This window comes from Streptomyces sp. NPDC031379 (genome assembly GCF_055569615.1).
Genome location: NZ_JBVIIT010000010.1, coordinates 1 through 56,156, shown reverse-complemented (window position 1 = coordinate 56,156; position 56,156 = coordinate 1). Strand labels below are relative to the sequence as shown.

50 protein-coding genes (1 of these 50 running past the window's edge) are annotated in these 56,156 nt (G+C 72.8%); 18 read left to right on the top strand and 32 right to left on the bottom strand.

The features are described from left to right. Both ACZ5CW_RS16395 and ACZ5CW_RS16390 read right to left on the bottom strand, forming a co-directional pair. Nucleotides 1-1,182, bottom strand: the 5' portion of a protein-coding gene (locus ACZ5CW_RS16395; RefSeq protein ID WP_468601702.1) for a hypothetical protein. The gene continues 531 nt to the left of window position 1, outside the view; only the first 1,182 of its 1,713 coding nucleotides appear in the window; its start codon is at nt 1,180-1,182; its stop codon lies off the left edge, out of view. A 150-nt stretch (nt 1,183-1,332) separates the two neighbouring features. Further along, nucleotides 1,333-1,584 carry a helix-turn-helix domain-containing protein gene (locus ACZ5CW_RS16390; RefSeq protein ID WP_468601700.1) on the bottom strand — a complete coding sequence of 84 codons (252 nt, stop codon included), beginning with the start codon at nt 1,582-1,584 and terminating at the stop codon, nt 1,333-1,335. A gap of 64 nt (nt 1,585-1,648) precedes the next feature. Here ACZ5CW_RS16390 and map point away from each other — a divergent pair, with 64 nt between their 5' ends. Together map and ACZ5CW_RS16380 are read left to right on the top strand one after the other, a co-directional pair. Further along, nucleotides 1,649-2,425: a type I methionyl aminopeptidase gene (gene map, locus ACZ5CW_RS16385; RefSeq protein ID WP_468601698.1), complete on the top strand. Its 777-nt coding sequence runs from the start codon at nt 1,649-1,651 to the stop codon at nt 2,423-2,425. Between the two features lie 177 nt (nt 2,426-2,602). Then, nucleotides 2,603-5,143: an ATP-dependent Clp protease ATP-binding subunit gene (locus ACZ5CW_RS16380; RefSeq protein WP_468601696.1), complete on the top strand. Its 2,541-nt coding sequence runs from the start codon at nt 2,603-2,605 to the stop codon at nt 5,141-5,143. An 81-nt stretch (nt 5,144-5,224) separates the two neighbouring features. On the opposite strand, the gene ggt is transcribed toward ACZ5CW_RS16380, so the two are convergent. Beyond that, complete coding sequence (ggt, locus tag ACZ5CW_RS16375; RefSeq protein ID WP_468601694.1) at nt 5,225-7,027, bottom strand: gamma-glutamyltransferase; 1,803 nt, start codon at nt 7,025-7,027, stop codon at nt 5,225-5,227. A 143-nt stretch (nt 7,028-7,170) separates the two neighbouring features. Here ggt and ACZ5CW_RS16370 point away from each other — a divergent pair, with 143 nt between their 5' ends. Together ACZ5CW_RS16370 and ACZ5CW_RS16365 are read left to right on the top strand one after the other, a co-directional pair. Further along, nucleotides 7,171-7,917 carry a hypothetical protein gene (locus tag ACZ5CW_RS16370; protein WP_468601692.1) on the top strand — a complete coding sequence of 249 codons (747 nt, stop codon included), beginning with the start codon at nt 7,171-7,173 and terminating at the stop codon, nt 7,915-7,917. A gap of 123 nt (nt 7,918-8,040) precedes the next feature. Next, entirely contained in the window at nt 8,041-9,606 is a 1,566-nt protein-coding gene (locus ACZ5CW_RS16365; RefSeq protein WP_468601690.1) for a CocE/NonD family hydrolase, read from the top strand. Nucleotides 9,607-9,654: 48 nt separating this feature from the next. Here the strand turns inward: ACZ5CW_RS16365 and ACZ5CW_RS16360 are convergent, their stop codons facing one another. From ACZ5CW_RS16360 to ACZ5CW_RS16280, 17 genes are all read right to left on the bottom strand, one after another. Then, nucleotides 9,655-10,533 (bottom strand): amino acid ABC transporter permease, encoded by an 879-nt coding sequence (locus ACZ5CW_RS16360; RefSeq protein ID WP_468601688.1) that lies wholly within the window; start codon nt 10,531-10,533, stop codon nt 9,655-9,657. Further along, nucleotides 10,530-11,174 carry an amino acid ABC transporter permease gene (locus tag ACZ5CW_RS16355; protein WP_468601686.1) on the bottom strand — a complete coding sequence of 215 codons (645 nt, stop codon included), beginning with the start codon at nt 11,172-11,174 and terminating at the stop codon, nt 10,530-10,532. The genes ACZ5CW_RS16360 and ACZ5CW_RS16355 overlap by 4 nt, the downstream gene beginning before the upstream one ends. 11 nt (nt 11,175-11,185) lie before the next feature. Then, nucleotides 11,186-12,109, bottom strand: a complete 924-nt coding sequence (locus ACZ5CW_RS16350; RefSeq protein WP_468601684.1) for a glutamate ABC transporter substrate-binding protein — start codon at nt 12,107-12,109, stop codon at nt 11,186-11,188. Between the two features lie 17 nt (nt 12,110-12,126). Continuing rightward, a complete protein-coding gene (locus ACZ5CW_RS16345; RefSeq protein WP_468601682.1) occupies nt 12,127-12,870 on the bottom strand; it encodes an amino acid ABC transporter ATP-binding protein in 744 nt (247 codons plus the stop codon). Nucleotides 12,871-13,018: 148 nt separating this feature from the next. Next, nucleotides 13,019-13,438 carry a DUF6278 family protein gene (locus ACZ5CW_RS16340; protein ID WP_468601680.1) on the bottom strand — a complete coding sequence of 140 codons (420 nt, stop codon included), beginning with the start codon at nt 13,436-13,438 and terminating at the stop codon, nt 13,019-13,021. A 15-nt stretch (nt 13,439-13,453) separates the two neighbouring features. Beyond that, complete coding sequence (locus ACZ5CW_RS16335) at nt 13,454-14,233, bottom strand: exodeoxyribonuclease III (RefSeq protein ID WP_468601678.1); 780 nt, start codon at nt 14,231-14,233, stop codon at nt 13,454-13,456. Between the two features lie 43 nt (nt 14,234-14,276). Then, nucleotides 14,277-14,912, bottom strand: a complete 636-nt coding sequence (locus ACZ5CW_RS16330; RefSeq protein ID WP_468601676.1) for an MBL fold metallo-hydrolase — start codon at nt 14,910-14,912, stop codon at nt 14,277-14,279. 36 nt (nt 14,913-14,948) lie between these two features. Then, nucleotides 14,949-16,265 (bottom strand): bifunctional 3-oxoadipate enol-lactonase/4-carboxymuconolactone decarboxylase PcaDC, encoded by a 1,317-nt coding sequence (gene pcaDC, locus ACZ5CW_RS16325; RefSeq protein ID WP_468601674.1) that lies wholly within the window; start codon nt 16,263-16,265, stop codon nt 14,949-14,951. An 86-nt stretch (nt 16,266-16,351) separates the two neighbouring features. After that, the gene (locus ACZ5CW_RS16320; protein WP_468601672.1) at nt 16,352-17,602 is read right to left on the bottom strand and encodes a sulfite oxidase; all 1,251 of its coding nucleotides are present in this window, start codon (nt 17,600-17,602) and stop codon (nt 16,352-16,354) included. Nucleotides 17,603-17,887: 285 nt separating this feature from the next. Beyond that, on the bottom strand, nt 17,888-19,693 hold the full coding sequence (locus ACZ5CW_RS16315; RefSeq protein WP_468602064.1) for an SWIM zinc finger family protein: 1,806 nt from the start codon (nt 19,691-19,693) through the stop codon (nt 17,888-17,890). Between the two features lie 1,088 nt (nt 19,694-20,781). Then, entirely contained in the window at nt 20,782-23,640 is a 2,859-nt protein-coding gene (locus tag ACZ5CW_RS16310) for a DEAD/DEAH box helicase (RefSeq protein ID WP_468601670.1), read from the bottom strand. 109 nt (nt 23,641-23,749) lie between these two features. Next, nucleotides 23,750-24,331: a sugar kinase gene (locus tag ACZ5CW_RS16305; protein WP_468601668.1), complete on the bottom strand. Its 582-nt coding sequence runs from the start codon at nt 24,329-24,331 to the stop codon at nt 23,750-23,752. Then, a complete protein-coding gene (locus ACZ5CW_RS16300) occupies nt 24,328-25,473 on the bottom strand; it encodes an ROK family glucokinase (protein ID WP_468601666.1) in 1,146 nt (381 codons plus the stop codon). Before ACZ5CW_RS16300 ends, ACZ5CW_RS16305 begins: the two co-directional genes overlap by 4 nt. A gap of 117 nt (nt 25,474-25,590) precedes the next feature. After that, a complete protein-coding gene (locus tag ACZ5CW_RS16295) occupies nt 25,591-26,382 on the bottom strand; it encodes an ATP-binding cassette domain-containing protein (protein WP_468601664.1) in 792 nt (263 codons plus the stop codon). Next, nucleotides 26,379-27,479, bottom strand: a complete 1,101-nt coding sequence (locus ACZ5CW_RS16290; RefSeq protein ID WP_468601663.1) for an ABC transporter permease — start codon at nt 27,477-27,479, stop codon at nt 26,379-26,381. The genes ACZ5CW_RS16295 and ACZ5CW_RS16290 overlap by 4 nt, the downstream gene beginning before the upstream one ends. Next, entirely contained in the window at nt 27,476-28,480 is a 1,005-nt protein-coding gene (locus tag ACZ5CW_RS16285; RefSeq protein WP_468601661.1) for a sugar ABC transporter substrate-binding protein, read from the bottom strand. The genes ACZ5CW_RS16290 and ACZ5CW_RS16285 overlap by 4 nt, the downstream gene beginning before the upstream one ends. Nucleotides 28,481-28,678: 198 nt before the next feature. Next, entirely contained in the window at nt 28,679-29,416 is a 738-nt protein-coding gene (locus tag ACZ5CW_RS16280) for a GntR family transcriptional regulator (protein ID WP_468602062.1), read from the bottom strand. A 130-nt stretch (nt 29,417-29,546) separates the two neighbouring features. Between ACZ5CW_RS16280 and ACZ5CW_RS16275 the strand changes: the two genes are divergently transcribed. Further along, a complete protein-coding gene (locus ACZ5CW_RS16275) occupies nt 29,547-30,569 on the top strand; it encodes a Gfo/Idh/MocA family protein (protein WP_468601659.1) in 1,023 nt (340 codons plus the stop codon). 13 nt (nt 30,570-30,582) lie between these two features. On the opposite strand, the gene ACZ5CW_RS16270 is transcribed toward ACZ5CW_RS16275, so the two are convergent. From ACZ5CW_RS16270 to ACZ5CW_RS16260, 3 genes are all read right to left on the bottom strand, one after another. Next, nucleotides 30,583-31,773 (bottom strand): cytochrome P450 family protein, encoded by a 1,191-nt coding sequence (locus ACZ5CW_RS16270; protein ID WP_468601657.1) that lies wholly within the window; start codon nt 31,771-31,773, stop codon nt 30,583-30,585. Nucleotides 31,774-31,844: 71 nt separating this feature from the next. Beyond that, on the bottom strand, nt 31,845-32,531 hold the full coding sequence (locus ACZ5CW_RS16265) for a response regulator transcription factor (protein WP_468601655.1): 687 nt from the start codon (nt 32,529-32,531) through the stop codon (nt 31,845-31,847). A gap of 736 nt (nt 32,532-33,267) precedes the next feature. Next, complete coding sequence (locus ACZ5CW_RS16260; protein WP_468601653.1) at nt 33,268-34,542, bottom strand: sensor histidine kinase; 1,275 nt, start codon at nt 34,540-34,542, stop codon at nt 33,268-33,270. Between the two features lie 170 nt (nt 34,543-34,712). Between ACZ5CW_RS16260 and ACZ5CW_RS16255 the strand changes: the two genes are divergently transcribed. Together ACZ5CW_RS16255 and ACZ5CW_RS16250 are read left to right on the top strand one after the other, a co-directional pair. Beyond that, nucleotides 34,713-34,913, top strand: a complete 201-nt coding sequence (locus tag ACZ5CW_RS16255) for a hypothetical protein (protein ID WP_468601651.1) — start codon at nt 34,713-34,715, stop codon at nt 34,911-34,913. A gap of 170 nt (nt 34,914-35,083) precedes the next feature. After that, nucleotides 35,084-35,470 (top strand): guanyl-specific ribonuclease, encoded by a 387-nt coding sequence (locus ACZ5CW_RS16250; RefSeq protein WP_468601649.1) that lies wholly within the window; start codon nt 35,084-35,086, stop codon nt 35,468-35,470. A 118-nt stretch (nt 35,471-35,588) separates the two neighbouring features. Here ACZ5CW_RS16250 and ACZ5CW_RS16245 read toward each other — a convergent pair whose 3' ends face one another. The 4 genes from ACZ5CW_RS16245 to allB form a co-directional block, all read right to left on the bottom strand. Beyond that, a complete protein-coding gene (locus tag ACZ5CW_RS16245; protein WP_468601647.1) occupies nt 35,589-36,215 on the bottom strand; it encodes a dihydrofolate reductase family protein in 627 nt (208 codons plus the stop codon). A gap of 74 nt (nt 36,216-36,289) precedes the next feature. Continuing rightward, nucleotides 36,290-37,111, bottom strand: a complete 822-nt coding sequence (locus ACZ5CW_RS16240; RefSeq protein WP_468601645.1) for an AIM24 family protein — start codon at nt 37,109-37,111, stop codon at nt 36,290-36,292. A 124-nt stretch (nt 37,112-37,235) separates the two neighbouring features. Next, entirely contained in the window at nt 37,236-38,366 is a 1,131-nt protein-coding gene (gene alc / locus ACZ5CW_RS16235) for an allantoicase (protein ID WP_468601643.1), read from the bottom strand. Nucleotides 38,367-38,420: 54 nt separating this feature from the next. Further along, nucleotides 38,421-39,758, bottom strand: a complete 1,338-nt coding sequence (gene allB / locus ACZ5CW_RS16230; protein WP_468601641.1) for an allantoinase AllB — start codon at nt 39,756-39,758, stop codon at nt 38,421-38,423. A 272-nt stretch (nt 39,759-40,030) separates the two neighbouring features. Here allB and ACZ5CW_RS16225 point away from each other — a divergent pair, with 272 nt between their 5' ends. Next, a complete protein-coding gene (locus ACZ5CW_RS16225; RefSeq protein ID WP_468601639.1) occupies nt 40,031-40,825 on the top strand; it encodes an IclR family transcriptional regulator in 795 nt (264 codons plus the stop codon). Between the two features lie 166 nt (nt 40,826-40,991). On the opposite strand, the gene ACZ5CW_RS16220 is transcribed toward ACZ5CW_RS16225, so the two are convergent. Further along, nucleotides 40,992-41,306 (bottom strand): DUF5955 family protein, encoded by a 315-nt coding sequence (locus tag ACZ5CW_RS16220; RefSeq protein ID WP_468601637.1) that lies wholly within the window; start codon nt 41,304-41,306, stop codon nt 40,992-40,994. 143 nt (nt 41,307-41,449) lie between these two features. On the opposite strand from ACZ5CW_RS16220, the gene ACZ5CW_RS16215 reads away from it, so the two are divergent. Together ACZ5CW_RS16215 and aceB are read left to right on the top strand one after the other, a co-directional pair. Further along, on the top strand, nt 41,450-42,058 hold the full coding sequence (locus ACZ5CW_RS16215; protein WP_468601635.1) for a nucleotidyltransferase family protein: 609 nt from the start codon (nt 41,450-41,452) through the stop codon (nt 42,056-42,058). A gap of 184 nt (nt 42,059-42,242) precedes the next feature. Continuing rightward, entirely contained in the window at nt 42,243-43,868 is a 1,626-nt protein-coding gene (gene aceB, locus ACZ5CW_RS16210) for a malate synthase A (RefSeq protein WP_468601633.1), read from the top strand. 3 nt (nt 43,869-43,871) lie between these two features. Here the strand turns inward: aceB and ACZ5CW_RS16205 are convergent, their stop codons facing one another. The 3 genes from ACZ5CW_RS16205 to ACZ5CW_RS16195 are packed head-to-tail and all read right to left on the bottom strand — an operon-like array spanning nt 43,872 to nt 46,591. After that, nucleotides 43,872-44,153, bottom strand: a complete 282-nt coding sequence (locus ACZ5CW_RS16205) for an Rdx family protein (protein ID WP_468601631.1) — start codon at nt 44,151-44,153, stop codon at nt 43,872-43,874. Continuing rightward, nucleotides 44,150-45,064 (bottom strand): HipA family kinase, encoded by a 915-nt coding sequence (locus ACZ5CW_RS16200; protein WP_468601629.1) that lies wholly within the window; start codon nt 45,062-45,064, stop codon nt 44,150-44,152. Before ACZ5CW_RS16200 ends, ACZ5CW_RS16205 begins: the two co-directional genes overlap by 4 nt. A 21-nt stretch (nt 45,065-45,085) precedes the next feature. Next, nucleotides 45,086-46,591 carry an IucA/IucC family protein gene (locus ACZ5CW_RS16195; RefSeq protein WP_468601627.1) on the bottom strand — a complete coding sequence of 502 codons (1,506 nt, stop codon included), beginning with the start codon at nt 46,589-46,591 and terminating at the stop codon, nt 45,086-45,088. A gap of 108 nt (nt 46,592-46,699) precedes the next feature. Between ACZ5CW_RS16195 and ACZ5CW_RS16190 the strand changes: the two genes are divergently transcribed. From ACZ5CW_RS16190 to ACZ5CW_RS16180, 3 genes are all read left to right on the top strand, one after another. Next, entirely contained in the window at nt 46,700-48,238 is a 1,539-nt protein-coding gene (locus ACZ5CW_RS16190; RefSeq protein ID WP_468601625.1) for an IucA/IucC family protein, read from the top strand. Between the two features lie 70 nt (nt 48,239-48,308). Next, nucleotides 48,309-49,571 (top strand): VWA domain-containing protein, encoded by a 1,263-nt coding sequence (locus ACZ5CW_RS16185; protein ID WP_468601623.1) that lies wholly within the window; start codon nt 48,309-48,311, stop codon nt 49,569-49,571. Beyond that, nucleotides 49,571-50,371: a hypothetical protein gene (locus tag ACZ5CW_RS16180; protein WP_468601621.1), complete on the top strand. Its 801-nt coding sequence runs from the start codon at nt 49,571-49,573 to the stop codon at nt 50,369-50,371. Before ACZ5CW_RS16185 ends, ACZ5CW_RS16180 begins: the two co-directional genes overlap by 1 nt. Nucleotides 50,372-50,437: 66 nt before the next feature. Here the strand turns inward: ACZ5CW_RS16180 and ACZ5CW_RS16175 are convergent, their stop codons facing one another. Further along, the gene (locus ACZ5CW_RS16175) at nt 50,438-51,064 is read right to left on the bottom strand and encodes a winged helix-turn-helix transcriptional regulator (protein WP_468601619.1); all 627 of its coding nucleotides are present in this window, start codon (nt 51,062-51,064) and stop codon (nt 50,438-50,440) included. 87 nt (nt 51,065-51,151) lie between these two features. Here ACZ5CW_RS16175 and ACZ5CW_RS16170 point away from each other — a divergent pair, with 87 nt between their 5' ends. From ACZ5CW_RS16170 to ACZ5CW_RS16150, 5 genes are all read left to right on the top strand, one after another. Continuing rightward, nucleotides 51,152-52,360 (top strand): pyridoxal phosphate-dependent aminotransferase, encoded by a 1,209-nt coding sequence (locus ACZ5CW_RS16170; protein WP_468601617.1) that lies wholly within the window; start codon nt 51,152-51,154, stop codon nt 52,358-52,360. 155 nt (nt 52,361-52,515) lie between these two features. After that, nucleotides 52,516-54,384, top strand: coding sequence for a trypsin-like serine peptidase (locus ACZ5CW_RS16165; RefSeq protein WP_468601615.1), 1,869 nt, complete (start codon nt 52,516-52,518; stop codon nt 54,382-54,384). 27 nt (nt 54,385-54,411) lie between these two features. Then, nucleotides 54,412-54,951: a DUF4232 domain-containing protein gene (locus ACZ5CW_RS16160; protein WP_468601613.1), complete on the top strand. Its 540-nt coding sequence runs from the start codon at nt 54,412-54,414 to the stop codon at nt 54,949-54,951. Nucleotides 54,952-55,060: 109 nt separating this feature from the next. After that, nucleotides 55,061-55,279 (top strand): hypothetical protein, encoded by a 219-nt coding sequence (locus ACZ5CW_RS16155; protein ID WP_468601611.1) that lies wholly within the window; start codon nt 55,061-55,063, stop codon nt 55,277-55,279. Continuing rightward, nucleotides 55,177-56,055 (top strand): serine hydrolase, encoded by an 879-nt coding sequence (locus ACZ5CW_RS16150; protein ID WP_468601609.1) that lies wholly within the window; start codon nt 55,177-55,179, stop codon nt 56,053-56,055. The genes ACZ5CW_RS16155 and ACZ5CW_RS16150 overlap by 103 nt, the downstream gene beginning before the upstream one ends. Nucleotides 56,056-56,156: the final 101 nt, after the last annotated feature.

The following is a 56,156-nucleotide window of genomic DNA, read 5'->3' as shown; positions in this document are numbered from 1 at the left end:
GTCCACCGCCTCGGCGGGGGCCGGCACCGGCTCGCCCGACGACGCGCCCCCGGCGAACCGGGCCCCACGCGGCGTACGGCGCCCATCGGCAGCCTCCGGCGGCACCACGGGCACCGGCACCTGCGGTACCGCCACGGAAGCGGCCTCATCCTCGACCATCCCGGCGAACCGGGCACTCCCACGCCGGCGCTTGCGCGGTTTGGCGGAGGCGGCAGGCGCCGTCTCGGCGAGGGAGGCGGCGGCGGGCGGCGGGACGGCCTCCCCGGCGGGGCCGGTGCCCGGCGGCACCCCGTAGGACACCGGGGCCTCCTGGACGGGCTGAACGGCTTGCCGGGCTTGTACGACTGGAACCTGCGCAGCCGGGAAGGCGTGCGCGGCTCGGGCAGACTGCGCGGCTGCGGCGGGGCGTGCGGCTTGGGAGTCATGCCCAGCCTGGTCGGACTGCGCCGCTTGACTCAGCCGCGCGGCACCGGCGGCACGCTCGGGTCGCGAAGCGTACGCGGCTCCGGCGGCGGCATGCGCGGACTGGGCGGCGTGCCCATCCTGCCCCTCACGCCCACGCTCCAGCCCTCCTCGGCCCCCCTCGCCCCTACGCTCCAGCCGTTGTCGGCCCCCCTCGCCCCCACGCTCCAGTCCTTGTCGGTACCCCTCGCCCTCGGGGCGGTCGTACTCCGCGGGGTGGGGCAACCGGGTCAGTCGGGAGCGGAGTTCGGCGCAGCGGGCGGTGGCGCGTTCGTGGTCGTCGCGGGCCCAGGCGAGGTCGAGGCGGAGGGACTCGGCCTCTTCGCGGGTGGCCGGTGCCGACAGCAGGCGGCTCAGTTCGGCCTGGCGCTCGGCGGCGTACCGCTGCTCGCGGAGCATGACGTCGAGGCGGTCGCCCAGGGCGTCCCGGGCACCGGGCCGGGCGTCGTACGCCGCGAGCGCGGCGGCGTGCAGCGCACCGGCCCGCGGCCGCTCGGCCGCCGCGGCGGCGGGGCCGTACGCCGCGCCGACGTCCTCCAGCAGCGCCTCCACGACGTCCCACGGCGGCACCTCGCGCCCGTCCAGGCAGGCCCGCATGCCCTCCGGGTCGCGTTGCCAGAAGACCCCGCACCAGCCACCGCCCTGGTCGAGGCGCGCCATGAGGCCGTCCAGGTAGCCCGCGAACTCCCGTACCCGACCTGGAAGTCGATCCACAGCCATCGCCCAGCTCCCGCCCGACCGCCAGCACTCCGGTCGGTAGGCAACACCAGTCGTGTTACGGCCCTGCTACGCAGAGTTTTCCGGCAGCGTGCGGAGACCTCATGGCGGCATGTCGACCGTTGCGCGCACCGCGGCGCCCGTACCGGCGTCTCAGGCGGCCAGCAGCGCGCACCGCGTGACGAGTTCGTCCATCGACAGGCCGAGCACCCCGGCCAGGGCGGCCACCGTGAAGAACGCCGGAGTCGGCGCCCGCCCCGTCTCGATCTTGCGCAGCGTCTCCGCCGACACGCCGGCCTCGGCGGCGACCTCGGTCATGCTCCGGGCTCCGCGCGCCTCGCGCAGCAGGCGTCCGAGCCGTTCGCCGCGTTCACGCTCTTCGGGGGTGAGAGGGGTGCGCACCATGCGGCCCATTCTAATACCGGCCCCCACCATCTCTCCCTATTCAAATACCGGTATAGTAATTGGCATGGTGGAACTGAAGACGGACACATCGATCGACGCGATGCACGCGGCGGGCCAGGTCGTCGGACGGGCCCTGACGGCCGTACGGGAGACCGCGCGCGTCGGCGTCTCCCTGCTGGAGCTGGACGAGGTCGCCCGGGAGGTGCTGCGTGCGGCCGGGGCTTCCTCGCCGTTCCTCGGCTACCGCCCCTCCTTCGCCCCGACCCCCTTCCCTGCGGTGATCTGCGCTTCGGTGAACGACGCGATCGTGCACGGCATCCCCACCCGGTACCGGCTCCGCGACGGCGACCTCGTCTCCGTCGACTGCGGCGCGGAACTGGACGGCTGGGTCGGCGACTCGGCGCTCAGCTTCGTGGTCGGCCGCCCGCGCCCGGCGGACCTCCGGCTGATCGACACCGCCGAGCGCGCGCTGGCGGCGGGCATCGAGGCCGCCGTGCCCGGTCACCGCATGGGCGACATCGCGCACGCCGTCGGCCGCGTGTGCCGTACGGCCGGCTACGGCATCCCGGACGGCTTCGGCGGCCATGGCATCGGCCGCCGTATGCACGAGGAACCCGAGGTGCCGAACGAGGGCCGCCCGGGCCGCGGCCTCCCGCTCCGCCCCGGCATGGTCCTCGCCATCGAGCCCATGCTGATCGCGAGCGGCAAGGACGCCTACTACGAGGCCGGCGACGGCTGGACCCTGCGGACGGCGGACGGCTCCCGGGCGGCCCACGTCGAGCACACGGTGGCGATCACGGAGGACGGCCCCCGGATTCTGACCGCGAGGGAGGCCGCCTGAGAGGACGGGGAGCCGGGCGAGCACCACGGCGTACCCGCGCCCCGCCGACGGACGGGCACCCCTCACCCCGGTGGGCGGACATGCCCACCCCCTCGGATCGTGTCATCGTGGGCATGAGCGACCCGCCCCCTGGTTACCCGACCGCTCCGCACGTCGTCCGCGAAGGAACGGAACGCCATGACCAACGGCTACCCTCCTGACCCCTTCGGTGAGTTCCTCGCCCGCTTCTTCAGCGGGGCCGTCGGCGGAGCCAACCGCCCTCGCCACATCGACATCGGCCGCCTGCTCAGCCAGCCGGCCCGGGAGCTGGTCAGAGGGGCCGCTCAGTACGCCGCCGAGCACGGCAGCCGGGATCTGGACACCCAGCACCTGCTGCGCGCGGCGCTGTCCACCGAGCCCACCCGCAGTCTGCTGACCCGGGCCGGTGCCGACCCCGACTCGCTCGCGACGGAGATCGACGGCCGGGCGGGCCCGGTCCAGCATCCGCCGGGCGACGTACCGCCGCCGACCTCGCTGTCGCTGACCCCGGCCGTCAAGCGGGCCCTGCTGGACGCGCACGACATGGCGCGGGCGAGCGGCGCCGGGTACATCGGCCCGGAGCACGTGCTGAGCGCCCTGGCCTCGAACCCGGACTCGGCGGCCGGGCACATCCTGAACGCGGCCCGCTTCTCGGCGGGCGGGCTGCCGCCCGAGGCCCCGGAGAGCACGCAGGCCCGCCCGGAGCGGCAGCGGCCGACCTCCACGCCCACGCTGGACAAGTACGGCCGCGACCTGACCGAGCTGGCCCGGCAGGGCCGGATCGACCCGGTCATCGGCCGGGACACGGAGATCGAGCAGACCATCGAGGTGCTGTCGCGGCGCGGCAAGAACAACCCGGTGCTGATCGGTGACGCGGGCGTCGGCAAGACGGCCATCGTGGAGGGGCTCGCGCAGCGGATCGACGACGGGGACGTGCCGGACGTGCTGGCCGGGCGGCGGGTGGTGGCCCTGGACCTGACCGGGGTCGTGGCCGGCACCCGGTACCGGGGCGACTTCGAGGAGCGCCTGAACAACATCGTGGAGGAGATCCGCGCCCACTCCGACCGGCTGATCGTGTTCATCGACGAACTGCACACCGTCGTGGGCGCGGGTTCCGGCGGCGAGGGCGGCGCGATGGACGCCGGCAACATCCTCAAGCCGGCGCTCGCCCGGGGCGAGCTGCACATCGTGGGCGCGACCACGCTGGAGGAGTATCGCCGGATCGAGAAGGACGCGGCGCTGGCCCGCCGGTTCCAGCCGGTTCTGGTGCCCGAGCCGACCGTCGAGGACACGATCGAGATCCTGCGCGGGCTGCGCGACCGGTACGAGGCGCACCACCAGATCCGCTACACCGACGAGGCGCTGGTCGCCGCCGTGGAGCTGTCGGACCGGTATCTCACCGACCGGCGGCTGCCGGACAAGGCGATCGACCTGATCGACCAGGCGGGCGCGCGGGTCCGGCTCGGTGCCCGGACGAAGGGCACGGACGTGCGCGCGATGGAGCGCGAGGTCGAGCAGCTGGTCCGGGACAAGGACCAGGCGGTCGCCGACGAGGACTACGAGCAGGCGAAGCAGCTGCGCGACCGGATCGGCGAGCTGAAGCAGCGGATCACGGAGGCGAGCGGCGACGAGAAGGCCGACGAGGGGCTGGACCTGGAGGTGACCGCGGAGGCCATCGCCGAGGTGGTGTCCCGGCAGACCGGCATTCCGGTCAGCCGGCTGACCCAGGAAGAGAAGGAGCGGCTGCTCGGCCTGGAGGAGCACCTGCACCAGCGCGTGGTCGGCCAGGAGGAGGCCGTCGGTGTGGTCGCCGAGGCCGTGCTGCGTTCCCGGGCGGGGCTGGCGAGCCCCCACCGTCCGATCGGCAGTTTCCTCTTCCTCGGTCCGACCGGTGTCGGCAAGACCGAGCTGGCCCGGGCGCTCGCCGAGGCGCTGTTCGGCAGCGAGGACCGGATGGTCCGCCTGGACATGAGCGAGTACCAGGAGCGGCACACGGTCTCCCGGCTGGTCGGCGCGCCGCCCGGGTACGTCGGCCACGAGGAGGCCGGACAGCTCACCGAGGTGGTGCGCAGGCACCCGTACTCGCTGCTCCTGCTCGACGAGGTGGAGAAGGCGCACCCCGACGTCTTCAACATCCTGCTCCAGGTGCTCGACGACGGCCGTCTGACCGACTCCCAGGGCCGGACGGTGGACTTCACCAACACGGTCATCGTGATGACCAGCAACCTGGGCTCCGAGGCGATCACCCGGCGAGGTGCCGGGATCGGGTTCGGGCCGGGCGGTGCGGACGCCGCCGAGGAGGCGCGGCGCGAGCAGATCCTGCGGCCGCTGCGTGAGCACTTCCGGCCGGAGTTCCTCAACCGCATCGACGAGATCGTGGTCTTCCGCCAGCTGACCGGTGAGCAGCTGCGGCAGATCACCGACCTGTTGCTGGAGGGCACCCGGCGGCTGCTGGACGGGCAGGGCGTCCGGGTCGAGTTCACGACCGCGGCCGTGGACTGGCTCGCGGAGCGCGGCTACCAGCCGGAGTACGGCGCCCGGCCGCTGCGCCGCACCATCCAGCGGGAGGTGGACAACCAGCTGTCCCGGCTGCTGCTGAACGGCACGATCTCCGAGGGCAGCCGGGTCACGGTGGACGCGCGGGACGGGCGGCTGGACTTCCGTACGGAGGAGGCCGGGCCGCCCCCACCGGAGCTGTGACCACGGCCCCCGGCACCGGGATGCCGGGGACCGTCACGGCACCGGGATGCCGGGGACCGTCACGTAGCTGGTACCACCTGTCTACGGCGTCGGGTCCACGACCATCGCCGAGCCGCCGCCGCGCCGTACCTTCTCGGCGGCGGCCAGCCACTTGCCGTCCGGCAGCCGCTGCACGCCGGTCGCCGCGCCGATCTCCGGGTTCTGCTTGAAGCTGTGCCCGAGGGCCTCCAGACGTGCCCGCACATCGCTGTCGTACAGGCCGGGTTCGAGTTCCGTCTGGGCCGCGTTGCGCTGGCTGGCCCGGGGCGCGGCGATCGCGTCGACCAGCGGCAGGTGCCGGTCCAGGAACCCGGTGAGGGTCTGCAGCACGGTGGTGATGATGGTCGCGCCGCCCGGCGAACCGAGCGCCACCACCGGCCGGTTGTGCCGGTCGAGGACGATCGTCGGCGAGATCGAGGAGCGCGGCCGCTTGCCCGGGCCGGGCAGGTTCGGGTCGTGGACGGCCGGGTTGGCCGGGGCGAAGGAGAAGTCGGTCAGCTCGTTGTTGAGCAGGAAGCCCCGGCCGGGCACGGTGATGCCGCTGCCGCCGGTCTGCTCGATGGTGAGGGTGTAGGCGACGACGTTGCCCCACTTGTCGGCCACGGTCAGGTGCGTGGTGTTCTCGCCCTCGTACGTCGTCGGGGCCGCCGTGCCGCCCCTGCCGCAGGCCGCCGGGTGCCGCGGGTCGCCCGGGGCGAGCGGGCTCGTGAGCACCGCGTCGTCCTTGATCAGGCAGGCGCGCGAGTCGGCGAACCGCTGCGACAGCAGTTGCCTGGTGGGCACGTCCTCGAAGGCGGGGTCGCCGACCCAGCGCCCGCGGTCGGCGAAGGCGATGCGGCTCGCCTCGATGGAGCGGTGCAGGTACTGCACCTCGCTCGCCTTCGAAAGGTCCGTGCCCTGGAGGATGTTGAGGGCCTCGCCGACCGTCGTGCCGCCGGAGGAGGAGGGGGCGATCGAGTACACGTTCAGGCCGCGGTACGAGGTCCTGGTGGGCGCCTGGAGCTTGGCGCGGTAGACGGCCAGGTCCTTCTCGGCGAGCTTGCCGGGGCGGGCGTTCCAGCCGGAGGCGGGGTCCACGGGCGGGTGTTCGACGGTCTTGACGATGTCGTCGCCGATGTCTCCGCGGTAGATCGCGCCGACGCCCCTGCGGCCCAGCTCCTCGTAGGTGCGGGCGAGTTCGGGGTTCTTGAGGGTGGAGCCGACGACGGGGAGCTGTCCGTTCGGCAGGAACAGCTTCACGGTGTCCGGGAAGTAGCGGAACCGGGTCTCGTTGGACGCGGTCTGCGAGCGGAAGGTGTCGTCCACCGTGAAGCCGTCGCGGGCGATCCGCTCGGCCGGCTTCAGGACGGTGCCGAGCTTCTTGCTGCCCCACTCGTCCAGCGCCGTCTGCCAGGTGGCGGGCGTGCCCGGGGTACCGACGCTCAGGCCGCTGCTGACGGCGTCGGCGAAGGCGAGCGGTTTGCCGTTCTCCGTGAACAGTTCGGAGTCGGCGGAGAGCGGTGCGGTCTCGCGGCCGTCGACGGTGTGCACGGTGCGGGACCGGGCGTCGTAGTAGACGAAGTAGCCGCCTCCGCCGATGCCGGCGGAGTAGGGCTCGGTGACGCCGAGCGCGGCGGCGGTGGCGACGGCCGCGTCGACCGCGTTGCCACCGTGTCTCAGCACCTCGATGCCGGCGGCGGAGGCGTCCGCGTCGACGCTGGCGACGGCGCCGCCGTAGCCGACGGCCACGGGAACCTTGGTGGCCTTCTCGCTCGTTGCGGGGGCCGGTGGCGCAGTCGCCCCCACCGACACCACGGCGGCCGAGACCGCCAGAACCGCCAGTTTCCGCGTACCTGGGCGACCCATCCGTACCTCCCGTCGGGACAGTCCGCGCAGCGTAACCAGATCGCCGTAGTACCGACAGTACGCCTCGGTGCCCTGCCACACGAACGTCACACATCGAACACGGGTACGTAGCGGTCGCCCCGGGGTCGCTAGCATGCGCGGCCATGAACGACGACATACGCAACATCGTCCTGGGCGTCATAGCGGCGGGCGTCTCCGCCTCGCTGGGCTGGCTCGCCCGTACGTATCTGTGGCGGCGCAGACTGCGGCGCAAGCAGGTCTTCTTCGGGCTGCCGGACCACTCCGAGTCGCTGCTGGTGGTCAACCGCAACGCGGGCGGGCCGGAGTTGTCGGTGATGCGGCACGACGTGTTCGCTCTGCTGGAACTCTCCGCCCTCATCAAGGACTGCAACGCGAACGCCCAGGTCGTGGCGCACGACGCCACTCAGCAGGGCTTCGGCGAGCGCACGGAGTTCTGCCTCGGGGGTCCCGCCTCGAACCGCCGGATGGGCGCCCACCTCTCCTCGCTGCTGCCGGGCATCCACGTGAACATCGAGGCCGAGGCCGGCCCGGACCTCGGCGCCTTCCGGATCGGCGGGGACGACTACCGCATGGAGGGCGGGCGGAGCGAGTACGTGCTGCTCGCCCGGCTCACCGCGGGCGGTCGCGGGGACTCCCGCCCGGTGTTCCTCTTCTGCGGTCAGCGTGCCATCACCAACCAGGCCGCCACCCGGTACCTCGCCCGCCATCACGAGCGGCTGGCCCGCAAGTACGGCGGTGGCTCCTTCGTCCTGCTGCTGAAGGTGGTCAACTCGCAGGCCTACGGCCCCGATGTGGTCGAACTGGTGGCGGACGTGACCCGGGCGGCGCTGACGCCCCTGCCGGAGGCGGCGGCCGCCACCAGCGACTGACGTTCAACAGTCTTCCTCGTCAACAATCTTTACCCGTACGTAACTTACCGACGGGTTACTTGCGGTAAGCGGCCAAGGTTACCGTCGGGTCACTTTGCACTGAACCGAGTGAAGGAGTGACCCATGGGACACGGTCGCACCGCTCTGCGCACCTCCGCAGCGGGAGCCGTCTCGGCGGCGCTGATCGCCGGCACCGTCGTCGGCCTGGCGCCGGCCGCCGAGGCCGCCCCGTCCGTCCGTTTCGTCGACATCACCGGCGACGGCGGCACCGTGCTGAAGGCCAACGTCCTCACGCCCGCGGGCGCCGACGGCTCGCGCGCCTACCCGCTCATCGTGCTGCCCACGAGCTGGGGCCTGCCGCAGGTCGAGTACCTGGCGCAGGCGCAGAAGCTCGCCGACTCCGGCTATGTGGTGCTCAGCTACAACGTGCGCGGCTTCTGGCAGTCCGGCGGCCAGATAGAAGTGGCCGGTCCGCCCGACATAGCGGACGCCTCCAAGGTCATCGACTGGGCCCTCGCGCACACCCCGGCCGACCCGCGGCACGTCGGCATGGCGGGGGTGTCCTACGGGGCCGGGATCAGTCTGCTGACCGCCGCCCACGACAAGCGGGTCAAGGCCGTGGCCGCGCTCAGCGGCTGGGCGGACCTGATCGCCTCGATCTACTCGGGCCGCACCCAGCACCTGCAGGCGGCGGCCGTCCTGGACGGCGCGGCGACCCTCACCGGCCGCGAGAGCCCCGAACTGCGGGAGATCTTCGACAACCTGTACTCCTCGGACCTGTCCAAGGAGCAGCAGATGATCGACTGGGGGAAGAAACGTTCCGCCGCGACCTATGTCGACCAGCTGAACAAGAACGGCGCCGCCGTCATGCTGGCCAACGCCTGGGGCGACACCGTGTTCCCGGCGAACCAGTACGCCGACTTCTACGAGAAGCTGACCGGGCCCAAGCGGCTGGAGCTGCGCCCCGGCGACCACGCGACCGCCGAGCTGACCGGCCTGTTCGGGCTGCCCAACGACGTGTGGACGGACACCGAGCGCTGGTTCGACCACTACCTCAGGGGCGCCGACAACGGCATCGACCAGGAGCAGCCGGTCCGGCTGAAGTCCCGTTCCGCGGGGGGATACGAGGGCTACCCGGACTGGAAGTCGGTCGGCGCCACGCGCAGGAAGATCGCGCTCGGGGGCTCCACCACCATCCACGCCAACGTCGACTCCGGCGCGGACGGCGGGATCGTCTTCCTCTCCAGCATCCTCGACCAGGTCGCGCAGCTGCCGCCGATCGCCTCGATGCCGCTGCTGCCGCGCCGTTGGGCGGCCGTGTGGCAGTCCGAGCGGTACGGCAGCGCCCAGCAGGTGCGCGGCACGGCGCGCCTGCACACCACGCTCACCCCGACGAAGGAGAGCGGCACCCTCGTCGCCTATCTGTACGACGTGGGGCCGCTCGGCATCGGCAAGCTGGTCACCCACGCGCCGTCGACGTGGCACGGGCGGACGCCCGGCGAGCCGTTCGGCGTCGACCTGGAGCTGTTCTCCACGGCCTACGACGTCCCCGCCGGGCACCGCCTCGCGCTGGTGGTCGACACGGTCGACCCGCTGTACATCGAGCACAACCCGTCCGGCGCGCAGCTGACCTTCTCCTCGCCCTCGGACGACCCGTCGTACGTGTCCGTCCCCGTGCGCGAGCAGTGATCTCCGGCTGCCGCCGGACGAGCCTGGCCCGTGTGAACTGCCGCCCCCTTACGGTCTCGGGGCCGTGGGGGGCTCCCCACCCGGCAGCGGCGCCCCAGGACCGGCCGTGGCGACCGCCACGGCCTCGGTCTTGGGACTGCGCTGCTCACGGCGGGACACCCAGCCGGCGAACCACGAGAGCAGCATGCACATCCCGATGTAGATCGGCGAGATCACCATCACCACAGGGATGAACGGCAAATCGTAGTCGAGGTTGGAGGCGATGAGTTTCCCGGCGTGGAGGAACTCCTCGTAGGTGATGAGGAAACCGAGGGAGGTGTCCTTCAGAGCGACCACGAGCTGGCTGATGATGGCGGGCAGCATGGCCCGTACGGCCTGCGGGACGAGGACGTGCGCCATGACCTGGGTCTTGCGCATGCCGAGCGCGAACGCGGCTTCGTGCTGGCCGCGTTCGACGGAGTTGATCCCGGAACGGAAGACCTCGGCGAGGACCGAGCCGTTGTAGAGGGTGAGTCCGGCGACCAGCGCGGGCAGCGGCTGCACCTTCAGCGCCACGAAGATGAAGAAGATCATCACCAGGACGGGCATGGCCCGGAAGAACTCGACGACGAGCGTGGCCAGCCAGCGCACCGGCCGGTGGTCCGACAGCCGCCCGGTGGCGAGCAGTCCGCCGAGGGCGAGGGAGAGGACGGCCGCGAGCACGAAGGCCTTCAGGGTGTTGCCGAGCCCGCGCAGCAGCAGTTCCTGGATGCCCTTGTACTCGAAGGGCATCCACTTCGTGTACGTGAACTGCCCGGTGTCGAACAGCAGATAGAGGATCCAGGCGATGAGGGCGAGCAGGAGGGTGGTGCACAGCACACCGTAGATGCGGTGCCGTTGCCGGGTGCGCGGGCCCGGGACGTCGTAGAGCGCGGTGGCCTCGGTCATCGGGCGACTCCGTACTTCCGCTCCAGCAGGTTGAACAGGGCGCTGATGGCGAGCGTGATGATCAGGTAGCCGACGGCGATCCAGACGAAGGTCCAGACGATGTTGTAGCCCAGCTCGTTGATGGTCTTGTAGGTGCCGAGCAGTTCGGTGACGCTGAACGCGCCGGCGATCGCGGAGTTCTTGGCGAGCGCGATGAGCGTGGAGCCGACGGGCGGGATCACGGACCGGAACGCCTGCGGCAGCACGACCACGTTCAGGGTCTGCCCGAAGGTCATGCCCAGGCTGCGGGCCGCCTCGCCCTGCCCCCTGGGGACGGTGTTGATGCCGGCGCGCAGCGCCTCGCAGATGAACGCCGAGGTGTAGCAGCCGAGGGCGAGCACCGCGAACACCTCGAAGGGCAGCACGAGTCCGAACCGGGGCAGGCCGAGCAGCACCGCGAAGAACAGCAGGGTGAGCGGGGTGTTGCGCAGCACCGTGACCCACATCGTGCCGAAGACGCGCAGGGAGCCGACCGGGGCGACCCGGAAGGACGCCATCAGGAAGCCGAGGACCAGCGCCAGCAGGGAGGACCAGACGGTCAGTTCCACCGTGCCGAGAAAACCCTCCCAGTAGGTCGAGAAGTTGTCTTTCAGTACGTTCATGCCGTCCTCGCTCAGCTCGCCGGGTAGCGGTCGATGGCGGGCGGGTGGGGTGCGGGCACGCCGGACAGGCCGAGCGTGGCGTCGTAGGCCTTCTTCCAGTCGCCGTTCTTCTCCCGGGCCTCGAGGGCGTCGTCGAGGGCGAAGCGCAGCGCGTCGTCGCCGTGCGGGACGCCGATGCCGTACGGCTCCTTCGAGAACGGCCTGCCGACGACCTTCAGCTCGTCGGGAGCCTTGGCCGCGTAGCCGATGAGGATGGCGTCGTCGGTGGTGACGGCGTCGACCTGGTAGGTGAGCAGGTTGTCGACGCAGACGGAGTAGGTGTCGTAGGCGACCAGGATCGCCTTCGGGTAGTCGGTCTTGATGCGCTGGTACGGCGTCGAACCGGCCGCCGAGCAGACGCGTCTGCCGTCGAGGTCCTGGGGGCCGTGGATGTCCTTCTCGTCCTTGCGGACCAGCAGGGACTGGCCGGCCATGTAGTAGGGCCCGGCGAAGCCGACGAGCTTCTTGCGGTTGTCGTTGATGGTGTAGGTGCCGACGTAGTAGTCGATCTGGCCGTTCTGCAGGGCGGTCTCGCGGTTGGCGGAGGCGATGGTGCGGAAGCGGATCGTCTTCGGCGGGAAGCCGAGGGAGGCGGACATCATCTTGGCGATCTCGATGTCGAAGCCGGAGTAGGTGCCGGTGGCCGGGTCCTTCTCGCCGAGGTAGGGCTGGTCCTCCTTGGCGCCGACGACGAAGTAGCCGCGTCTCTTCGCGCGGGTGAAGGTCCGGGAGTCGGGCAGGCTGACGCCCTGTGCCACCTGGTAGGCGGGGAGCTTCTCGGGCGCCGGGCCCTTGGCGGGCGGGCTGCCCTCCTTGCCGCAGGCGGCGGCGAGCGGGGCGAGGACACCGAGGAGTACGGCGCACAGGCCGCGGGACACACGGGTGGTACGGAACATGGGTCGTACTCCCCCGCTCAGTGCTTGAGGATCTTGGAGAGGAAGTCCTTGGCGCGATCGCTGCTGGGGTTGGTGAAGAACTCGTCCGGGCTGCGGTCCTCGACGATCCGTCCGTCGGCCATGAAGACGACACGGTTGGCGGAGGCGCGGGCGAAGCCCATCTCGTGGGTGACGACGACCATGGTCATGCCCTCCCGGGCGAGCTGCCGCATGACCTCCAGCACCTCGTTGATCATCTCGGGGTCGAGGGCGGAGGTGGGCTCGTCGAAGAGCATCGCCTTCGGTTCCATGGCGAGGGCGCGGGCGATGGCCACGCGCTGCTGCTGGCCGCCGGAGAGCTGCGCCGGGTACTTCTCGGCCTGGTTCAGCAGGCCGACGCGGTTCAGGAGTTCACGGGAGCGGCGGTCGGCGTCGTCCTTCCTGCGCCTGCGGACCTTGACCTGGGCGAGGGAGACGTTCTGCAGGACCGTCTTGTGGGCGAACAGGTTGAAGGACTGGAAGACCATGCCGACCTCGGCGCGCAGCCGGGCGAGGGCCTTGCCCTCCTCGGGCAGCGGCTGCCCGTCGAGCGTGATGGTGCCGGACGCGATGGTCTCCAGTCGGTTGATCGTCCTGCACAGCGTCGACTTGCCCGAACCGGACGGGCCGATGACCACGACCACCTCCCCCTTGCCGACGGTGAGGTCGATGTCCCGCAGGACATGCAGCTCCCCGTAGTACTTGTTGACGTTCCGCAGTTCGATCAACGGATCGACGGCCATACGCAGCCCTACCCACTCTCAGCTGTGTCGTGGTTGCCGCAAACTATCCAGACCGAACCGGAGTTGACGGACGACACGCACCTTTCGGGCATTAGCCGTATTTACGTCAGAGGGGTGATCCCATGGGCGCCCGCGCGGGCCCGCGGCGTCAGGTCTCGGCGATCTCCGCGTACAGCTGGGACAGCTCGGGAACACCGCTCGCGGCCCACTCGTGCCCGGCCGGCACCACCTCGACCTCCCGGCCCGAGGCGAGGCGTACGACCGGCTCGCCGTCGGAGTGGATCCGCCAGGCGGCGCCGGGCACGGTGCGCACCACGACCGTGCCCAGGTACAGCCCGGCGTCGTTGCCCAGCCAGGGCAGGGTCTCGGGGTCGTCGCGCCAGCGCGGGACCATCTGGTCCAGGGCCTCCAGCGAGGCCGGGGTGTCGTCGAGGCGGACCCCCGCCCGGGCCGCCTGCGAGCGGAGCAGTTCGCACTCGGACAGCAGCGCGGCGACCGACTCGGGGTCGGCGGGGAGCGCCGTGTGACCGTCCTTCTTGTGCCGGTGGCCCAGGAACGGAATGTTCATGACCCCAGCGTGGCATCACACCTCGAGGTCGACCACCACCGGCGCGTGGTCGGAGGCGCCCTTGCCCTTGCGCTCCTCACGGTCGACGTAGGCGTCCTTGACGGCCCCGGCGAACGGCCCGTTGCCGTACACGAGGTCGATGCGCATGCCGCGGTTCTTCGGGAAGCACAGCTGGCGGTAGTCCCAGTACGTGTAGGGGTGCTCGTACTTGAGCGGGCGCGGGACGACGTCGTTCAGGCCGGCCTCGCGCAGGGCGGCGAGGGCGGCGCGCTCGGCGGGGGTGACGTGCGTGGCGCCCTCGAAGACGGCCGGGTCGAAGACGTCGTCGTCCGTCGGCGCCACGTTGTAGTCGCCCAGCACGGCGAACGGGCGGCTGCCCTGCGCGTCGCCGTACACGGCCGCCTTCAGAGCCTCGAACCACTGGAGCTTGTACGCGTAGTGCGGGTGGCCGACCTCGCGGCCGTTGGGCACGTACACCGACCAGACGCGGACCGGGCCGCAGGTCGCCGAGAGGGCGCGCGGCTCGGTCACGCCGTCGTAGCCCGGGTCGCCGGGCAGGCCCTTGACCACGTCCTCGATGCCGACGCGGGAGAGCACCGCCACGCCGTTCCACCGGCCGGTCGCGTGGACCGCCGCCTCGTAGCCCAGCTCGCGCAGCTGGTCGACCGGGAACTGCTCCTCGGCGACCTTGGCCTCCTGGAGGCAGAGCACATCGGTGCCGCTGCTCTCCAGCCAGGCCAGCAGCCGGGGAAGGCGGGCGGTGATCGAGTTCACGTTCCAGGTAGCGATGCGCATGCCTCACAACCTACCCGGCGGGTGTGACAACGCCGGTCCGCGCTCAGACCTGCGCCGACGCCCCCGGGGCGAGCCGCTGGTGGTCCGTGCCGCCCAGCGCGCCGATCTGGCGGTCGTAGATCGGGCGGGCCAGGTCGGTGAGCAGCGCGTCGTGGACGTCGTAGGCACGCCGGGGCCCGACCTCGCGGACGTAGTCGATCACCTCGGCGATCTTGTTCCACGGGGCCATCACCGGGAGCAGCAGGGTCTCCACCGGGTGGTCGGGGACGGTGAGGGCGTCGCCGGGGTGGAAGACCTTGCCGCCGTCGACCAGGTAGCCGACGTTGGTGATGCGCGGGATGTCCGGGTGGATCACGGCGTGCAGCTCGCCGTGGACCTGCACGTCGAAGCCGGCGGCGGTGAAGGTGTCGCCGTGGCCGACGGTGTGCACGCGCCCGGGGAAGGCCGCGGTGATCTGGTCGGCGACGGACTTCAGCGTCCAGATCTCCGCGGCCGCGTTCGCCTCCAGGGCGGCCCGCAGCCGGCCCTCGTCGAAGTGGTCGGGGTGCTCGTGCGTGACCAGGATCGCGTCAGCGCCGACCGCCGCGTCCTGCTCGCTGAACCCGCCGGGATCGATGACGAGCGTCCGCCCCTCCTTCTCGAGGCGGACACAGGCATGGGACTGCTTCGTGAGCTTCATGCCTCCCCATCCTGCCGCGTCGTACCCCGCGAGACCTCACTCGGCGGGCGTGGTCTCCTCCCGGATGACCTGCTGGGCCACCTGGAACGCGCGGTTGGCGGCCGGCACCCCGCAGTACACGGCCGTCTGGAGCAGCACCTCCTTGATCTCGTCCGGGGTGAGCCCGTTGCGCAGGGCCGCCCGGGTGTGGAAGGCCAGCTCCTCCAGGTGGCCGCCCGCGACCAGCGCGGTCAGCGTGACACAGCTGCGCATGCGGCGGTCCAGGCCCGGCCGGCCCCAGATCTCGCCCCAGGTGTAGCGGGTGACGAACTCCTGGAAGTCCCCGGAGAACTCGCCGGCCTGCGCCAGCGCCTGGTCGACATGCGCGTCGCCCAGCACCTCCCGGCGGATCTTCAGCCCCGTCTCGTACCGGTCCGGTTGCCCGGCGGGCTCGGCCGGTACGACGGCCGGGGCGATCTCCGCGACCGGCACGGGCTGCGGCGCCGCGAGCGGGACCGGGACGGCCGGGACGCTCGGCAGGGCGGTCTGACCGGTGTCGAAGGGCTGCTGCCAGGCGATGGAGAAGTGGTGCACCAGCAGGTCGGTGACGGCCGCCGGCTGCTCGACCGGGACCAGATGGGAGGCGCCGGGGACCACCGCGAGCCGGGCGTCGGGGATGCCCGCGACCAGGGTGCGGGCCTCGGCGGGGCCGGTGACCTGGTCCTCGGAGCCGACCAGCACGAGGGTCGGCACGCCGACCCGGCCCAGTTCGGGCCGTACGTCGAACGCCGCGAGGGCCTCACAGGCCGCGATGTAGCAGCCGGGGTCGGTGGTGCGGACCATCTGCACCGCCCACTCGGTGATCGCGGGCTGCGCGGCGGAGAACCCTCCGGTGAACCAGCGGTCGGGCGCGGTCCGGGCGATCGGGTCGAGCCCGTTCGTGCGGACGATCACCCCGCGCTGCCGGAACTCGTCGGCGGTCCCGAACCGGGGCGAGGCCGCGACCAACGCGAGCGAGGCGACCCGCTCCGGGTGGCGCAGCGCCAGCTCGATGCCGACCGCGCCGCCCAGGGCGCAGCCCGCGTAGCCGAAGCGCTGCACCCCGAGCGCGTTCAGCGTGGCCAGCAGACGGGCGGTCAGCTCGGCGACCGATCCGGCCGGGTGGGCGGGGGCGCCGCCGTGGCCCGGCAGGTCGAACCGGAAGACCCGCCACTGCTTCGTCAGCTCGGGCACCTGGCGGTCCCACATGTGCCACGTCGTCCCGAGGGAGGGACCTATGACGAGGACCGGGGCGTCCTCCGGACCGTCGAAGCGGTACTGGAGGGCGGGCGGTGCGGGGATGGCGGGGGTCGCAGGGGCGTTCGTCTCACTCACCGCTCCACGCTAACCGCCGCCGCGCGGCCGCCGGTCCCTGGGTCCCCACCGCCCACGCCCGGCTCCCTCGGATCACTGGGGAACCCTCACACCGCCTTCACCGGATGCCGGACCACCGCGTCGAAGAGATACCCCTGCGTGTTGGGGGCGGTGGCGTCCGGCTGGGTGCGGCCCGCGGTGTCGGTGGCGCGGGCGAGCAGACTGTACGACCCGGGCGCCGGCGGCAGCCAGTCGGTGGACCAGCGGACCCAGCCGGAGCGGTGCGGTGCGTCGTGCAGCCGGGCCCGCCGCCAGGTCGTACCGCCGTCGGTACTGACGTCGACCCGGACCACTCCGCCGGCCCCGGACCACGACCGGCCCGTCAGCCGGTGCTCGGTGGTCGCGTCCAGGCGGGCGTCCCACTCCACCTCCCAGGCGCTCTTGACGGTCTGCCGGGTCAGCGGTGCGCTGCCGCCGGGCGGGTAGGCGTCGCCGAAGAGCCGGTAGAAGTCGGTGTTCCACGGCGAGAACAGCGGCTGCGCCGACACCTCGATGTCGCCGACCCATTTGATGGAGGCGATGCCGATCCAGGACGGCACCAGCACCCGGACCGGGTGCCCGTGGTCGTACGGCAGCGGCTCACCGTTCATCTCGTACACCAGCAGCACGTCGTCCAGGGCCTTCGACAGCGGGAGCGGGCGGCGGACACGGCCGAGGTCGGTGCCGTCGGCGGTGACGTAAGGGGCGTCGAGACCGCGCGGCATGACGTCGACCGCGCGGCGGCCGAGTCCGGCCCGGCGCAGTACGTCGGCGAGGCGTACGCCCCGCCAGCGGGCGGTGCCGATCGCGCCGAGCGTCCAGGCCGTGCCGGTGACGGTCTGCCCCTGCTGGCTGGTGAAGAAGCCGCGGCCGTTGCCCGCGCACTCCACGAACGCGGTCCGCGTGACGGCGGGCAGCCTCTTGAGGTCGTCGAGCGTGAAGTCGACGCTCCGGCCGTGCGCGAGGCCGTCGCCCCACACCGTGAGCGTCCAGCCGGCCGCGTCCAGCACCGGGGTGGCGGTGTGGTTGCGGACGAAGAAGTGGTCGACGGGGGTGTGGTATCCGGTGCCGGCGAGCGAGGAGAACTTCGTCTCGGCGTTGGTGCCACGGACGGTGAACCGGTCCTCGGGAAGCGGCTTGACGATGCCGGCCGCCGCAGCGGCGGGTACGGCGAGCGCGGCCGGCACGGCGCCGGCGGCGAGCCCGGCGGCGGCGAGCAGCCGGAGCATGTTCCGCCGGGAGACGCCGTCGGCCCGGGCCTCACCGGCCAGCCACTGACGCAGTCTGCGACGGTCGTACGCGGACTCGGGGGTGTGCATGGGTGCCTGCCTTTCCTGGTACGGGAGTTGCGGCGGGAACGCGTACGCCGGTACGGGCGCACGCATGCGGCCCACATGGCGGAACGGGACGCGCCTACGGCGTCAGCTGCACGGCCTCGGGCCGGAAAGGGAGATCAACGACAACAGCGCGATATGAGCACGCGGGGCCGCGGAAGGGCGGAGGCGCGTCGGCTGCGGATCACGGACGCCATCGTACGAGGGATGGGTCGGCTGCGACAGGGCAACGGGCGCAGCCGCAACCAGCGTGCGCGCAGCGGGCGTTGCTCAGAGGTCGTCCGGGGTACCGAGCCCGGTCAGCGCGCCGACCGGGTCGAGGTCCGGGGTGCCCCGGGGCCACCAGTCCTCCTGGCCGGGCTCCGACTCGTAGGCGTACCACAGGCCGTCCTGCCCGAGGCGGAGCTGGACGTGTCCGCGAGGGTGGGTGAGCCGGTTGCGCCAGGGACGGAACGCCGGGAGGTCGGCGGCGAGGAGCAGCGGGCGCGCCCGGTCGAAGCGGCCGGCGGGCGGGTCCCACGGCTCCTCCAGGACGGCCAGCCCCTCCAGGCCGCCCTGCCGCCAGGCCGCCACGGCCCGCGCGAGGTCGGCCGGGGTGCGGCCGACGGCCGTGGCGAGCGTGGAGTACAGCGTGCGGGTGGCCGCGGTCAGGCCGGAACCGGGGCGGGCCGCGGCCAGGCGCACCGCGTCCTGCCACAGGGTCAGCTCGCCGACCGGGTCACGGCCGGTGCCGAGCAGCGCGTGGGCGCGGGCGGCGGCGTCGGTCGCGAGCTGGTCCAGCGCGAAGGGGTCCGGGCCGCCGGGGGCCGCCGGATACACCGGGGGCTGCTCGGGGTGCGGCGGCACCGGCAACGGCGGGGGCAGCGGCGGGAGTTGCCGGGGGGCGAGGGCGTCGGTGGCGCGCACTGCGGGCAGCGACTCCGGCTGCCGCTCCTGCGCGGCGCGGGCCGCGCGGGCGGCGCTGCGGCGGGAGAGCGCGTCCAGCAGGTCCTTCTCGCCCCGGCCGCGCAGCAGGAGCAGCACGAACGGGTCGGCGTCGAGCAGTCGTGCCGTCTGGTAGCACAGGGCGGCCGCGTGCTTGCAGGGGTGGCCGGAGTCGGGGCAGCTGCAACGGGGGGCGAGGTCTCCGGGTCCGGGCAGCAGGGGGACGCCGCAGTCGGCGAGCGACTGGGGCAGTTCCTTGTCGAGCAGCGCGGCGATGTGCCCCGGCCGGTCGGCGGCCGCGTCCAGGAACCGCGCCCAGTCCTCGTCCGCCAGCGTGCGCACCCGCAGCTGCACGCGGTAGGGCCGCGGCCGGCTCCCGCGTACGTACGCCAGCACGAGCCCTGGCGTCACGGTGATGGCGTCGACATGCCCCTGCTCGGCATAACCCCGGCCACGCAGCACCCGCTTCGGATCCAGCGCGCCCTCCTCCAGCGCCTCGACCCATGCGTTTCCCCACCAGGTCGCGGCGAACGACACATCCCCTCCGTCACCGGCCCGAGGCCCGAACACCGGGAAGGTCCTGCGCAGTTCGGTGTCCCGGTGCGGCGCGGCCATGCTGCTCGGCACATGGGGCGTACCGGGAGCGGGGGGCGGGGGCGTACCGGGGGCGGGGGGTATGGGCAGCGCGGGGGCCGGGGGCACGGGCTGCATGGGGGTGGAGGGCGCAGGGGCGTTGGCCGCGGTCTCGGGGGCGGGGGGCACCGGCAGCGCGGGGGCAGGGGGCGCAGGGGCGTTGGCTGCGGGCGCGGGGGCGGGAGCCTCAGGCACGTCGGCCACGGGCACGGGCGCGGGAGCCTCGGACGCGGGAGCGAGGGCCTCCGGGGCGGAGGTCGCAGGCGCGTCGGCCGCAGGCTCGGGGGCCGGAGCCTCGGGCACGGGGGTGAGGGCCTCCGGGGCAGGGGTGAGTGCCTGGGGCGCGCGGGCGGGGGGCGCAGACGCAGGGGCGGGAACCTCGGACGCGGGAGCGAGGGCCTCCGGGGCGGGGGTCGCAGGCGCGTCGGCCGCAGGCTCGGGGGCGGGGGGCGTGGTCGAGGTGATGGGCGCGGGCGCCGAGGGCGTGGGTACGGGGGCCGAGGTCCAGGGGGCGGACAGCGGAGCCGAAGGGGCGGGCGTCGAGGGTGAAGGGGCAGGGGCCGAGGCCGAGGCGGCCTTCGCGGACGGTGAGGTCGAAGGTGCGAGGGGTGAGGAAGCCGGCTCGTCGGGTGTCGTCGTGCCGGAAGCGGGCTCCTGCGTCTCGTCGGGCGTGTCCGTCCAGGTGGGCATGCGGAAGGCGTTCGCCAAGTAGTGGCGCATGTCCTGGGCGGCCTTGGCCCGGGCGGTCGGGGCTCCCTGCCCGGCCGCGGACGAGGTGCGCGGCGCGGAGGGGCCGGGATGCCGCCCGCGCCGCGGTTCCGCCGTCTCCGCGCGCAGCGCCTCCCGCCGGGCCGCACGCAGTGCCTCGCGGGCGGCGTCCCCGGGTCGGCGGCGACCGCTCGCGGCGTCGGTGGAGCCGGCCTCCGGCGTGGGAGGCGTGCTCTGCTCGGGAGACGAGGTCTGCTCGGGGGCGTCGCTCGGTGCGGGGGCGGCGTCGCCGGCGGCCGACCCCTCACCGTCGCCACGGCGCGTGGACACGGCGGCCCTCAGTGCCGCTCGCGCCGCGTCCGCCGGCCTCGGCCCCGAGCCACCGGAACGTCCCGCGGGCCGCGTCCCGCTGCTGTCGAAGCGCTCGAGGCCGACGAAGCGCTCCGTGTCCTCAGCCCGCTCCGTGCCGTGAGCGCGCTGGGTACCCTCGTCGCACCCCGTGCCCTCACAACGCTCGGCACCGGCGAACCGCTCCACGCCCGCCGAACGCCCCACGCCCCCAGACCCCCCGGAGCCGGCAAAGCGCTCCGTACCCTCAGCCCGCTCCGTGCCGTGAGGGGGCCGGGTGCCGTCGTCGCACCCCGTGCCCCCAGAACGCTCGGCACCGGCGAACCGCTCCACGTCCCCAGGCCCCTCGGAGCCGGCGAAGCGCTCCGCGTCGGCGTGTTCCGTTCCGTTCTCGGTGGGGCCCTGTGGCGCCTGCCTCTCGTCGGTGGGCGTCTCCTCGGCACCGGCCCGCGCCGCCGGGTACGTGCCCTCCCGCTGGGTCTGCGCCCGTTCCCGTGCCGCCCGCAGGGCCCGGCGGGCCGCGTCGCCGGGGCGGGGCTGTCCCGCGCCCGTCATGACGTCCTCCGCAGTGAGACGAGGTCGGACAGTTCGCGGTCCGTCAGCTCGGTGAGCGCCGCCTCGCCGGAGCCCAGGATCGCGTCGGCCAGCGCGCGCTTGGCGGTCAGCATCTCGGCGATGCGGTCCTCGACCGTGCCCTCGGTGACCAGGCGGTGCACCTGGACGGGCTGGGTCTGGCCGATGCGGTAGGCACGGTCGGTGGCCTGTTCCTCGACGGCCGGGTTCCACCAGCGGTCGAAGTGGACGACATGGCCGGCGCGGGTGAGGTTCAGACCCGTGCCGGCCGCCTTCAGGGACAGCACCAGGACCGGGGTCTCGCCGCTCTGGAAGCGGTCGACCATGCGCTCGCGCTCCGGGACCGGGGTGCCGCCGTGGAGGAGGTCCACGGGGATCGCGCGGGCGGACAGGTGGGCGGTGATGAGGCGGGCCATGCCGACGTACTGCGTGAAGACGAGCGCGGAGCCGTCCTCGGCGAGCAGGGTGTCCAGCAGCTCGTCGAGGAGGGCGAGTTTGCCGGAGCGGGCCGCGAGCCGGTCGGCGTGCGGGTCCTCCTTCAGGTACAGCGCCGGGTGGTCGCAGATCTGCTTGAGGGCGCCGAGGAGCTTCAGGACCAGGCCCCGACGGGCGATTCCCTCCGCGGTCTCGATCGCCAGCATCGACTCGCGCACCACCGCCTCGTACAGCGCGGCCTGTTCCCGGGTGAGCGGCACCGGGTGGTCCGTCTCGGTCTTGGGCGGCAGCTCGGGGACGATACCGGGGTCGGACTTCTTGCGGCGCAGGAGGAAGGGGCGGACCAGCCGCGCCAGGCGCTCCACCGCCTCCTCGTCCTCGCCGTTCTCCACCGCGCGGGCGTGCCGGGCGCGGAAGGACTTGAGGGGGCCGAGGAGTCCGGGGGTGGTCCAGTCGAGCAGGGCCCACAGTTCGGAGAGGTTGTTCTCCACCGGGGTGCCGGTGAGCGCCACGCGCGCGGGGGCCGGGATGGTGCGCAGCGCCTTGGCTGTGGCCGAGTAGGGGTTCTTCACGTGCTGGGCCTCGTCGGCGACGACCATGCCCCAGGGCTGCTCGGCGAGGCGGGCCGCGGCCGAGCGCATGGTGCCGTAGGTGGTGAGGACGAAGCCGCCCTCGAGGCCGTCCAGGGTGCGGTCGGGGCCGTGGAAGCGGCGGACGGGCACGCCGGGCGCGAACCGGGTGATCTCCCGCTGCCAGTTGCCGAGGAGGGAGGCCGGGCAGACGACGAGGGTCGGCTCGGTGCGGGCCCGCTCGAGGTGCAGGGCGATGAGCGTGATCGTCTTGCCGAGGCCCATGTCGTCGGCGAGGCAGCCGCCGAGGCCGAGGGAGGTCATCAGGTCGAGCCAGGCGAGGCCGCGCAGCTGGTAGTCGCGGAGGGTGGCGTCGAGACCGGCGGGCGGGTCGGCGGGGCGCAGGCCCGCCGTGAGGCGGTCGCGGAGGGTGGCCAGGGTGCCGACGGGGACGGCGTCGACGGTCTCGCCGTCGACCTCGGCGGTGCCGGTGAGCGCCACGGACAGGGCGTCGACCGGGTCGAGCAGGCCGAGTTCGCGCTTGCGGGCCTTGCGGACGAGGGCGGGGTCGACGAGGACCCAGCGGTCCCTGAGCCGTACGACGGGCCGGTGGGCCTCGGCGAGCGCGTCCATCTCGGCCTCGCTGAGCGGCTCCCCGCCGAGCGCCAGCTGCCAGCGGAACTGGAGCAGGTCCTCGCTCTCGAAGAAGCCGGTGCCGTCGGTGGCCGAACCGGGCGCCGGGCGGACCACGGCGGCGGCCGTCAGGTCGCGGGCGAGGTCCCGAGGCCAGTGCACGGCCACCCCGGCGGCGGCGAGCCGGCCGGTCGCGGCGCCGAGCAGCTCCGCCAGCTCGTCCTCGGACAGGGCGAGGACGTCGGGTACGTCCTGCTCGGCGAGCCGGTCCAGGGGTGGCCACACGCGGGCCGCGCGCCGGACGGCGAGGGCCGCGTCCACGCGCGCGCGGGGCCCGAACGCTGTGTCGGCCTCCCCCGCCCACAGCTCCGCCGCGTCGGCCACCAGGGTGGGGTCGGCGAGGCTGTGCACCTGCACGATCGCCGCCCCCGCGGCGCGCGTGCCTTCGCGCGCGCCGGCGTCGAAGACGTCGTAGGCGGACAGGTCGAGGCGGAGCGAGATCCGCACGCCCGCGTCCATCCCCGCGGCCACCTCGGCCGCCCACTCGTGGGCCCGCGGCAGGGCCTGGGGCTCATGGGCGGCGAAGGGCCGGCCGGAGGTGTACGGGGCCGCGGGGGTGCGCGGCAGGGTGTCGGCGACCGCGTCCAGGAAGGAGCGGATCAGGGCCTCCGGCTCGGGCAGCCGGAGCGGGCCGGGGTCCGGGAGGGGCACGGCGTGGCCCTCCGGCGGCAGGGCGGCGGCGATCGCGCGCAGGTGGGCGATGTCGTCGGGCTCCAGCGGGCCGGCCCGCCAGGCGTCGTGGCCGCTCGGGGTGAGGCCCGGCAGCAGGCGGCCGCGGGCGATCAGGCGCAGGGCGTGCAGGGCGGCGGCGCCCCAGCAGGCCGTGGCCGGGTGGGCGGCCGGGTCGCGCCGGGCCCGGACCAGCAGCGGCAGGGCGTGGGCGAGCGGCAGGGTGAGCGCGGGCACCTGCCGGCGGCGCACACCGGGACCGTGGCGTCGTACGACCGTCAGCTCGGTGCGGTCGCCTTCGGTGTCGCCGTCGGCGGGCAGGGGGCCGCCGTCGGGGTCCCAGAAGGCGATGCGGCCCTCACGCGGGAGGGGCGCGGGCAGGTAGAGGGACGCGAGGCGCACCGGGACCGGGTTCCCGGTCCGCTCGGCGCCTGCCGCGCGCTCGGCCGTCGCGGCCGTGCCCCCGCTCATACGTTCTGCCACCTCCCGCCCGTGCCTCGGATCAGATGTCTTCGACTCTACGGGCGGGGTCTGACAATCGGCTCCGGGGACCGGCCGGGGCCGGTGCTCGCGGCACTGGTCACGGCACCGTGCGGGAGACGACGTACACCATCGGGAAGTCCGGGTCGGACAGGTTCACGACCACGTCCTGGGTGGGCGCCGGGTTCTTCTGCGCCTGGGTGAGGCCCGACCAGGGCCCGGGGCCGGTGAACCGCCAGCCGGACACCTCCTGGTCGCGGGAGCTGACGGTGATGTCGTCCTTCTTCAGCTGGTCCCGGCGCACGCCCATGGCTCCCAGGAAGCTGTCGAGGCCGGCCGCGTTGGTGCGGAACTGCACGTAGAGGCGGCTGGTCTTCCAGTTGTTCGTCTCGTAGTAGGCGATGTGGTCCGCGGGGTGCGGGACGGTCACCTGGTAGAGGCGGCGCTGCACCTTCGACGGCCAGCCGGGGGTGAGGCCGGTCGCCGAGTACTTCGCCTCCTTGTCCTTGCCGCTGTTGCGGCTCTGGTTCGCGGAGATCACCAGGTAACCGGCCGGGACGCCGATGAGCAGGACGATGATCAGCAGGGTGAGCGCCCGGCGCCTGGCCTTGTGGCGCGCGTCCTCCGCGGGCGGGCCGGGCTCGTCCGGCGGGCCGCCCTGGTGGGGCAGCGACGGGGTCATGCGGTGTCCCGGTCGCGGCGGGCCTGGGCGTAGCGCTCGTAGCGCTCGTAGCGCTCCACCCGGCGCCGCTTGGCGCGGCGGAAGCGGCGGGCGACCAGCCGGGCCAGGTCGGCGGCGCCCACCATGCCGGCTTCGGGGCCGAGCTGGGCGCGCGTGATGCGGGCCTCGGGGCGGTAGCCGCGGCCGGTGAGGTGGCGTTTGAAGGCGTCCCGTGCGGGCCCGATGAGCAGGTCGTCGGCGGCGCTGACGCCTCCGCCGATGACGAAGCAGGACGGGTCGAGGGCGGCGGCGAGGTTGGCGATGCCGACGCCGAGCCACTGGCCGATGTCCTGGAGCAGCTCCACGCACATGGCGTCGCCCTCGCGGGCCAGTTCGGTGATCAGCGGGCCGGTGATGTCGCCGATGTTGCCCTTGACGCGCTCGATGATCCCGTAGGCCACCGGGGAGTCGGCGGCGGCCAGTTCCCTGGCCTCGCGGACCAGTGCGTTGCCGGAGCTGTACTGCTCCCAGCAGCCGCGGTTGCCGCACGGGCAGCGGTGGCCGCCGGGCACGACCTGCATATGGCCGAACTCGCCGGCGACGCCGAACTTGCCGCGCTTGACCTGGCCGTCTTCCAGGATGGCGCCGCCGATGCCGGTGCCGAGGGTGATCATGACGAGGTGGTCCTCGCCGCGGCCGGCGCCGAAGCGCCACTCCGCCCAGGCGGCGGTGTTGGCGTCGTTGTCGACGAGGACCGGCACGGAGAGCCGGCCGGCCAGGCGGTCCCGGAGGGGTTCGTTGCGCCAGGACAGGTGGGGGGCGAACAGGACGCGGTTGCGGTCGGCGTCGACCCAGCCGGCCGCGCCGATCCCGACCGCGTGCACGTCGTGCCGGTCGGACAGGTCCAGGACCAGTTCGACGATGGTGTCCTCGACGACCTTGGGGCTCTTGGACTTGTCCGGGGTCTCCGTGCGGAGCTTCTCCAGGATGTTGCCGTCGGCGTCCACGACGCCCGCCATGACCTTTGTGCCGCCGATGTCGATGCCGACCGTGGGCACACGGGGTGCGGTCAGGTGGGATCGGCGTTCCCGTGTCCCGACCGTACGGAGCACAGGGGCTCGGCGGGAGCCGATGGGGGCGGTGAGGTCGCGGTAGGTGCTCATCGGCGTCGATTCTGCCGCACGCTCACCCTGAGTGCTGCGCGGGGCGGGAGGCGGGGGTGCGCGGTCGTCGCCGGGTGCGGGTCCGTTCCGGTCGATCGCGCGGTTCCCCGCACCCCCTCAGGTGCGCTGCAGTTCGTGGCGCAGCGCGTCCAGGTCGGAGCCACCGGCCATCTGCTGGGTCAGCTCGTCCAGCGTGATCTCGTCCCGTGTGTGATTGCCCACCATCGTGCCGCGGCGCAGGAGGACGAACCTGTCGCCGACCAGATACGCGTGGTGCGGGTTGTGGGTGATCAGAACAACGCCCAGCCCCTCGTCCCGTGCCGCGGCCACATATTTGAGCACCACACCGGACTGCTTCACACCGAGTGCCGCCGTCGGTTCGTCCAGGATCAGGACCTTCGCGCCGAAGTGGACCGCGCGGGCGATCGCCACGCACTGGCGTTCGCCGCCGGAGAGGGTGCCGATGGGCTGGTCGACGTCCCTCAGGTCGATGCCCATGCGGAGCAGGGCCTCGCGGGTGGTGCGGCGCATGAAGTCGATGTCGAGGCGCTTGAAGGGGCCCACGCCCTTGCGGGGCTCGGAGCCGAGGAAGAAGTTGCGCCAGACCGGCATGAGGGGGACGACCGCGAGGTCCTGGTAGACCGTGGCGATGCCGCGGTCCAGGGCTTCGCGCGGGGAGGCGAGGCGGGTCTCCTCGCCCTCGACGCGCAGGGTGCCGCCGTCGTGCCGGTGCAGGCCGGAGATGATCTTGATCAGCGTCGACTTGCCCGCGCCGTTGTCGCCGAGGACGCAGGTGATCTCGCCCGCGTGGACCTCCAGGAAGACGCCCTCCAGGGCCCGGACGTTGCCGTAGTGCTTGCTGACGTCGGACAGCTCCACCAGGGCCGTACGCGTCTCGGTCTGCGTCATGTGGTCGCCTCCGCGCGCTTGCGGACCCAGGCGTTGAGCAGGGTCGCGAGGAGCAGCATCGCTCCGAGGAAGAACTTGAACCAGTCGGGGTTCCACTCGGCGAAGACGATGCCCTTGCTGGTCATGCCGAACAGCAGGGCGCCGACGGCCGAGCCGATCGCGCTGCCGTAGCCGCCGGTGATGAGGCAGCCGCCGATGACGGCCGCGATGATGTAGATCAGCTCGTTGCCGACGCCCTCGCCGGACTGGACGGCGTCGAAGGAGAAGAGCAGGTGCTGGCCGGAGATCCAGGCGCCGAAGGCGACGCCCATGTAGAGGCCGATCTTGGTCCCGGCGACCGGGACGCCGACCGCGCGGGCCGCGTCCTGGTTGCCGCCGACGGCGAAGATCCAGTTGCCGGCGCGGGTGCGCAGCAGGATCCAGGAGCCGAGGACGACCAGGCCCAGCCACCACAGGATGGTGACCTTGAAGTCGACGCCGCCGACGGTGAGCGTCGAGGCGAAGACGTCGTGGGCGCTGGGGAAGCCCTCCATGTCGGCGATGGTCTTGGTGGAGACCGTGCCGTCGATCAGCTTGGTGAAGCCGAGGTTCATGCCGGTCAGCATCAGGAAGGTGCCCAGCGTGATGATGAAGCTGGGCAGCCTGGTGCGGGTGAGCATGAAGCCGTTGAAGGCGCCGATGGCCAGGGTGACCAGCAGGGACACGCCCACGCCGACCCAGGTGTTCGCCGTCATCTGGTAGCTGAACATCGAGGAGATCAGCGCCGAGGACGTCACGAGGACGCCCGCCGAGAGGTCGAACTCGCCGCCGATCATCAGCAGGGCCACGGGTACGGCCATGATGCCGATGGTCGAGGACGCGTACAGGACCGTGCTGAGGCTGGCCGCGCGCAGGAAGCCGTCGGCGGCGACGGCGAAGAAGACGAGGACCGCGAGCGCGCCGACGACCGAGCCCAGTTCCGGGCGCGCGAGCAGTTTCCGCAGCGGCGAGGTCTGCAGAATCCTTTCGTCGGCCGTCTTGCCCGGCCCCTTGCCGGGCGTCTGCCCGGGTGTCCTGTCGGGCGCTCCGTCGGCCGTCCGCTCCGAGGTGGCGCTCATCGGGTGCCCCGCTCGGTGTACTCGGCCAGCGCGGACGCCTGGTCCTTGGTGATGATCTGCGGGCCGGTGAGGACCGGCTTGCCGCCGCCGAGGACGTCGCCGTTGTACTTGTACAGCCACAGCAGGTCGACCGCCTGGTAGCCCTGGAGGTAGGGCTGCTGGTCGACAGCGAAGCCGAGGGTGCCGTTCTTCAGCGAGGCCGCGACCTTGGCGTTGAGGTCGAAGGTGTCGACCTCGGCCTTGCTGCCCGCGTCCGTCCTCGCCTTCACGGCGGTGTCGGCGTAGGGCGCGCCGAGGGTGACGACGGCGTCGAGGGAGGTGTCGGCCTGGAGCTTGGCCTCGATCGCGGACTGCACGTCGGGCATGTTGGTGCCGTTGACGTAGAGCTTCTGCAGCGTGCCGCGGAAGGTCTTGGCGACGCCGTCGCAGCGCTGCTCGTGGCCGACGTTGCCCTGCTCGTGCAGGACGCACAGGGCCTTCTTCCTCCCGCGCTCGTTCAGCTCGTCGCCGACGGCCTCACCGGCGATGGTCTCGTCCTGGCCGATGTGGGTGAGGGCGCCGAAGGCCTTGGACTCCTCGGAGCCGGAGTTGACCGTGATCACCGGGATACCGGCCTTCTCGGCGCGGGCCACGGCCGCCTTCATGGCGTCCGGCTTGGCGAGGGTGACGATGATGCCGTCGACCTTCTTGTCCACGGCCGCGTCCACCAGCTGCGCCTGCTGCTGGGCCTCGTCGTCGTGCGAGTACAGGAAGTTGATGTTGTCCTTGACGGCGGCCTGCTTGGCACCGCTCTGCACGATGTCCCAGAAGGTGTCACCGTCTCCCGAGTGGGTGATCATCGCGAAGGTCCAGCGGGGCGTGTTCACCGCCGCCCTGCCCTGGGCCGCGGCCGCCTTGCGGGCGTCCTCGGCCCGTTTGCCGCCGGTGCTGCTGCACCCCGCCAGGGACACGGAGAGTGCCCCCGCCAGCGCTATGCCTACCCAGGTCCGAAACCGTGCCACGAGGCCGTGCCCTTCTTGCTGTGCTCTTGGTCTGCTCCGACGTGCGTGAGGGGCGGGCGACCTCACCGTCGGCGTGTCCCGGCGGTGACCTCACCAGCCCCAAACACTTCAGTATCGAACACAGGGAACACCCATGACGCGACCGGGGACCGTACGCCGGTCACATTGTCCGGACATTGCGACGCATGCCGGGGGGTGTCACGGACGTACGAGCAGCTGGAACTCGAAGGAGTAGCGCGTCGGACGGTAGGTGTGGTCGCCGAACTCGACCGCGCGGCCGGTGTCGTCGAAGGTGGTGCGCTGCATGGTGAGCAGCGGGGCGCCCTCCGGCTCGGCGAGCCGCTCCGCCTCGGCGGCCGTGGCCCCGCGGGCCCCGATGGACTGGCGGGCGCTGTGCAGGGTGATCCCGGCCGAGCGCATCAGCCGGTACAGCCCGGTGGCCTCCAGCTGGTCGGTGTCCAGGTCGAGCAGGCCGGGCGGCAGGTGGTTGATCAGGTAGGCCATCGGCTCGCCGTGCGCGAGGCGCAGGCGCTCGATGCGGTGGACGTCGCCGCCCTCGGCGACCCCGAGCGCCCCGGCGACCTCGGCCGAGGCGGGGACGACGGTGTTGACCAGGACCTTGGTCGCCGGGCGCTGGCCGGCCGCCTCGAGGTCGTCGTAGAGGCTGCTCAGCTCCAGGGGGCGCTTGACCTGGCTGTGCACGACCTGGGTACCGACGCCCCGGCGGCGGACGAGAAGCCCTTTGTCGACGAGCGACTGGATGGCCTGGCGGACGGTGGGCCGGGACAGGCCGAGCCGCGCGGCCAGCTCGATCTCGTTGCCCAGCAGGCTGCCCGGAGTGAGGCCGCCCCGCTCGATGGCGGCCTCCAGCTGCTGGGAGAGCTGGAAGTACAACGGCACCGGGGAGCTACGGTCCACATGGAGGTCGAGCGCCACGGTCGGGTCCACATCTGGTTTCGGCACGGGCCCGAGCGTATCCCCGTGACGGGTTGACGGGAAGTTGTGTAGTCCGGTTGTCCGGACATACGCATTGACAGCATGCCGGGTCCGCCCTCACTTTGTTTCCATGCGCATCGGGGTCATCGGTACGGGCCGCATCGGCACCATTCACGCGCGGACGCTCAGCCGCCACCGCGAGGTCGGGTCCCTGATCCTGACGGACGCGGACCCGGCGCGGGCGCAGGAGCTGGCCCACCGGCTGGGCGAGACGGCGGCGCCGGGGATGGACGAGGTGTTCAGGTGGGGCGTGGACGCGGTGGTGATCACCGCGGCGACGGCGGCCCACGCCGAACTGATCGGCCGGGCGGCCCGCTCGGGTCTGCCGGTCTTCTGCGAGAAGCCGATCGCCCTCGATCTGCCGGGCACGCTGCAGGCGCTCGCCGAGGTCGAGGCGGCCGGGACGGTGCTGCAGATGGGCTTCCAGCGGCGGTTCGACGCGGGCTATGCCGGCGCCCGGGAGGCGGTGCGTTCGGGGCGGCTCGGGCGGCTGCACACCGTACGGGCCCTTACCTGCGACCAGTCCCCTCCCCCGGCGGAGTGGCTGCCGCTGTCCGGGGGGCTGTTCCGGGACACGCTGATCCACGACTTCGACGTGCTGCGCTGGGTGACCGGCCGTGAGGTGGCCGACGTCTACGCCACCGGCTCGGACGCCGGTCCCGCGATGTTCCGCGAAGCCGGTGACGTCGACACGGGCGCGGCGCTGCTCACGCTGGACGACGGCACCCTGGCCTCGGCGACGGCGACCCGGCTGAACGGCGCGGGCTACGACGTGCGCATGGAGCTGGCCGGCGAGCGGGACACGGTGGTGGTGGGGCTGGACGACCGTACGCCGCTCGCGTCCACCGAGCCGACCGGCCCACCGCCCGCGGACAAGCCGTGGACGGGGTTCCTGGAGCGGTTCGGGCCCGCCTACGAGGCCGAGCTGGCCGCCTTCGTGGAGCTGGTGCGCGGCGAGCGGCCCAACCCCTGCGACGGCCGGGAGGCGCTGCAGGCGCTGCGGGTCGCCGAGGCCTGCGAGATCTCCCGCCGGGAGCGGCGGCCGGTGGCGCTGGCGGAGATACCCGACCGGGCGGGGCCGTCCTCCGGCTGACTCCCCGGGCCGCTCACCAGCGCACCGGAAGGCTGCGCATCCCTCTCATCAGCAGTCCCGGCAGCCACTCGCCCGGCGAGCCGTCGAGCGCGAGGCCGGGAGCGCGCTCCAGGAGGGTGCCGACGGCGATACGACCCTCCAGGCGGGCCAGGGGTGCGCCCAGGCAGTAGTGGATGCCGTGGCCGAAGGCCAGGTGGCCGCGGGTGTCACGGCGGATGTCGAACCGGTGCGGATCGGCGTAGCGGTCGCCGTCGCGCTGGGCTGCGGTGAGGCCGACCACCACTTGCTCGCCCTGCCCGATGGCCGTGCCGCCGATCTCCAGAGGCTCGGCGGCGTACCGGAAGGTGGCGCTCTGCACCGGGCCCTCGTAGCGCAGCATCTCCTCGACGGCGCCGTCCAGGAGGCTCATGTCGGCGCGCAGGGCGGCCAGTTGGTCAGGGTGGGTGAGAAGGGCGAGGACGCCGTTGCCGATGAGGTTGACGGTTGTCTCGTGACCGGCGATGAGCAGCAGGTAGGCCATGCCGCTCAGTTCCTGCGCGGAGAGCCGGTCGCCGCCCTCGTCGGTGGTGCGGATCAGGTCGCTCAGCAGGTCGTCGGTCGGTCCGGCGGAGCGCTTGTCCGCGATCAGCCCGGTGAGGTACTCGGCGAGACGGACGACCGCGTCGTACTCCGTGCCCTCGTCGGTCGGTGCGACCACCTCGGTGGACATCTTGCGGAACTCCGCGCGGTCCATGTCCGGGACGCCGAGGAGTTCGCAGATGACGGTGATGGGCAGCGGGAAGGCGAGCGAGTCGATGAGGTCGCCGCGGCCGCGCGGCAGCATCTCGTCCAGCAGGTCGTCGGTGATCTGCTGGATCCGGGGGCGCAGTCGCTCCACCCGGCGCATCGTGAACACGCGCGTGACGAGTGCACGCAGGCGGGTGTGCTGAGGCGGGTCGGTGGCCAGCAGGTGCTTGCCGATCTTCTCCTCGTCCAGGAAGACCGAGCCGATCTTCTCGCCGTCCTTGGCCAGCCGGGGGTCGGCGAGGGCCTCGCGCGCCTCTTCGTACCCCACGACCAGCCAGGTCTCGTACCCCTCGGCCCCTGCCGGCAGCCGGACCCGGTGCACGGGGCCCTGGTCGCGCAGGCGGGCGTACACCGCATGGGGATCGCTGCGCAGACTCTCCTCGAACTCCCGCAGATCGACCACCTGTTGGCTGTCCATCGCTCCCCTTCCGGACTCCCCCGAGGCCCCCGGGCGCGTCCCGGTACCGGGACAACGCCTGGGGCGGCCGCTTAGTGCCCGTCCTCCAACAGCCCCGCGTCGTAGGCCAGCAGGGCGATCTGCACCCGGTTGTCCAGGTCGAGCTTGGCGAGGATGCGGGAGACATGGGTCTTGACGGTGGCCACGCTCATGAAGAGTTCGGCGGCGACCTGGGCGTTGGCGAGTCCGCGGCCGACGGCGACGGCGACCTCGCGCTCGCGGTCGTTGAGCACGGCGAGCCGTTCACGCGCGCGTGCGTTCCGGGCGTCGGCGGCGGTGCCGGCCGCGGTGCCTGCCGCGTGCCGCATCAACTGGCGTGTGACGGCGGGCGACAGGACCGGGTCGCCCGCCGCGACCCGGCGCACGGCGGCCACGATCTCGGCCGGCGGGGTGTCCTTGAGGACGAAACCGGCGGCGCCGGCGCGCAGGGCGTGCAGCACCTGCTCGTCGGCGTGGAAGGTGGTGAGCACCACGACCTGCGGTGCGTCGGCCCGTGCGCGCAGCCGCCGGGTGGCGGTGAGTCCGTCCACCGACGGCATGCGGATGTCCATCAGGACGACGTCCGGCCGGGTGCGCTCCACGAGGGCCTCGGCCTGCGCGCCGTCGGCAGCCTCCCCGACGATCTCGATGTCCTCCGCCCCGCCCATCATCAGAGCCAGCCCGGCCCGCACGAGGGGGTCGTCGTCGACGAGGAGAAGTCTGATCGGCGTGGCAGTCATGGGGCTACGAAATCACGGGCGGACGGACAACGGCGGGGCGATCGCCGGACACCGATGTCCCGACGAGGCTCATGCGGGCCCCACCGGGGTGGATGCGGGCCCCACCGGGGTGGATGCGGGTTCCACCGGGGTGGATGCGGGTTCCGCGTCCCCGGCAGGGCGCATGCCGGTTCCGAGTCCCGGGCAAGGTGCAACCGGGCTCCGGACAGGCCGGATGCCGGTTCCGCGTCCCCGGCAGGGCATATCCAGGCCCCGGACGGGGAGCATGCCGGTTCCAGGTCCCGGGCGAGGTGCACCCGGGCTCCGGACAGGCGGGCTGCCGTTCCCGGCGCCCGGCAGCCCGCACCCCGGCCCCGGACAGCGCGAACGCCCGCTCCAGGACCCCGAGCAAGGCACCACCAGGCCCCAGACAGGCAGAAGGCCGGCACCCAGTGCCCGGCAACCCGCACCCCGTCCCCGGACGCGCCCGCAACCCGGCCCCGGCCGCGCGAATGCCCGCTCCAGGCCCCGGCAGGGCGCCACCGGGCTCCAGACAGGCCAGACGCCGTTCCGCGTCCCCGACAGCCCGTAACCCAGCCCCAGACAGTGCGGATGCCCGCTCCAGGCCCCCGAACAAGGCGCCTCCAGGCCCCAGACAGGCCGGCTGCCGGCTCAAGGTCCGGGCAGGGCCCAAGAGGGCTCCGGGCTCCGGGCTCCGGGCTCCGGGGAGGGCCGACGCGGGTTGCCGGCGGGGGCCTCATGCCGCCTCCGCCCACGGCAGCCACGCCCGTACCTCGAAGCCGCCGGCGGCCGTGGTGCCGTGTTCCAGGCGTCCGCCCGTCAGGGTCGCGCGTTCCGTGAGGCCGATCAGACCCTGGCCGGAGCCGGGGACCGGTGGGACCTCGGAGGGCGGGGCCGGGTTGCCGACGGTGAGCGTCAGGCCGTCGCCGGGGGTACCGGTGAGGCGGACCGTGACCTCGGTGCCGGGGGCGTGCTTGCGGGCGTTGGTCAGGGCCTCCTGGGCGATGCGGTAGGCGGTGCGGCCGACGGAGGCGGGGACGGCGGCCGGGTCGGCGACACGGTGGTCGAGGGAGACGTTCATGCCCGCCTCCCGGCACTCGGCGACCAGGGCGTCCAGCGCCGCGAGCGTGGGCTGCGGCCGGCCGCCCGCCGCGTCGTCGGACTCGCCGGCCCGGAGCACGCCGATGATCTCCCGCAGGTCCTGAAGGGCCTCATGGGCGCTCTCCCGGATGACCCCGGCAGCCCGCGCGATCTCCTCGCGGGGCGCGTCCGGCCGGAACTCCAGGGCACCCGCGTGCACGCTGAGCAGGGTGAGCCGGTGGGCGAGGACGTCGTGCATCTCGCGGGCGATGGCCTCGCGGGCCAGGCGCTGGGCCTGCTCGGCGCGCAGCCGTGCCTCGGTCTCCGCCCGGTGGGCCCGGTCCCTGAGGCTCAGCATCAGCATCCGTTTGGAGCGGACGAACATGCCCCAGCCGGTGATCGACACGGTGAGCAGCGCGGTGAACGCGACGACGGCGGCGTAGGGCAGGTCGGGGTCGGGCCGCAGCCAGTACAGGAGCGGGACCAGCGCGAGGTCGACGCCGCCGATCCAGGCCACGTACCGGAAGGGCCGGTGCACGGCGAGCGTGAACAGGGCGACCATCGCCGCACCGCCCGAGGTGTTGGAGAGCAGGCCGAGCGGGACCATCGCGGCGGCGAGCCCGACCGGCCACCGGCGCCGCAGCCAGACCGCCGCGCAGGCCAGGGCCCCGAGCGCCTGGTCGAGGACGGCGAGGGAGTGCGGCAGGCCGGGCTCGTCGGGCACGGACTGTGCGGCCGCCAGGCCGAGGACGACGGCCAGCACGAAGCAGGTGAAGTCGACGACCCAGTCGCGCGCGGTGCGCCGTGGCCGGCGGCCGGAGGCGCGGGCGTCCGGGTCCAGCTCGTGGATGAGGGCGGAGGGGAACAGCCACCGGCGGCCCGCGAACGCCTGCGGCGTCCGGGCCGGCTCGTCAATACTCACGGTCGGCAAATCTACGCACGGCCGGTCCCCGTGGCCGTCGCGCGCACGGGATCGCCGACCAAAGTCGCACCACCGTGGACTTTCGATGGCGCGGGGCCGCGGCGGAGCAGCCTTAAGGCGGTGAGGGAGCCGTCCCTCGGCCGATGTGTGCGGGCAAGCCGCGGGGCGAGAGTCGTGGCATGAAACAGCTGCTGGAACTTCTCGGATTCCTCGCCCTGGTGCAGGGCGCGCTGGGCCTGGTGCACGAGTTCACGCACTGGCACGTGGGACTCGTGCAGCGGCTCGGCTTCCTCGACGGCTACGAGGTCTACGCGAGCGTCGCCCTGGTGGTGCTCGCGTTCGCGCTGTTCGCCGCCGCGGAGAGCCAGGGGGCCGGCTGAGTGCGCGGGCCGCCGCGCCGCTGCCGGTGGTGCGCCGGTGAACGGCGTGTGCAGGTGTCATGGAGCCATCGGCCGGTCAGGTTAACGTCCTGAAAAATCATCGGACTTGACGGCGGAAACCGCGAAGTTGTCATTGACATGCCACGCTCTACGCGCGTCACCATGAGGGCATGCGAATCCCCCACAGCGCCGCTCGGATCGGCGCCGCAGCCACGATCCTGTCCGCCCTCCTCGTGGGTGGCACCGTCTCCGCCACCACGGCGAACGCCGCGGTCGGCAGCATCTGCCACAGCGCCCTGCCCTCCCAGGCGTACGACACGCTCGACCTGATCGAGCAGGGCGGCCCCTTCCCGTACTCGCAGGACGGCACCGTCTTCTCGAACCGCGAAGGCGTCCTGCCCAGCCAGACGTCCGGCTACTACCACGAGTACACCGTGATCACGCCGGGCTCCCCCACGCGCGGCGCACGCCGCATCGTCACCGGCGAGAAGACCGAGGAGGACTACTACACGTCCGACCACTACGCGACGTTCAAGCTCATCGACTTCGACTGCTGAGGTCGGCCGGTCCGCCGTACGACCGGCACCGTCCGGTCGGCACAGAGCCCCTCGCCCCGTTCCCCCCACGGCCGTCGTCGGCCGCGGGGCGAGGCCCCCGACCCGCAGGACGTGCGGCCTACGCCTCTTCGGGGAGGTCGAACGATCCGTACTCGGGGCTGCCCGCGAGGTCGTAGGTCTGGATGGAGACGCCCGAGCCGGTGACGCGGCCGGCCCGGTGCGTGAAGCGGGTGGGGACCGCGCCGTCCGCGAAGAGGCGGCGGCCGGCGCCGAGGACGACCGGGAAGGTCAGCAGGTGCAGGGTGTCGACGAGCCGCAGGTCCAGCAGGGAGCGGACCAGCGCGCCGCTGCCGTGGACCTGCAGTTCACCGTCCGTGCGCTCCTTGAGGGCCGCGACCTCCTTGGCGAGATCGCCGCTGACGACCGTGGTGCCCTGCCACGCGGGCTCCCGGAGCGTGGCGGAGACGACGTACTTCGGGAGTGCGTTCAGCTTGGACGCGACCGGGTCGGCCGGGTCGGTCACCTTCGGCCAGTAGGAGGCGAAGATCTCGTACGTACGGCGGCCGAGCAGGAAGCCGCCGACGCCGCCGAAGACCTCGGTGACGAACCGGCCGAAGTCGTCGTCGCCGTACGGATGGCTCCAGCCGCCCTGGGTGAAGCCGCCGCTGGGGTCTTCCCGGGGGCCGCCGGGCGCCTGGTGGACGCCGTCGAGGGTGATGAACACGGTGGAGACGAGCTTGCCCATGGCGGGTGCCTTCTTCCGGGTGCGGGGTCCGCTGTCACCAGCTCAGACCCCGCACGCACCCGCGACTCATCGGTTCAGCCGGAGTGGGTCGAGAACAGTCCGCCGGTCGGGCCCTGCTTGTCGCCGCCCTGGGCCTTCTTCAGGGCGTTGGCGAGGCTCTCGATGGTGAGGGACTGCAGGATCACCCGGCCGTTGCCCTCGAGGGTGGCCAGGGAGAGGCCCTCGCCGCCGAACACGGCGTTCATGATCCCCTGCCGGTTGAGGCCGCCGACGCGCTGGACGCCGTACTCGATGCCCTCCTCGAAGGCGACCACACAACCGGTGTCGACCTCGATGCGGCCGCCGAAGTCGGCCGGGTTCAGGTCGATGAAGTTGCCCGCGCCGGCGATGATCACCGTGCCCTGCCCGGTGAACTTCTCCAGGACGAAACCCTCGCCTCCGCTCATGCCCGTGCGGCCGCCCTGAAAGGCGATGCCGAAGTCGACGGTGGACTCGGCGGCCACGAAGGCGTCCTTCTCCGCGAACCACGCGCGCGTGCCGTCCAGCTCCAGGGCGCGCATCTCGCCGGGGAGCACGCCCGCGAAGCCGACCGTGCCCTCGCCGCCCTGGGCGGTGAAGTACTGGAAGGCCAGCGACTCGCCCGCGAGCATGCGCTGGCCGACCTGCATGGCGGTGCCCATGGCCTGGCGCAGCATGCCGCCCATGCCGCCGCCCGAGCCGTTCTGCGGCTGCCCGCCGTTGCCGTTGCCCGACGGGCCGGACAGCCGCGTCTCCATGGTCACGTTCGTGGTCTTGAACAGGAACTTCCCGGCCTCGCAGTACACGGTCTGGCCGGGGTACAGGTTGACGACCGCCATCTGCATGGCGTTGCCGACGATCTCTTGCTTAAGGGTCACGAGGAGAAGAACGCGGCAGACGGACGGAAGAGTTCCGGGTCGTGGGAACGGGGTCCGCGCGAGTGACACGCGGGGCGCCCCGGTGCTGTCCGGCCGGGGCGCCCCGCGCGCGTGGGGGGACGGGTCAGCCGCCCAGTTCCTGGTGGCGGGCGGCGAGCCGGGTCGCGCCCTCCTCGGTCAGGGAGCCGAACAGGCGCAGCCGGGAGATGCCGCCGTCGGGGAAGATGTCGACACGCGCGTGCGTGCCGACGGCCGGCCGCGGCAGGACGAAGCGGTGGTTGGTGTCGGGCTGGAGGCGGGTGCGCGGCAGGATCTCGGCCCAGTCGCCGTCCTCCCCGTCCTTCACGGAGACCGAGGCCCAGCCGGCGCTGTTGCCCTTCAGGTAGGCGGTGTCGATCTCGATCGCGCGGATCTGGGACCCGGACACCAGCCGGTAGCGGATCCAGTCGTTGCCCTGGTCGCGGCGGCGGCGGGTCTCCCAGCCGTCGTCCATCTTGCGGGAGCGGCCCGGCTGGATGGTGTTGGTGGCCGGGGAGTAGAAGAGGTTGGAGGCGTCCTCGACCTGGCCGCCGTTCTCCAGGGCGACCACGTCGAAGGTGCCGAGCACCTCCAGCCACTTCGGGTCGGGGACGACCTCGCCGTACACGCGCAGACGGGCTATGCCGCCGTCGGGGTGCTGGTTGACGCGCAGGTGCGTGAAGCGCTGCTCGACGGTGACGTCGAAGCCGTTCGCCGCGTGGCCGCCGACCGGGGTGCGCGGGACGAGGGTCGTCCACTTCACGTCGTCGCCCAGCAGTTCTTCCGTGGAGGGGGAGCCGGGTACGGAGGCGCCCTCGACCGAGACGGCCTGCGGGTAGTTGCCGCGGAAGTGGGCGGTGTCGACGACGATCCCGCGGATCACGCCGGGCGCGCCGAGGCGGACCAGTGCCCAGTCATGGTCCTCGGCGGTCGGCCAGGGGTGCTCGGCGGAGGCGCCGCGCCGACGGCGGGTCTCCCAGCCGTCCATGATCTTGCCCTTGTGCCCGAAGTGCTCGGGGTCGAACTCGGCCGGCTCGGGGACCAGCAGGTTCTCGCGCTGGGCGAAGAACTCGTCGTTGGCGGCGACGACGCCGGCGCCGAGCTGCCGGTCGGCGAGGTTGGCGTACTGGGTGAAGGGGAAGTCGGCGGTGCGGTAGTCAGCGTACGGGTCGCCGCCTCCGTAGGGGTTCGCGTCGCCGGTGAAGCTGGCCCTACTTGCTTGATGCTGCGCCGTCACGGTGATCAGGGGTTCCTTTCGGGAAGTCGGCGGGTGCGGGTGCGTGGGGGTGGCTCACTGGGGGCGGCTGAGCAGCGCGCCCTTCGGCTCGGTGAACTCGCCGTCGGCGACGATGCGCTCGCCGCGCAGCCAGGTGGACTTCACGACGCCGTACAGGGTCTTTCCGGCGTACGCGGTGACCCGGTTGCGGTGCTGGAGGCCGGCCGGGTCGACGGTGAAGGTCTCGTCGGGAGCGAGGACGGCGAAGTCGGCGTCGCGGCCGGCCTCGATGGCGCCCTTCTGTGCCAGGCCGACCAGGGCGGCGGTCCGCGTGGACATCCAGCGGACGACGTCCTCCAGGCCGTGGCCGCGCTCGCGGGCCTCGGTCCACATCGCCGACAGGCTCAGCTGGAGGCCGGAGATGCCGCCCCACGCGGTGGCGAAGTCGGCGGTCTTGAGGTCGGCGGTGGAGGGCGAGTGGTCGGTGACCACGCAGTCGATGGTGCCGTCGGCGAGGGCCTCCCAGAGCAGGTCCTGGTTGGCGGCCTCGCGGATGGGCGGGCAGCACTTGAACTCGCTGGCGCCGTCCGGGACCTCCTCGGCCGTGAGGGTGAGGTAGTGCGGGCAGGTCTCCACCGTGACGCGGACGCCCTCGGCGCGGGCGGCGCGGATCAGCGGCAGCGCGTCGCTGGAGGACAGGTGCAGCACGTGCACGCGCGCGTTCAGCCGCCGGGCCTGCGCGATGAGGGCGGCGATGGCGGTGTCCTCGGCGTCGCGCGGGCGGGAGGCGAGGAAGTCGGCGTACCGGGGGCCGCCGTGCTGCGGGGCGGCGGCCAGGTGGTGCGGGTCCTCCGCGTGCACGATCAGCAGCCCGTCGAACCCGGCGATCTCCGCCAGGGACTGGGCGAGCCGGTCCTGGTCGAGGTGCGGGAACTCGTCCACGCCGGACGGGGACAGGAAGGCCTTGAAGCCGAAGACACCGGCGTCGTGCAGCGGGCGCAGGTCCTTGACGTTGTCGGGCAGGGCGCCGCCCCAGAAGCCGACGTCGATGTGCGCCTTGTCGGCGGCGACCTCGCGCTTCACCCGCAGGTGATCCACGGTCGTGGTCGGCGGCAGCGAGTTGAGCGGCATGTCGACCAGGGTGGTGATGCCGCCGGCCGCCGCCGCGCGGGTGGCGGTCCAGAAGCCCTCCCACTCGGTGCGGCCCGGGTCGTTGACGTGCACGTGGGTGTCGACCAGGCCGGGCAGCAGGACGTGGTCGCCTACGTCCTCCAGCCGGGCCGTGGCCGGGATCTCGGCGTCGTACGGCAGAACAGCCGTGATCTTCCCGGCGGACACGACGACCGTGGCGGCCCGCGTCCCTTCCGGAGTGATGACGCGCGTCGAGCGCAGCACCAGTTCAGCGTCGGACACCCGAACCCCTCTCTGTACCGCCGTTTTACGTCCGCGAAACGGGATTTACACCCACGTAACGGAATTCAACGTTCTGTTGAAGGAGTCTTCACTCCCACTTCTCCGCCGTCAAGGGGCACACTTCCGGACAGCAGGACACCCGCCCCCACTCTGGACGTTTCCACAACGCGGAATTAGAATTCCAGCAGGCAGAACGTAGCTACGCACAAGCGGGGAGTCAACCGGCTGCCGGGTAGGCTTCTGCCCTCCGCCAGCCCCGAAAGGAACGCGCCGTGCCGACGTCCAGCGCCAGCACCACCGACTCCGCCAAGTCCTCCAACGGAGGCGGGGTCCAGTCCCTGGAGCGCGCCTTCGACCTGCTCGAGCGCATGGCGGACGCGGGCGGCGAGGTCGGCCTGAGCGAGCTGTCCGCGACCAGCGGGCTGCCGCTGCCCACCATCCACCGGCTGATGCGCACGCTGGTCGCCTGCGGGTACGTCCGTCAGCAGCCGAACCGGCGGTACGCGCTCGGTCCGCGGCTGATCCGGCTCGGCGAGTCCGCTTCCCGGCTGCTCGGCACCTGGGCGCGGCCGTACCTGGCCCGGCTCGTGGAGGAGACCGGCGAGACCGCGAACATGGCGCTGCTGGACGGCGACGAGATCGTGTACGTGGCACAGGTGCCGTCCAAGCACTCCATGCGGATGTTCACCGAGGTGGGCCGGCGGGTGCTGCCCCACTCGACCGGAGTGGGCAAGGCCCTGCTGGCCGGGGTGCCGGACGACGAGGTGCGGGCACTGCTGACCCGAACCGGGATGCCCGCGGCCACGGAGAAGACGATCACCACGCCGGAGGGCTTCCTGGCGGCGCTGGAGGACGTACGGCAGGCGGGGTACGCCGTCGACGACAACGAGCAGGAGATCGGCGTGCGCTGCCTCGCGGTGTCCGTGCCGGACTCCCCGACGGCGGCCGCGATCTCCATCTCGGGGCCGGCGGGCCGCGTCACGGAGGCGGCGACGGAGAAGATCGTGCCGGTGCTGCAGCAGGTCGCCCTGGAACTGTCCCAGGCGCTGGCCAGTTCGGGCGCCTGAGGAGAGGGGACCGCCGAAGGAGCGGCGGCCGCGGGCCCGCGGTCGCCTTTCGCGCGGTTCCCCGCGCCCCGGAGCCGGCCCACCCGCTCGAGTCGCACGGTTCGCCGGAGCCCCGACTCGACCCGGTCCTTCCCGTCGCGCAGCTCTCCCCCCTGGACAGGCGCGCTCAGCCCCGCGACGGCTCCCCGAACAGGTCCACCGCCTGCCGGACCCCCGAAAGACCCTGCGCCAGCGCGCTGACCGAGCCGATCGCGCCCGCGATCAGTAACAGGGAGCGGCGCAGACGGGGGGTCTCGGGGAGACCGCCCGCCGCCATCGCCGCGAGGGCCGCCAGTTCGTCCTCGGCTATGGCCCGGTCGGGGAACTCCGCCGGGAGCGTGGCGAGTTCGCGGCGCAGCCGGGACACGGCGGTCCGCAGTTCCGTCACCCTCGGGTCCTCGTCGCTGCCGGTCACCGGCCTCTGCCCCAAGCTCCGCAACACAGCCCTCCCCCTGACACGCCGTCGTGCGCGGGTCAGTAAACGCCACCCCGTGCGGGAGCGCCACAGCGCGGACCGAAATTCAGCCCATCGGAATCGGCACCGGAAATCCGGGCGCTTCCGCCGTCGTCGGGTATGCAGGACCCATGACGCACAACCAGGATCATCGGGAGGATGTCGCCGGGCTGCTGCTCGCCGCCGGCGGGGGCCGGCGGCTCGGCGGGCGGCCCAAGGCGCTGCTGGAGCACCGCGGGCGGCCCCTGGTCGAACACGCGGTCGGCGTGCTGCGCGCGGCCGGCTGCCGGCGGATCCACGTCGTGGTGGGCGCCCGGGCGGACGAGGTGAGAGACCGCGCCGAGCTGGGCGGCTGCGTGCTCGTGGACAACCCGGAGTGGGCCGAGGGAATGGGTTCGTCCCTGCGTGCGGGGCTGGCGTCGCTCGCCGGTACGGGCGTGCGCGCGGCCCTGGTGAGTCTCGTGGACCAGCCCGGCATCGGGCCCGCGGCGGTGACCCGGGTGCTCGGCGCGTACGAGGGCGAGAATTCGCTGGTCTCGGCCGCCTACGACGGGACGCGCGGGCATCCGGTGCTCTTCGGCGCGGCCCACTGGGCGGGCATCGAGGCGACTGCCACCGGAGACCGCGGGGCACGCGCCTACCTGAAGGAGCACGCGGCGGCGATCCGGCTCGTGGAGTGCGCGGACGTGGCCGAGCCGTACGACATCGACACCGAGGCCGACCTGAGCCACCTTGAGTGAACGGGGTGGCACTGGGCGCCACCTTGCCTCGACTCAGAGAATCTCGACATCAACAAACCATTGAAGTTCCACGATGAGGAAACTACTATCCACTGTTCAGAAGCGCCTGCCCGCACAGTCGGCGCTGATTGCCCTATTCGTGCCACTTGGCACCCGGTGCCACCGCTGAAGGAAGTGACAGCTCATGTCCGCACCAGCGCCGTCCCCGCTGGCCATCGTCGACGCCGAGCCCCTGCCCCGGCAGGAAGAGGTCCTCACGGACGCGGCGCTCGCCTTCGTGGCGGAGCTGCACCGGCGGTTCACCCCGCGCCGTGACGAGCTCCTCGCCCGCCGGGCCGCACGACGCGCCGAGATCGCCCGCACCTCCACGCTCGACTTCCTCCCCGAGACGGCCGCCATCCGTGCGGACGACTCCTGGAAGGTCGCCCCGGCCCCGGCCGCGCTGAACGACCGGCGCGTCGAGATCACCGGCCCGACCGACCGCAAGATGACCATCAACGCGCTCAACTCGGGCGCCCGGGTCTGGCTCGCCGACTTCGAGGACGCCTCCGCGCCCACCTGGGAGAACGTGATCCTCGGCCAGGCCAACCTGATCGACGCCTACACGCGGAACATCGACTTCACGGACGAGCGCACCGGCAAGTCCTACGCCCTGCGCCCGGCCGAGGAGCTGGCGACCGTCGTCATGCGCCCGCGCGGCTGGCACCTGAACGAGCGCCACCTCGTGGACGCCGACGGCCGCCAGGTGCCCGGCGCCCTCGTCGACTTCGGCCTGTACTTCTTCCACAACGCCAAGCGCCTGCTGGACCTCGGCAAGGGCCCGTACTTCTACCTGCCGAAGACCGAGTCGCACCTCGAGGCCCGGCTGTGGAACGACGTGTTCGTCTTCGCGCAGGAGCACGTCGGCATCCCGCAGGGCACGGTCCGCGCCACCGTGCTGATCGAGACGATCACGGCCGCGTACGAGATGGAGGAGATCCTCTACGAACTCCGCGACCACGCCTCGGGCCTGAACGCCGGCCGCTGGGACTACCTGTTCTCCATCGTGAAGAACTTCCGCGACGGCGGGGCGAGGTTCGTCCTCCCCGACCGCAACGCGGTGACGATGACCGCCCCGTTCATGCGGGCGTACACCGAACTCCTCGTGCGCACCTGCCACAAGCGCGGCGCGCACGCCATCGGCGGCATGGCGGCCTTCATCCCGTCCCGCAAGGACGCCGAGGTCAACAAGGTGGCCTTCGAGAAGGTCCGCGCCGACAAGGACCGGGAGGCGGGCGACGGTTTCGACGGCTCCTGGGTCGCCCACCCCGACCTGGTCCCGATCGCCATGGAGTCCTTCGACAAGGTCCTCGGTGACAAGCCCAACCAGAAGGACCGGCTGCGCGAGGACGTGCACGTCGAGGCCGCCGACCTGATCGCGATCGACTCGCTGGACGCCAGGCCGACGTACAACGGTCTCGTCAACGCCGTCCAGGTCGGCATCCGGTACATCGAGGCCTGGCTGCGCGGGCTCGGCGCGGTCGCCATCTTCAACCTGATGGAGGACGCGGCCACCGCCGAGATCTCCCGCTCCCAGATCTGGCAGTGGATCAACGCGGGCGTCGAGTTCGAGAACGGCGACAGGGCCACGCCCGAGCTGGCCCGCAAGGTCGCCGCCGAGGAACTCGACGGCATCCGCAAGGAGATCGGCGAGGAGGCCTTCGCGGCCGGGCACTGGCAGGAGGCGCACGACCTGCTGCTGAAGGTGTCCCTCGACGAGGACTACGCCGACTTCCTCACCCTGCCGGCGTACGAGCAGCTGGCCGGCTGACGCCTACTCCGAGCGTTCCGAGTGGCCCAGGGGCTTGCCCGGGGCCACTCGGTCGCGTACGAGGCGCTTGACCGCCGTGGGCTCCGGGAAGCCCTGCTCACGGCGGTCCCACACCACCTCGTCGTTCACCCGGACGACGAAGACGCCGCCGGTTCCGGGCTTCAGAGCCAGCTCGGTCAGCTCGGCCTCGAAGGTGGTGAGCAGCTCCTGCGCCAGCCAGGCCGCGCGGGGCAGCCAGCGGCACTGGGTGCAGTACTCGATCTGGACCCGCTGCCCATCTGTCATGTCAGGTGCACCGACCAATCCTGTTCCGCCGCCGGCTTGCCGTGCAGGTCGGGGACCCGTTTCAGCCAGGCCGGGCGGCCCGCTTGCGTCTTCGCCGCGCGGGCGGCCTCTTCGACCGCGAGTTCCTCGCGGGTCGGGAAGTCGGTGGGCAGCCACTCGGGCGAGAGCCGGACACGGGCCAGGAGGTAGGCGACGTAGGCGTCCCGGACGTCGTCGGGGGTGGCGAACCCGGCGTCCTCGGCGAGCCAGGCGTCCGGCACCTCGGCGACGATCCCGCGCAGCAGCTCCTCCGTCACCCGGGGCGCCAGTTCGGCGTCGGCGGCCCGTACGTCGGGGCCGTAGTGGCCGAGGGCGTGGTGCCGGAAGTCGTACTTCTTGCCGGGGGTCGTGGTGTCCCAGCGGTGGTGGAAGACGAGGGCGGCGCCGTGGTCGATGAGCCACAGGCGCGGGGGCGCGGTACCCAGCGTGGGCCAGACCATCAGGTTGGAGCTGTGCACCGTGCGGTCCACGTTGACGGTCAGCGCGTCCAGCCAGACGATCCGGCCGGCCTCCAGCGGGTCCACCTCGAAGAACCTCGCGATGTCCGGGGTGAAGTCCCGCGCCCCCGGCAGGTAGTCCATGCCGAGGTTCACGCCGGCGCTCGCGGCGTGCAGCTCCCGTACCTCCTGGTGCGGCTCGCCGGCGGCGACGGCCGGATCGAAGTGGACCAGGACCAGCTCGGGGAAGCGCAGGCCGAGCGCACGGGCGAGTTCCCCGACGATCACCTCCGCGACCAGCGCCTTGTGCCCCTGTGCCGAACCGGTGAACTTCACGACGTACGTGCCGAGGTCGTCGGCCTCGACGACTCCGGGGACGGAGCCGCCGGACCGCAGCGGGGTCACGTATCGAACAGCAGTCACGTCGCGCAGCACACCCGCCAGCCTAGAACACGGTCACCCGCCGGCCAGCGGGTTGGGCAGGGGCAGGTAGCGGGCCGCCGCTCCGTCCGCGCCGGTCCAGCGCAGCAGCAGGTTGGTCTTGCCGGGCAGGGTGGGCGAAGCGAGCAGGGCGGGGATCTCGGGCAGGTCGTGCCGGGCCAGTTCGCGACGGGCGGCGGGCCAGGGGTCGAAGCCGGGACGGTGTTCGGCGAGGGCGGCGGCGATCTCGCCGAGGTGGTTGACGACCAGGCAGTACACCAGCCGCTCCCAGCCGGCGGCCCGGGAGACCTCCGGCAGCAGTTTGGCGCCCTCGGCGTCCCGGAACAGCGCCTGTACGGGCGTTCCGGCCGCGTCCACGGCGACCAGGGTGTTCTGCAGGTGGGCCTCCAGCACGACCCCGTGGTCGCCGAAGGCGGTCAGGGCGGGCGGGACGACCTGGCGCAGGTAGGCCTCCCACCAGGCCGCCGGATCGGCCGCGGCGGCGAGCGGGCTGCCGTCGAAGCCCTCGGCGAGGCCCGCGGCGAGCAGCGGGGTGGCGCCCGGCAGCAGGTGGCCGCGCAGACCGTCCCGGACGAGGACGGCCAGCTCCTCGAAGGCGAAGGCGGCGGTGCGGTAGCCGCGGTCGCTGAGCCAGGCCGCGGGCGGGCCCATCGCCGCGAAGGCGTGCTCGGCGGCGAGGTCGGTGCGGCGCAGCCGGCGCAGGTCGTGGCGCCACAGGCGGCGGACGTCGTTCGTGATGCGCACGTCCAGGCTGAACTTCAGGAACAGATCGCGCCGGGGCTCGTACACCGTACGCACCGCCGCCGTCGGCCAGATGTCGAAGGCGGTCGTGCCGAGCCGGAGCAGGCGGCCGTCGGCGAAGGCCGGGGCGAGGTCGCGGCCGACGAGGGCGAGCTGCCAGGGGTGGGCGGGCAGCAACCGGTAGCCGGGCGGGGCGGTGCCGAGGGCGTCCAGGGCACGGGTGTCGCCCTCCTCGGCCACCTGGTCCTCGCGGACCCCGAGCAGCACCAGCGGGAAGCGGGCATGGGCCTCGGGGGCGTAGGGCAGCCAGGACGCGACGGGACCGCCGCCGCGCGCCTTGGGGGCCGGGTGATACGGGTGGCCGGTGAGCAGGGACTGCTCGGAGCGCAGGTACGGGTCCGCGGGGGCCGCCGCCCGCTCGCGGGCGGTGAGCAGGGCGGCGACGGCCTCCCGGCTGTCGATCATCTCGGCGGGCAGGTCGCCGCCCGGCAGCCCGGTGTGCCGGCGCAGCTCGTCGGCGACCAGTTTGACCAGTTCGGTGTGGCCGACGGGGTGCCAGGCCCCGGCGGTGTGCACCTCGGGGCCGGCGGGCCGGCGGCCGCCGCGCACCCGCAGGAGCCGGCCGCTGCCGGGCAGCCGGTAGACCGGCCGTTCCCCGTCGTGGCCGGGGAGTTGCCGGGCCACCTCCCGCAGCAGGCAGTTGAGCAGGGGGGCGGCCGCGTACGCGTCGGCGCGCCGGCCGACGGTGTCGGTGGGGGGGTTGAGGTCCACGCGATCCATTCGTTCTTCGTGCTGGGCCCGATCCCGCTCAGTATGTCTGTCGTCCCCGACCATATGTCTGTCGTCCCTGACCATCGTGCCGTGGTGCCCGTACCCGAGGAGCCGACCGTGTCCCACTCCCCCACCGCCGACGACGGGCTGGCCGCGGAGCTGGCCGCCGTGCGGCCCGGCCTGCTGCCCCGGTACCGGGCCGAGCTGCCGGGCGCCCGCGCGGCCGTGCTGACCCGCCTGTGGCGGGCGCTCGCGCACGAGCCCCTGCCATGGGTCGCCGACCGGGGCGAGGGGGCCCACGGCCTCGCCCTGCGGCTGGCCGACGGCAGGACGCTGCACGGGCCGCACGCGGATCCCTACGCGACCGGCGCTTACGTCACGGCCGTGTATCTGGGCCAGGAGCGCTACGACGACCCGGCGCGGCTGATGGCCGGCCTCGCGGTGCCGCACGCGTCGTCCTTCGCCGCCGAACTGGCCGACAGCACCGCCTCGTTGGCACTGTCCCGGGCGGGCGCCGATCACCCGAAGGAGTGGCCGGTGGGGGTCCCCCCGGCCGAAGGCCGGGGGGAAGACTGGGAATGGGAGCAGCGGGTGGTGGACGGCCATCCGTTCCACCCGAACTGCCGCGCGCGTCCCGGATTCTCGGCCGCGGACCAGCTGGCGTACGGGCCGGAGCACCGGCCGTCGGTGGAGCTGGGGACGGTGCCGGTGCCGGCGGCGGAGTGCCTGGTGTCGGGGGACTGGCCGGCGGAACTGCGGGACGGCGGCCGGCTGCTGCTGCCGGTGCATCCCTGGCAGGCGGCCCATGTGCTGAAGCGGTCGTGCGCCCCCTGGCGGTCGGCGCACCCGCTGATGTCCCTGCGCACCCTGGCCCTGCCCGGCGGCCCGCATGTGAAGACCGCGCTGAGCGCCCGGCTGACGTCCTCGGTGCGGGACATCTCTTCGTACTCCGTCGAGGCGTCCGCGGCGCTGACGTCCCTCGCGACGGAGCTGGCGGCGCGCACCGACGGGCTGCTGCACGTCACCCGCACCCTGGGCGCGGCCACCGCCGGCTCCCCCGACCTGGCCGCACTGCTGCGGGAGTCGCCGCAGACGTACGCGGCACCGGGCGAACAGGTCCTGCCGGTGGCCGCGCTGGCCACCACCGGCCTCCCCGGCTCCGCCGTCTGGCTGGCCGGCTTCGCCCGCCTGGCGCTGACCGTGGGCCTGCGCCTGCTGGACCTGGGGGTGGCCCTGGAGGCCCACGGGCAGAACCTCCTGGTGATCCTGTCGGCCGACGGCACCCCGCTGCGTCTCGTCTACCGCGACCTCGCCGACATCCGCATCAGCCCCGCCCGCCTGGCCCGCCACGGCATCACCCCGCCCGCGCTGACCGGACGCCTGATCACCGACGACGAAACCGCCCTGCGGCGCAAGCTGTTCGGCTCCCTGGTGGCGGGCGCGCTGGCGGGCACGGCGGGCTCGGGCCCTGCCCTGGCCGCGGCCCTGGAGGCGGCCCTGCCCGATCTGCCCCGCTCCCCGGACCTGGCGGTCCTGCGCGAAGGTCCGCTGCCGGTCAAGGCGTTGACGCTGATGCGGCTCACACCCGGCCACGGCGGTGACCTCTGGACGACCCTGCCCCACCCCCGCTCGGCCCCGTTCCCGGTACCGAGCTGACGTCATGTCATCCCGCCTCGCGCGACCTGCCGTTTTGAAGCGGAGTACATCTGATCAATAGGATCCGGCGATGATCAGAAGACAACGGCTGGCGGCGGGAGTCTGTGCCCTCCTCGCCGCCCTGACGGCCGGGATCGCGTTCCCCGCCGGAGCGGCCGCCGACGAGACCGAGCAGGCCGCTCCCAAGGTCGAACTCGTGCTGGACGTCAGTGGTTCCATGCGCACCCGGGACATCGACGGCGGCACCCGGATGGCCGCGGCGAAGCAGGCCTTCAACGAGGTGCTGGACGCGACCCCGGAAGAGGTCCGACTCGGCATCCGCACCCTGGGCGCCAACTACCGCGGCGACGACCGCAAGGAGGGCTGCAAGGACACGGAGCAGCTCTACCCGGTCGGCCCGCTGAACCGGACCGAGGCGAAGACGGCGGTGGCCACGCTGGCGCCGACCGGCTGGACGCCGATCGGACCCGCCCTGCTGAAGGCGGCGGACGACCTGAACGGCGGTGCCGGCACCCGCCGGATCGTGCTGATCAGCGACGGCGAGGACACCTGCCAGCCGCTCGACCCGTGCGAAGTGGCGCGGGAGATAGCGGCCAAGGGCATCGGGCTGACCATCGACACCCTCGGCCTGGTGCCGGACGCCAAGACCCGCGACCAGCTCAGCTGCATCGCGGACGCGACCGGCGGTACCTACACCTCCGTGCAGCACAAGGAGGAACTGAGCGACCGGGTGGGGCAGCTGGTCGACCGGGCTGCCGATCCGGTGGTCACGCCGGTGGCGGCCGAGGGCGCGGACCGGTGCGAGAAGGCGCCGGCGCTCAAGTCCGGCCTGTACACCGACCGTGTGGAGTTCGGGCAGCAGCGCTGGTACAAGGTGGAGGTCGACCCCGGCCAGGAGCTGCGCGCCTCCGTGAGCGTGGCGGACGACCGGGCCGTCGACCCGGACTACGGGGTGCTGCTGCGGGCGGTCACCTCGCACGGTCGGGAGATCGTGCGCGGTGAGGCGGCGGGCAACGGCCGTACGGATGTGATCTCCACCGGGCTGCGGTATCCGAAGCCGGACAGCGATGACGACACGGCGCCCACGGAGACCGTGTGCCTGCAGGTCACCCAGGCGTTCTCGGCGGCCGCGGGCGTGAAGACCACGCCGGGTCTGCCGCTGGAGCTGACCGTCGACGTCGTGGACGGGCCGTCGGGACACCACGACGTGGCCGCCTTCGGTCTCGGCCGCGGCTGGTGGCTGCTGGGCGCCCTGGTGCTGGTCGGCTTCGTGGCGGGTCTGCTGTGGGGCTGGCTGTCGCGCTGGCGGCTCGCGGTCTGGAGGACGAACTGATGCGCATCACACGAACGCTGGGCGCCGCGCTGCTGGCGCTGGGGCTGGCCGCCGGGCCGGCCGCCGCCGACTCCTCGCCCTCCCCGAGCGCCTCCGACGACGGCAGGGCGCCCACCCGGGCGGGCACCTCCTTCCGCACGGCCACGGAGATCGAGCAGGGCCAGCAGGCCACCGCGTCGGGCTCCACGGGCGACTACCTGTACTGGTCGTTCCCGGCGGACACCGGGCAGCGTCCCACCGTCAAGGCGACGGTGAAGCTCCCTGACACGCACGGCTCGCAGACCTGGCAGCTCGACGTGTACGACGGGCTGCGGCGCCGCCAGGCCTGCCAGTACGGTGCCCAGACCCGCACCGCCGCACAGGGCTCCTCCTCGGTGGAGCTGGCCTGTGTGCTGCGCACGGTGCGCGGCTGGTCGGAGCCGTGGGCCGACGACCCGCTGCCGGGCACGTACTACATCCGGCTGACCGTGGTGGGCCTCGGCGCCTCCGACCTCGGCCAGCCGGTGAGCGCCGAGGTCCGCGTCGACTCCAAGGACATCGGCGGCGCGGCGGCGGTGGACGGCTCGCTGGGCAAGCCGCTCGTCCCCGGGATCGCCGTCAAGTCCGAAAAGGACGAGGACGGTTCGAAGCCGGCCGTGCTGTCCAGCTTCGGCTCGGACGACGGCTGGTCCTCCGGCTGGTGGTCCGACCGCTGGGTGTGGACGGCGATCGGCGGCGTCCTGGCCGCGCTCGCCGGTATCGGCGGGTACGCGCTGACGCGGGGAGCGGGGCGGCCGCCCCGTGTGCCACCGAACGTGTGAGCCGACGTCGACGAAGGCCCGCCCACCGGCGGGCCTTCCCCTTTTCGCCCGGTGCCCGGTGAGCGGTCATGCCTGTCTCAGTGCTTCGGCGAGTGTGCCGTCGCCGGTGACCGTCACCCGTCCGGCCCGCACCGCGTCCCGCAGGTCCAGCTCCCCCCGGGCGACGGCTTCGCAGGTCGCCGCGTCCATCGCGAGCCGTGCCTCCGCCTCGCCGGGCGCGGGCCCGTCGCCGTACACCGGCCCGCTCCCGGCGCCGGTCCGCAGGTGGAACTCCCCTTCGTCCAGCCGCACCTCGACCACGCCCTCCCCCTCCAGGGCCCGCAGCAGCGGCAGCGCGAACCAGTGCGCCCGCACCGCGTCGGTCGGCCGCCGCTCCCCCAGTTCCCCCTCGCCCCATGTCCCCAGCGCCTGCAGCACGGGCAGCAACTCCTGTCCGCGTGCCGTGAGTTCGTACACGTACGCCGCGCCGGGCGGAGGCAGCCTCCGTCGGGTGGCGAGTCCGTCGCGTTCCATGTCCTTCAGCCGGGAGGCGAGTACGTCCGTGCTCACGCCGGGCAGGTCCGCGTGCAGGTCCGTGTAGCGGCGGGGACCGGCGAGCAACTCCCGGACGATCAGCAGGGTCCAGCGGTCGCCGACCAGGTCGAGGGCGCGGGCGGCGGAGCAGTACTGGTCGTAGCTTCGGCGAGGTGACATGCGACGCAGTCTAGACGCGTTGTTGGACTTTCCAAGCTCTAACTTGGTAAAACCAAGCAACACCAGATGGCGGAGGGGAAGCGGCGCATGGAATTCCGGCAGTCGAACAAGCTCAGCGAGGTCTGTTACGAGATCCGCGGCCCGGTGATCGAGCACGCCAACGCGCTGGAAGAGGCGGGGCACAGCGTGCTGCGCCTGAACACCGGCAATCCCGCGGCCTTCGGTTTCGAGGCGCCGGACGAGATCCTCCAGGACATGATCCGGATGCTGCCGCAGGCCCACGGCTACACGGACTCGCGCGGCGTCCTCTCCGCCCGCCGGGCCGTCGCCCAGCGCTACCAGAACCTGGGCCTCGAAGTCGACGTCGACGACGTCTTCCTGGGCAACGGTGTCTCGGAGCTGGTCTCCATGGCCGTACAGGCCCTCGTCGAGGACGGCGACGAGATCCTCATCCCCGCACCGGACTTCCCCCTCTGGACGGCCGTGACCACGCTGGCGGGCGGCAAGGCGGTCCACTACCTGTGCGACGAACAGGCCGACTGGAACCCGGACCTGGCCGACATGGCCTCGAAGATCACGGACCGGACGAAGGCCGTGGTCATCATCAACCCCAACAACCCGACGGGCGCGGTGTACCCGAAGGAGGTCGTCGAGGGCATCCTGGACCTCGCCCGCCGGCACGGCCTGATGGTGTTCGCCGACGAGATCTACGACCAGATCCTGTACGACGACGCCGTCCACCACTCGGCCGCCGCGCTCGCCCCGGACCTGGTGGTCCTCACCTTCTGCGGCCTGTCGAAGACGTACCGGGTGGCGGGCTTCCGCTCCGGGTGGCTGGTCGTGACGGGCCCCAGGCAGCACGCGAAGGACTACCTGGAGGGCCTGACCATGCTGGCCTCCATGCGCCTGTGCGCCAACGCGCCCGCCCAGTACGCCATCCAGGCCGCGCTCGGCGGCCGCCAGTCGGTCCGTGAACTCACCGTGCCCGGCGGACGGTTGTACGAGCAGCGGAACGTGGCGTGGGAGAAGCTCAACGAGATCCCCGGGGTGTCCTGCGTGAAGCCCAAGGGCGCGCTGTACGCCTTCCCGCGCATCGATCCCAAGGTCCACGCGATCCACGACGACGAGAAGTTCGTCCTCGACCTCCTGCTGCGGGAGAAGATCCAGGTCGTCCAGGGCACCGGCTTCAACTGGCCCTCCCCCGACCACTTCCGGATCCTCACCCTGCCGCACGCCGACGACCTGGAGGCGGCGATCGGCCGGATCGGACGGTTCCTCGGCGGATACCGGCAGTAGTGGCCCGTTTCGCGCGTCTGTGCGAAGATCACCCCCCATGACCGGGGGAACCGTCGCGGAGGACGGCCGGCACGAGCCGCCGGTGCACGCCTGACCAGCGTCGCACCGCACCGCCGTTCCCTCCGGTCCGGTTCCATCGATCAGGGGGAGCACCATTGTTCTCGTACGGAAGACGCCTGTTCGCGTACGGCGGCGGGCGCCGGGCGGCCGTCGCCGCCGTGTGCGCGGCGGCGCTCGGGGTCTCGGCCCCAGCGGCCCGGGCCGACGCGCCCGCGCCACCTCCGGCCGCACCGGCCGACTCGTCCGCACCGTCTTTGGCCTCCGCCGGGCAGGAGGCCCGGGACGCGGCACGGTTCTGGACCGCCGAGCGGATGGCGGACGCCCAGCCGCTGGACGCGCTGCGCCGCACGCCGTCCGAACCGGTGCGGCCGGGCAGCGCGGCGGCACGCCGGCCCCAGGGCACGATGTTCAAGGGGACCCGGCTGGTCGGGACGTTCTTCGGCTCCGACGGGCCGAGCGGCACCACCTGGCACTGCACCGGCAGCGTGCTCGACACCCCGGCGCGCAACATCGTCCTCACCGCCGCCCACTGCGCGCTGAACATGAGGAGCGACTACCTCTTCGTGCCGCGGTTCGTGAAGGGCGCGGGCCCCGACCAGCAGCCGTACGGCGTCTTCCACATCCAGCGGGTGTTCACCGACCCGCGCTACACGCCCGACCGGGGCTCGGCGACCACCAAGAAGGCCTCGTCCGATCTGGACACCGCGTTCGCCCGGGTCTCGGCCAACCAGCACGGCACGTCCCTCCAGGACGCCGTGGGCGGTGGACTGACCTTCACCCGGCCCTCCGGCTACACCCACCAGAAGGTCACCGTCGTCGGATACCCCGCGCACCGGCACAACGGCGCCGGACGCGCCGTCAAGTGCACCGTGCCGACGAAGCAACTGCGCGGCTACCGGCAGATGTCGATGACGTGCGGCGGCTACTACGGCGGTGTGTCCGGCAGCCCGTGGATCACCGACTACAAGGACGACGCGCGCTCCGGCCACGTCATCGGCAACCTCGGCGGCTACAACGGCGGCGGCAACGACGCCGACGTCGACTACATCAGCTACGCCCCCGCGTTCGGCGCGGACGCCGCCGACCTCCTCGGCTACGCCGTGGCCGACCGGACCCCGCCCGCCGACCTGCCGCCGTACCAGGGCCTGGGAGAGAAGCTGGCGGGCGGCGCGACCCGCTGGCGCAAGGCCGCCCTCCTGACCTCCGGCGACTACACCGGCGACCGGCGCGGCGACCTGCTCGTGGTCTGGTCCGACGGCGGGGTCACCCTCCATCCCGGCGACGGCGAGGGTGGTTTCCGCGCCGAGAAGCGGGTGCGGAAGGCCAACTCCACCTGGACGCACGTCCGGACCGTCACCGCCGGGAACTTCACCGGCACCGGTCGCTCCGGCCTGCTGGTGCGCTGGTCCGACGGCGAGGTCTCCCTGTACCCGGACCTCGACGCCTCCGGCCTGGGCCGGGAGATCCGGATGGCACGCCCCCGCTCCGGCTGGAAGAACGCCGTACAGTTCACGGCCGGTCAGTTCCACGGCACCAAGGGCGCCACCGACCTGCTGACCCGCTGGTCCGACGGGCATGTGACCGTGCACACCGGGGTCGGCGCCGGCACCTTCGGCACCGTCAAGCAGCTCCGCGCGGCGAACGGCACCTGGACCAGGGCCGCCCTGCTGACCGGCGGGAACTTCGGCCGCACGGCCCGCTGGGACGTTCTCGTGCGCTGGGCGGACGGCGCGCTCGACACCTACGCGGGCACCTCTGCCACCAAGCTCGGCACCAAGGTGCGGATGCGCGGCCCGAACGGCCTGTGGGAGCACGCCCAGGTCATGACGGCCGGCGACCTCACCGCCGACCACGTGGCCGACGACCTGATCGTCCGCTGGTCCGACGGGGAGACCACCTTGTACGCCGACACGCGCACCAGGGCCCTCGGCACCGAGCACACGCTGGTCCACCCCGGCACCTGACCGACCGCACATCTTCCAGGGGGAACGATGCGAGCGACGACTCGACTGGCCGGCGGCCTCGCCGCACTCACGGCCGGCCTGGCCCTGACGGCCTGCGGCACCACCACCACCGCCGAATCCGACGCGGCCGTACCGCCGTGCCGGACCACTTCGCTGAAGTGGACGCTGACCGTGCTCGACGGCACGGACAAGGACGGGGAGCGGCCCAACGCGCGGCTGACCGCCGTCAACAAGGGCCCGGGCACCTGCGTGTTCGACGGTTATCCGGGCGTGGAGATCCACAACGGGAAGGCGGAGACCATCGACGGTGCCGGCGCGGGGCACCCCGCGTCCCTCTCCGTGCCCGGGAAGGCGGGCGTGACCGTGGACCTCCGGTACACGCCCCGCGGCGCGAAGGGCGCGGGTGCGTACTGCGTACGGCAGAGCGAGGCGGTGCTCTGGGCCCCGCGCGACTCCGACCGTACGGTCGTCCCCGTCGTGGACGCGCACCGCAGGACCACGGCGATCGACGCGTGCGGGGAGACCATGACCCTGCGGCCTCCGCGGCCGACGCCGGACGCTTCCTGAGGACTTCGCGGCGCCGCCGGGGAATGACGGGCGGATCCGTCCTGTCGGTGGACCCCGAGGTGATCACGGGACAGGGGGAAAACGCATACCGATCGACGTACACGGCACGGTGGCCGAGGGATTCGAGGGCGTTCGCGAGGAGTTCGCGGCGGTCCTCGCCGAGGAGCGGGACGATCCGGGCGCGCAGTGGGTGGTGTCCCGGCACGGGCTGCGCGTGGTGGACCTGTGGGGCGGCGACGGCATCGACGGGGACTCCCTGACGACCCTGTACTCCATCGCCAAGGGTGCGTCGGCGACGCGGAACAGGCCTTCACGGTCGAGGAGCTGACGGACGACCGGCTCATCGCCGCCCGGCTGGCCGGCCGCAAGCCGCTGTGGGAGCCGGGGAGCGGGTACGGCTACCACGCCTTCGTCATCGGTGCGCTCACCGGCGAGGTGGTGCGCCGGGTGACCGGCCGGACGCTCCAGGAGGTGTACGAGGAGCGTGTCCGGGCGCCCCACGGGCTCGACCACCACCTGGGCCTGCCGGCCGGGGCGGAGGCGCGCTGGGTGGAGGTCCAGCCGCTGGTACCGACGCCCGAGGAGGCCGCACGGCTGAAGGAGCGGGCGGCCGCGCCGGACAGCGTCCGGGGCATCGCCTTCAACGCGCACGGGGCCGAGCCGACCGACCTCGTGGCCTTCGGCAACCACCCCCGGGTACGGGCCCTCGGTCCCGCGTCCTCGGGCGGGGTGGGCAACGCGCGCGGGGTCGCCGGCCTGTACGCGGCCGCCGTCAGCACGGTGGACGGCAGGCCGCCCCTGCTCACCCCGGAGACGGCCGCGCTCTTCGGCGGGCTGTGCACGCCCGGCGGCCCGGACCTGGTCACCGGTTCCACGGACCACTTCGCGCTCGGCTTCGAGCACCTCGCCGGGATCTATCCGTTCCTCGGCGAGGGCACCTTCGGGCACAGCGGGGCGACCGGCTCGCTGGGCTTCGCGGACCCGGAGACCCAGATCGCCTACGGCTGCACCCGGCGCCGGTTCGCCTTCCCCTCCGGGGTGGGCGCCGCCGTGGAGAACGGCCGCCTGGCGCGGTCCGTCCTGCGGGCGGCGGACGCCCTGTGACCTCGCTCAGACGAGGAGGTCCTTGTAGTAGAAGCTGGCCTTCTTGTCGGTCTGGCTGAGGGATTCCTCGGATCCGAGGCCGATGTGGAGGCGGGCGACGG

Excerpts from the sequence above, each read along its gene's own strand:
- ACZ5CW_RS16390 (WP_468601700.1), bottom strand. The coding sequence starts at position 1,584 with ATGGTGCGCACCCCTCTCACCCCCGAAGAGCGTGAACGCGGCGAACGG.
- map (WP_468601698.1), top strand. The coding sequence starts at position 1,649 with ATGGTGGAACTGAAGACGGACACATCGATCGACGCGATGCACGCGGCG.
- ACZ5CW_RS16380 (WP_468601696.1), top strand. The coding sequence starts at position 2,603 with ATGACCAACGGCTACCCTCCTGACCCCTTCGGTGAGTTCCTCGCCCGC.
- ggt (WP_468601694.1), bottom strand. The coding sequence starts at position 7,027 with ATGGGTCGCCCAGGTACGCGGAAACTGGCGGTTCTGGCGGTCTCGGCC.
- ACZ5CW_RS16370 (WP_468601692.1), top strand. The coding sequence starts at position 7,171 with ATGAACGACGACATACGCAACATCGTCCTGGGCGTCATAGCGGCGGGC.
- ACZ5CW_RS16365 (WP_468601690.1), top strand. The coding sequence starts at position 8,041 with ATGGGACACGGTCGCACCGCTCTGCGCACCTCCGCAGCGGGAGCCGTC.
- ACZ5CW_RS16360 (WP_468601688.1), bottom strand. The coding sequence starts at position 10,533 with ATGACCGAGGCCACCGCGCTCTACGACGTCCCGGGCCCGCGCACCCGG.
- ACZ5CW_RS16355 (WP_468601686.1), bottom strand. The coding sequence starts at position 11,174 with ATGAACGTACTGAAAGACAACTTCTCGACCTACTGGGAGGGTTTTCTC.
- ACZ5CW_RS16350 (WP_468601684.1), bottom strand. The coding sequence starts at position 12,109 with ATGTTCCGTACCACCCGTGTGTCCCGCGGCCTGTGCGCCGTACTCCTC.
- ACZ5CW_RS16345 (WP_468601682.1), bottom strand. The coding sequence starts at position 12,870 with ATGGCCGTCGATCCGTTGATCGAACTGCGGAACGTCAACAAGTACTAC.
- ACZ5CW_RS16340 (WP_468601680.1), bottom strand. The coding sequence starts at position 13,438 with ATGAACATTCCGTTCCTGGGCCACCGGCACAAGAAGGACGGTCACACG.
- ACZ5CW_RS16335 (WP_468601678.1), bottom strand. The coding sequence starts at position 14,233 with ATGCGCATCGCTACCTGGAACGTGAACTCGATCACCGCCCGCCTTCCC.
- ACZ5CW_RS16330 (WP_468601676.1), bottom strand. The coding sequence starts at position 14,912 with ATGAAGCTCACGAAGCAGTCCCATGCCTGTGTCCGCCTCGAGAAGGAG.
- ACZ5CW_RS16320 (WP_468601672.1), bottom strand. The coding sequence starts at position 17,602 with ATGCACACCCCCGAGTCCGCGTACGACCGTCGCAGACTGCGTCAGTGG.
- ACZ5CW_RS16310 (WP_468601670.1), bottom strand. The coding sequence starts at position 23,640 with ATGAGCGGGGGCACGGCCGCGACGGCCGAGCGCGCGGCAGGCGCCGAG.
- ACZ5CW_RS16305 (WP_468601668.1), bottom strand. The coding sequence starts at position 24,331 with ATGACCCCGTCGCTGCCCCACCAGGGCGGCCCGCCGGACGAGCCCGGC.
- ACZ5CW_RS16300 (WP_468601666.1), bottom strand. The coding sequence starts at position 25,473 with ATGAGCACCTACCGCGACCTCACCGCCCCCATCGGCTCCCGCCGAGCC.
- ACZ5CW_RS16295 (WP_468601664.1), bottom strand. The coding sequence starts at position 26,382 with ATGACGCAGACCGAGACGCGTACGGCCCTGGTGGAGCTGTCCGACGTC.
- ACZ5CW_RS16290 (WP_468601663.1), bottom strand. The coding sequence starts at position 27,479 with ATGAGCGCCACCTCGGAGCGGACGGCCGACGGAGCGCCCGACAGGACA.
- ACZ5CW_RS16275 (WP_468601659.1), top strand. The coding sequence starts at position 29,547 with ATGCGCATCGGGGTCATCGGTACGGGCCGCATCGGCACCATTCACGCG.
- ACZ5CW_RS16270 (WP_468601657.1), bottom strand. The coding sequence starts at position 31,773 with ATGGACAGCCAACAGGTGGTCGATCTGCGGGAGTTCGAGGAGAGTCTG.
- ACZ5CW_RS16265 (WP_468601655.1), bottom strand. The coding sequence starts at position 32,531 with ATGACTGCCACGCCGATCAGACTTCTCCTCGTCGACGACGACCCCCTC.
- ACZ5CW_RS16255 (WP_468601651.1), top strand. The coding sequence starts at position 34,713 with ATGAAACAGCTGCTGGAACTTCTCGGATTCCTCGCCCTGGTGCAGGGC.
- ACZ5CW_RS16250 (WP_468601649.1), top strand. The coding sequence starts at position 35,084 with ATGCGAATCCCCCACAGCGCCGCTCGGATCGGCGCCGCAGCCACGATC.
- ACZ5CW_RS16245 (WP_468601647.1), bottom strand. The coding sequence starts at position 36,215 with ATGGGCAAGCTCGTCTCCACCGTGTTCATCACCCTCGACGGCGTCCAC.
- ACZ5CW_RS16215 (WP_468601635.1), top strand. The coding sequence starts at position 41,450 with ATGACGCACAACCAGGATCATCGGGAGGATGTCGCCGGGCTGCTGCTC.
- aceB (WP_468601633.1), top strand. The coding sequence starts at position 42,243 with ATGTCCGCACCAGCGCCGTCCCCGCTGGCCATCGTCGACGCCGAGCCC.
- ACZ5CW_RS16205 (WP_468601631.1), bottom strand. The coding sequence starts at position 44,153 with ATGACAGATGGGCAGCGGGTCCAGATCGAGTACTGCACCCAGTGCCGC.
- ACZ5CW_RS16195 (WP_468601627.1), bottom strand. The coding sequence starts at position 46,591 with ATGGATCGCGTGGACCTCAACCCCCCCACCGACACCGTCGGCCGGCGC.
- ACZ5CW_RS16185 (WP_468601623.1), top strand. The coding sequence starts at position 48,309 with ATGATCAGAAGACAACGGCTGGCGGCGGGAGTCTGTGCCCTCCTCGCC.
- ACZ5CW_RS16180 (WP_468601621.1), top strand. The coding sequence starts at position 49,571 with ATGCGCATCACACGAACGCTGGGCGCCGCGCTGCTGGCGCTGGGGCTG.
- ACZ5CW_RS16175 (WP_468601619.1), bottom strand. The coding sequence starts at position 51,064 with ATGTCACCTCGCCGAAGCTACGACCAGTACTGCTCCGCCGCCCGCGCC.
- ACZ5CW_RS16170 (WP_468601617.1), top strand. The coding sequence starts at position 51,152 with ATGGAATTCCGGCAGTCGAACAAGCTCAGCGAGGTCTGTTACGAGATC.
- ACZ5CW_RS16160 (WP_468601613.1), top strand. The coding sequence starts at position 54,412 with ATGCGAGCGACGACTCGACTGGCCGGCGGCCTCGCCGCACTCACGGCC.